The organism is Photobacterium panuliri (assembly GCF_059920555.1).
Genome location: NZ_CP197193.1, coordinates 115343 through 173013 on the forward strand (window position 1 = coordinate 115343; position 57671 = coordinate 173013).

Annotated in this window: 55 protein-coding genes and 3 pseudogenes (1 of these 58 cut by a window edge); 40 read left to right on the plus strand and 18 right to left on the minus strand. The window is 45.8% G+C overall.

Annotation, left to right across the window (positions count from 1 at the left end; genetic code table 11):
* The 20 genes and pseudogenes from tssH to ACSF8X_RS16710 all read left to right on the plus strand — a co-directional run.
* A protein-coding gene (gene tssH / locus ACSF8X_RS16615; protein ID WP_500851704.1) for a type VI secretion system ATPase TssH crosses the window boundary here: on the plus strand, positions 1-1767 show its 3' portion. The gene continues 891 nt to the left of window position 1, outside the view; the window shows 1767 of its 2658 coding nt (coding positions 892-2658); the start codon falls outside the window, past its left edge; its stop codon occupies positions 1765-1767.
* 263 nt (positions 1768-2030) lie between these two features.
* Positions 2031-2510, plus strand: coding sequence for an Hcp family type VI secretion system effector (locus tag ACSF8X_RS16620; protein ID WP_047880327.1), 480 nt, complete (start codon positions 2031-2033; stop codon positions 2508-2510).
* Between the two features lie 77 nt (positions 2511-2587).
* Complete coding sequence (locus tag ACSF8X_RS16625; protein WP_500851705.1) at positions 2588-4498, plus strand: type VI secretion system Vgr family protein; 1911 nt, start codon at positions 2588-2590, stop codon at positions 4496-4498.
* A gap of 82 nt (positions 4499-4580) precedes the next feature.
* On the plus strand, positions 4581-4868 hold the full coding sequence (locus tag ACSF8X_RS16630) for a PAAR domain-containing protein (protein ID WP_047880329.1): 288 nt from the start codon (positions 4581-4583) through the stop codon (positions 4866-4868).
* Between the two features lie 5 nt (positions 4869-4873).
* Positions 4874-5815 (plus strand): hypothetical protein, encoded by a 942-nt coding sequence (locus ACSF8X_RS16635; protein WP_500851706.1) that lies wholly within the window; start codon positions 4874-4876, stop codon positions 5813-5815.
* A gap of 19 nt (positions 5816-5834) precedes the next feature.
* Entirely contained in the window at positions 5835-10424 is a 4590-nt protein-coding gene (locus ACSF8X_RS16640) for an RHS repeat-associated core domain-containing protein (RefSeq protein ID WP_500851707.1), read from the plus strand.
* A 2-nt stretch (positions 10425-10426) separates the two neighbouring features.
* Entirely contained in the window at positions 10427-10993 is a 567-nt protein-coding gene (locus ACSF8X_RS16645) for an Imm43 family immunity protein (RefSeq protein WP_500851708.1), read from the plus strand.
* 504 nt (positions 10994-11497) lie between these two features.
* A complete protein-coding gene (locus ACSF8X_RS16650; protein WP_500851709.1) occupies positions 11498-11842 on the plus strand; it encodes a hypothetical protein in 345 nt (114 codons plus the stop codon).
* A gap of 189 nt (positions 11843-12031) precedes the next feature.
* The gene (locus ACSF8X_RS16655) at positions 12032-12367 is read left to right on the plus strand and encodes a hypothetical protein (RefSeq protein ID WP_500851710.1); all 336 of its coding nucleotides are present in this window, start codon (positions 12032-12034) and stop codon (positions 12365-12367) included.
* A 57-nt stretch (positions 12368-12424) separates the two neighbouring features.
* Positions 12425-13351, plus strand: a complete 927-nt coding sequence (locus tag ACSF8X_RS16660) for an IS5 family transposase (protein ID WP_500851711.1) — start codon at positions 12425-12427, stop codon at positions 13349-13351.
* Between the two features lie 84 nt (positions 13352-13435).
* Positions 13436-14224, plus strand: a complete 789-nt coding sequence (locus tag ACSF8X_RS16665; RefSeq protein WP_500851712.1) for an ankyrin repeat domain-containing protein — start codon at positions 13436-13438, stop codon at positions 14222-14224.
* Positions 14225-14942: 718 nt separating this feature from the next.
* Complete coding sequence (locus ACSF8X_RS16670) at positions 14943-15260, plus strand: hypothetical protein (RefSeq protein ID WP_500851713.1); 318 nt, start codon at positions 14943-14945, stop codon at positions 15258-15260.
* Positions 15261-15581: 321 nt separating this feature from the next.
* Entirely contained in the window at positions 15582-15974 is a 393-nt protein-coding gene (locus ACSF8X_RS16675; RefSeq protein ID WP_500851714.1) for a hypothetical protein, read from the plus strand.
* A gap of 274 nt (positions 15975-16248) precedes the next feature.
* Positions 16249-16914, plus strand: coding sequence for a GAD-like domain-containing protein (locus ACSF8X_RS16680; protein WP_500851715.1), 666 nt, complete (start codon positions 16249-16251; stop codon positions 16912-16914).
* Between the two features lie 176 nt (positions 16915-17090).
* On the plus strand, positions 17091-17423 hold the full coding sequence (locus ACSF8X_RS16685) for a hypothetical protein (protein WP_500851716.1): 333 nt from the start codon (positions 17091-17093) through the stop codon (positions 17421-17423).
* Positions 17424-17764, plus strand: a pseudogene (locus ACSF8X_RS16690) (alpha-amylase family glycosyl hydrolase); the annotation flags it as partial.
* A 402-nt stretch (positions 17765-18166) separates the two neighbouring features.
* Positions 18167-18913 (plus strand): PoNe immunity protein domain-containing protein, encoded by a 747-nt coding sequence (locus ACSF8X_RS16695; RefSeq protein ID WP_500851717.1) that lies wholly within the window; start codon positions 18167-18169, stop codon positions 18911-18913.
* Between the two features lie 5 nt (positions 18914-18918).
* Positions 18919-19269, plus strand: a complete 351-nt coding sequence (locus tag ACSF8X_RS16700) for a hypothetical protein (protein WP_500851718.1) — start codon at positions 18919-18921, stop codon at positions 19267-19269.
* A gap of 59 nt (positions 19270-19328) precedes the next feature.
* On the plus strand, positions 19329-19715 hold the full coding sequence (locus ACSF8X_RS16705; protein ID WP_500851719.1) for a PoNe immunity protein domain-containing protein: 387 nt from the start codon (positions 19329-19331) through the stop codon (positions 19713-19715).
* Between the two features lie 554 nt (positions 19716-20269).
* Complete coding sequence (locus ACSF8X_RS16710) at positions 20270-20734, plus strand: SMI1/KNR4 family protein (RefSeq protein ID WP_500851720.1); 465 nt, start codon at positions 20270-20272, stop codon at positions 20732-20734.
* Positions 20735-21008: 274 nt separating this feature from the next.
* Here the strand turns inward: ACSF8X_RS16710 and lhgD are convergent, their stop codons facing one another.
* Positions 21009-22250, minus strand: coding sequence for an L-2-hydroxyglutarate dehydrogenase (gene lhgD, locus ACSF8X_RS16715; RefSeq protein WP_500851721.1), 1242 nt, complete (start codon positions 22248-22250; stop codon positions 21009-21011).
* A 383-nt stretch (positions 22251-22633) separates the two neighbouring features.
* Here lhgD and ACSF8X_RS16720 point away from each other — a divergent pair, with 383 nt between their 5' ends.
* From ACSF8X_RS16720 to ACSF8X_RS16740, 5 genes are all read left to right on the plus strand, one after another.
* Positions 22634-22774, plus strand: coding sequence for a GAD-like domain-containing protein (locus tag ACSF8X_RS16720; protein ID WP_500852157.1), 141 nt, complete (start codon positions 22634-22636; stop codon positions 22772-22774).
* Between the two features lie 117 nt (positions 22775-22891).
* Complete coding sequence (locus ACSF8X_RS16725) at positions 22892-23296, plus strand: hypothetical protein (RefSeq protein ID WP_500851722.1); 405 nt, start codon at positions 22892-22894, stop codon at positions 23294-23296.
* A 241-nt stretch (positions 23297-23537) separates the two neighbouring features.
* Positions 23538-25064, plus strand: coding sequence for a YfcC family protein (locus ACSF8X_RS16730; RefSeq protein WP_500851723.1), 1527 nt, complete (start codon positions 23538-23540; stop codon positions 25062-25064).
* A gap of 307 nt (positions 25065-25371) precedes the next feature.
* Positions 25372-25584 (plus strand): hypothetical protein, encoded by a 213-nt coding sequence (locus tag ACSF8X_RS16735; protein WP_047879777.1) that lies wholly within the window; start codon positions 25372-25374, stop codon positions 25582-25584.
* A gap of 149 nt (positions 25585-25733) precedes the next feature.
* Complete coding sequence (locus ACSF8X_RS16740; protein ID WP_047879778.1) at positions 25734-25949, plus strand: TIGR02450 family Trp-rich protein; 216 nt, start codon at positions 25734-25736, stop codon at positions 25947-25949.
* A gap of 46 nt (positions 25950-25995) precedes the next feature.
* On the opposite strand, the gene ACSF8X_RS16745 is transcribed toward ACSF8X_RS16740, so the two are convergent.
* A complete protein-coding gene (locus ACSF8X_RS16745) occupies positions 25996-26898 on the minus strand; it encodes a DMT family transporter (RefSeq protein WP_500851724.1) in 903 nt (300 codons plus the stop codon).
* A gap of 221 nt (positions 26899-27119) precedes the next feature.
* On the minus strand, positions 27120-27656 hold the full coding sequence (locus ACSF8X_RS16750; RefSeq protein ID WP_047879780.1) for a nuclear transport factor 2 family protein: 537 nt from the start codon (positions 27654-27656) through the stop codon (positions 27120-27122).
* A 138-nt stretch (positions 27657-27794) separates the two neighbouring features.
* On the opposite strand from ACSF8X_RS16750, the gene ACSF8X_RS16755 reads away from it, so the two are divergent.
* Positions 27795-28694: a LysR family transcriptional regulator gene (locus tag ACSF8X_RS16755; protein ID WP_500851725.1), complete on the plus strand. Its 900-nt coding sequence runs from the start codon at positions 27795-27797 to the stop codon at positions 28692-28694.
* A 134-nt stretch (positions 28695-28828) separates the two neighbouring features.
* Here the strand turns inward: ACSF8X_RS16755 and ACSF8X_RS16760 are convergent, their stop codons facing one another.
* The 3 genes from ACSF8X_RS16760 to ACSF8X_RS16770 are packed head-to-tail and all read right to left on the minus strand — an operon-like array spanning position 28829 to position 30689.
* Positions 28829-29281, minus strand: a complete 453-nt coding sequence (locus tag ACSF8X_RS16760) for an NUDIX hydrolase (protein WP_500851726.1) — start codon at positions 29279-29281, stop codon at positions 28829-28831.
* A gap of 53 nt (positions 29282-29334) precedes the next feature.
* Positions 29335-29748 (minus strand): lysozyme inhibitor LprI family protein, encoded by a 414-nt coding sequence (locus ACSF8X_RS16765; protein ID WP_500851727.1) that lies wholly within the window; start codon positions 29746-29748, stop codon positions 29335-29337.
* A gap of 38 nt (positions 29749-29786) precedes the next feature.
* Entirely contained in the window at positions 29787-30689 is a 903-nt protein-coding gene (locus ACSF8X_RS16770) for a hypothetical protein (RefSeq protein ID WP_500851728.1), read from the minus strand.
* Positions 30690-31015: 326 nt separating this feature from the next.
* Here ACSF8X_RS16770 and ACSF8X_RS16775 point away from each other — a divergent pair, with 326 nt between their 5' ends.
* Both ACSF8X_RS16775 and ACSF8X_RS16780 read left to right on the plus strand, forming a co-directional pair.
* Positions 31016-32572, plus strand: a complete 1557-nt coding sequence (locus ACSF8X_RS16775) for an arylsulfatase (protein WP_500851729.1) — start codon at positions 31016-31018, stop codon at positions 32570-32572.
* 182 nt (positions 32573-32754) lie between these two features.
* A complete protein-coding gene (locus ACSF8X_RS16780) occupies positions 32755-35217 on the plus strand; it encodes a multiheme c-type cytochrome (protein WP_500851730.1) in 2463 nt (820 codons plus the stop codon).
* Here the strand turns inward: ACSF8X_RS16780 and ACSF8X_RS16785 are convergent.
* Positions 35204-36061: a LysR family transcriptional regulator gene (locus ACSF8X_RS16785; protein WP_500851731.1), complete on the minus strand. Its 858-nt coding sequence runs from the start codon at positions 36059-36061 to the stop codon at positions 35204-35206. The genes ACSF8X_RS16780 and ACSF8X_RS16785 overlap by 14 nt on opposite strands.
* Before the next feature lie 138 nt (positions 36062-36199).
* Here ACSF8X_RS16785 and ACSF8X_RS16790 point away from each other — a divergent pair, with 138 nt between their 5' ends.
* From ACSF8X_RS16790 to ACSF8X_RS16830, 9 genes and pseudogenes are all read left to right on the plus strand, one after another.
* Entirely contained in the window at positions 36200-37720 is a 1521-nt protein-coding gene (locus ACSF8X_RS16790) for an arylsulfatase (RefSeq protein ID WP_500852158.1), read from the plus strand.
* Between the two features lie 54 nt (positions 37721-37774).
* Positions 37775-39076, plus strand: coding sequence for an anaerobic sulfatase maturase (locus tag ACSF8X_RS16795; RefSeq protein ID WP_500851732.1), 1302 nt, complete (start codon positions 37775-37777; stop codon positions 39074-39076).
* 104 nt (positions 39077-39180) lie between these two features.
* A pseudogene (locus tag ACSF8X_RS16800) lies at positions 39181-39759 on the plus strand (AAA family ATPase); the annotation flags it as partial.
* Positions 39760-39888: 129 nt separating this feature from the next.
* A pseudogene (locus ACSF8X_RS16805) lies at positions 39889-40236 on the plus strand (AAA family ATPase); the annotation flags it as partial.
* A gap of 8 nt (positions 40237-40244) precedes the next feature.
* Complete coding sequence (locus tag ACSF8X_RS16810) at positions 40245-41210, plus strand: DUF58 domain-containing protein (RefSeq protein ID WP_500851733.1); 966 nt, start codon at positions 40245-40247, stop codon at positions 41208-41210.
* Positions 41207-41797 (plus strand): DUF4381 domain-containing protein, encoded by a 591-nt coding sequence (locus tag ACSF8X_RS16815; protein WP_500851734.1) that lies wholly within the window; start codon positions 41207-41209, stop codon positions 41795-41797. The genes ACSF8X_RS16810 and ACSF8X_RS16815 overlap by 4 nt, the downstream gene beginning before the upstream one ends.
* Before the next feature lie 2 nt (positions 41798-41799).
* Positions 41800-42891, plus strand: coding sequence for a vWA domain-containing protein (locus ACSF8X_RS16820; RefSeq protein ID WP_500851735.1), 1092 nt, complete (start codon positions 41800-41802; stop codon positions 42889-42891).
* Positions 42881-44632, plus strand: coding sequence for a vWA domain-containing protein (locus ACSF8X_RS16825; RefSeq protein ID WP_500851736.1), 1752 nt, complete (start codon positions 42881-42883; stop codon positions 44630-44632). The genes ACSF8X_RS16820 and ACSF8X_RS16825 overlap by 11 nt, the downstream gene beginning before the upstream one ends.
* Positions 44629-46005: a BatD family protein gene (locus ACSF8X_RS16830; protein ID WP_500851737.1), complete on the plus strand. Its 1377-nt coding sequence runs from the start codon at positions 44629-44631 to the stop codon at positions 46003-46005. The genes ACSF8X_RS16825 and ACSF8X_RS16830 overlap by 4 nt, the downstream gene beginning before the upstream one ends.
* Here the strand turns inward: ACSF8X_RS16830 and ACSF8X_RS16835 are convergent.
* Complete coding sequence (locus ACSF8X_RS16835; protein ID WP_500851738.1) at positions 45982-46893, minus strand: LysR family transcriptional regulator; 912 nt, start codon at positions 46891-46893, stop codon at positions 45982-45984. The two genes, ACSF8X_RS16830 and ACSF8X_RS16835, sit on opposite strands and share 24 nt — an antisense overlap.
* 123 nt (positions 46894-47016) lie before the next feature.
* Here ACSF8X_RS16835 and ACSF8X_RS16840 point away from each other — a divergent pair, with 123 nt between their 5' ends.
* Entirely contained in the window at positions 47017-47319 is a 303-nt protein-coding gene (locus ACSF8X_RS16840; RefSeq protein WP_500851739.1) for a monooxygenase, read from the plus strand.
* Positions 47320-47347: 28 nt separating this feature from the next.
* Positions 47348-47719: a hypothetical protein gene (locus tag ACSF8X_RS16845; RefSeq protein ID WP_500851740.1), complete on the plus strand. Its 372-nt coding sequence runs from the start codon at positions 47348-47350 to the stop codon at positions 47717-47719.
* A 49-nt stretch (positions 47720-47768) separates the two neighbouring features.
* Here ACSF8X_RS16845 and ACSF8X_RS16850 read toward each other — a convergent pair whose 3' ends face one another.
* The 9 genes from ACSF8X_RS16850 to rbsD all read right to left on the minus strand — a co-directional run bounded on the left by ACSF8X_RS16850 (position 47769) and on the right by rbsD (position 56054).
* Positions 47769-48107 (minus strand): NirD/YgiW/YdeI family stress tolerance protein, encoded by a 339-nt coding sequence (locus ACSF8X_RS16850; RefSeq protein WP_047879791.1) that lies wholly within the window; start codon positions 48105-48107, stop codon positions 47769-47771.
* 162 nt (positions 48108-48269) lie between these two features.
* A complete protein-coding gene (locus ACSF8X_RS16855) occupies positions 48270-49220 on the minus strand; it encodes a hypothetical protein (RefSeq protein WP_500851741.1) in 951 nt (316 codons plus the stop codon).
* Positions 49221-49322: 102 nt separating this feature from the next.
* Positions 49323-49844: a DUF2058 domain-containing protein gene (locus ACSF8X_RS16860; protein ID WP_047879793.1), complete on the minus strand. Its 522-nt coding sequence runs from the start codon at positions 49842-49844 to the stop codon at positions 49323-49325.
* A 212-nt stretch (positions 49845-50056) separates the two neighbouring features.
* Positions 50057-51064, minus strand: coding sequence for a substrate-binding domain-containing protein (locus ACSF8X_RS16865; RefSeq protein WP_500851742.1), 1008 nt, complete (start codon positions 51062-51064; stop codon positions 50057-50059).
* A 50-nt stretch (positions 51065-51114) separates the two neighbouring features.
* Positions 51115-52032 carry a ribokinase gene (gene rbsK, locus ACSF8X_RS16870; protein ID WP_500851743.1) on the minus strand — a complete coding sequence of 306 codons (918 nt, stop codon included), beginning with the start codon at positions 52030-52032 and terminating at the stop codon, positions 51115-51117.
* Positions 52033-52160: 128 nt separating this feature from the next.
* Positions 52161-53039: a ribose ABC transporter substrate-binding protein RbsB gene (rbsB, locus tag ACSF8X_RS16875; protein ID WP_500851744.1), complete on the minus strand. Its 879-nt coding sequence runs from the start codon at positions 53037-53039 to the stop codon at positions 52161-52163.
* 83 nt (positions 53040-53122) lie between these two features.
* On the minus strand, positions 53123-54106 hold the full coding sequence (gene rbsC / locus ACSF8X_RS16880) for a ribose ABC transporter permease (RefSeq protein ID WP_047879797.1): 984 nt from the start codon (positions 54104-54106) through the stop codon (positions 53123-53125).
* Positions 54103-55608: a ribose ABC transporter ATP-binding protein RbsA gene (gene rbsA / locus ACSF8X_RS16885; RefSeq protein ID WP_500851745.1), complete on the minus strand. Its 1506-nt coding sequence runs from the start codon at positions 55606-55608 to the stop codon at positions 54103-54105. Before rbsA ends, rbsC begins: the two co-directional genes overlap by 4 nt.
* Positions 55609-55634: 26 nt before the next feature.
* Positions 55635-56054, minus strand: a complete 420-nt coding sequence (gene rbsD / locus ACSF8X_RS16890) for a D-ribose pyranase (protein ID WP_047879799.1) — start codon at positions 56052-56054, stop codon at positions 55635-55637.
* 385 nt (positions 56055-56439) lie between these two features.
* On the opposite strand from rbsD, the gene ACSF8X_RS16895 reads away from it, so the two are divergent.
* Positions 56440-56676 (plus strand): hypothetical protein, encoded by a 237-nt coding sequence (locus ACSF8X_RS16895; RefSeq protein WP_047879800.1) that lies wholly within the window; start codon positions 56440-56442, stop codon positions 56674-56676.
* A gap of 17 nt (positions 56677-56693) precedes the next feature.
* On the opposite strand, the gene ACSF8X_RS16900 is transcribed toward ACSF8X_RS16895, so the two are convergent.
* Positions 56694-57503 carry a TOBE domain-containing protein gene (locus ACSF8X_RS16900; RefSeq protein ID WP_047879801.1) on the minus strand — a complete coding sequence of 270 codons (810 nt, stop codon included), beginning with the start codon at positions 57501-57503 and terminating at the stop codon, positions 56694-56696.
* Positions 57504-57671 lie beyond the last annotated feature (168 nt).

Sequence of the window (57671 nt, forward strand, 5' to 3'; positions counted from 1 at the left end):
GAGGCCCATACTATGATCGGTAGTGGTGGTCAGGCGGGTCAGAATGATGCGGCCAATATTTTGAAACCGGCGTTAGCCCGTGGTGAACTTCGTACAATTGCGGCGACCACATGGGCTGAATATAAGAAGTACTTCGAGAAGGATGCAGCATTAACACGCCGTTTCCAGGTCGTTAAAGTTGAGGAGCCTGATGAAGCGACAGCTATTGTGATGTTACGAGGATTATTGCCTGTCATGGCTGCTCATCACAATGTTGCGATTACGGATAAAGCGTTGCAAGCAGCCGTGAAATTGTCAAGCCGCTATATCAACGGACGCCAATTGCCAGATAAGGCCGTGGCGCTATTAGATACGGCCTGTGCTCGGGTTGCGATGAGTCAAGCCAGTATCCCAGGGCGAGTTGAAACTCTTCGTCGGCAGCAGCAGCAGCTGAAAGATGAAATTGCCGTGTTGGAAAGGGAACAGATTACAGGGAGTGATCACCAAGACAAAATGTGCGCGCTGTATGAAAAGCTTCATGAAGTGGAGCTAGCGCATACTCAGGCAGAGGTATTGTGGCATGATGAGGCTGGTTTGGTTGAGCAGGCAAAAATACTGTCGGCTAAATTGGTGGATAGGCTGAGTAATCTTGATATTAATGAAGATAGTAGCTCTGACGATAGTCTGGCGACTGGATCGGATACAGAGAATGGACAGAAAGCCCAGTTGCAAGCGATTAAACAGACGCTAAATGCAAACAGTGAGCCGATGGTATTTCTTGAGGTTGATGAAGTGTTAGTGGCTGAGGTGATATCAGATTGGACGGGCATTCCGCTGGGAAGAATGCAAAGTGATGAAATTGAAACAGTTCTCACTTTAAGTGACCGTATGAAAGCCCGTGTAATTGGGCAAGATCATGCCTTGGATTTGATGGCGAAAGTGGTGCAGACCGCCCGCGCGCAATTAAATGACGAGCGTAAGCCGAATGGTGTCTTTCTTCTTACTGGGCCAAGCGGGGTAGGTAAAACTGAATCTGCGTTAGCTTTGGCTGAACAGGTATACGGTAGTGAAGATAATGTCACTGTTATTAATATGTCGGAATTTAAAGAAGAGCATAAAGTGTCTCTTCTATTGGGGTCACCTCCTGGTTATGTTGGTTTTGGGGAAGGCGGGATCTTAACCGAAGCGGTTAGGCGAAAACCTTATGGCGTAGTATTGCTTGATGAAATGGAAAAAGCTCATCCAGGCGTACAGGATATTTTTTATCAGGTATTTGATAAAGGTACGATCAAAGATGGTGAAGGACGTGATATTGATTTTAAGAATACCATTCTTATCATGACTTCCAATGTAGGTACGGATACTACGATAGATTTGTTTGAGGATGCTGATACAGCACCTTCTATCGAAGGGTTGAAGCAAGCACTGCAGGATGATCTTCTTAATGTTTTCAAACCGGCATTCCTAGGCAGGATAAATGTAATTCCATTTGTTCCATTATCGACCGAAGTCTTAGCGAATATAATTCACTTACAGTTGGATCGGATTGGAATGCGTATTTCTGAGCATTATAATGCAACATTTAATTATGCAGATAGAGTCGTTTCATACCTAAATGAACATTGCTTTGATAGTAATTCAGGTGCTCGTGCAATTCAAAATAATCTTCAAAATGTCTTATTGCCAATATTGTCAACAAGCATATTGGAGCGTTTGGCGGATAATGAGCATTTTGAAAGTGTACATGTGGATATTGAAAGTGGCAGTTATAAGATAGAATTTAAATGATTGAAAGCATAGTTAGATAAAATATTGCGATGCAATTCATGATTTAATTTATTATTTCTTACCTACATTGTTGTGGTGATGGATAATGTATTAGGCCTAATGACAATTACTTTATGTGTTTATTGTTTATTATTATCTAATAACTGTTTTGTCATTACTCAAAGTGTGAAATTCACTAATAGATAAATCATCAATAACAAATTGATGGTGTTCTTATAGAAAGCCCATTTAGGGATAACCCCGTAATGCTATAGGAGATTAGCATGCAAGCGAATACTTACCTGAAATATGCCGATATTAAAGGCGAAGCGACCGCTGAACAGTACAAAGATATGATTACTTTGCTATCTGTTGATTGGAGTGTTGGTCGAGAAATTACGTCATATACAGGTACAGCTCAGGATCGTGAAGCAAGTTCAACTCGTCTTTATGATATGACTATTACTAAGCTGCAAGATAAGGCGTCACCTGATTTGTTCAAGGAAGCGACTATCGGTAAAGGTAAGCCAGCGGTTTTCCATATTACAAAGCAAGGTGAAAAAGTAGAAGAAATCATGAAAATCGAACTTACTGATGCCATGATTTCTAATTACAGTGTTTCAATTCAAAACGATCGTCCAGTTGAAACTATCACAATTTCTTATACAGAGATGATGATGACAGTAACTCCAACAGATGACATGAACAACGTTCAAGCACCGCTTGTTTATGGTTACAGTGGCGTTAAAGGTCAACAAATGTAAGCAAGAGAATGATTACGGGGTAGAAAAAATAGTCTATCCCGTATTTTATTTTCATAATTCTTTTGGATAGAAATTTAATGATAAAAGCAACGCAAGATAAAAACATCATACGCATAGATACACCGCTTGGTAAGGATGTTTTGCATATAACAAAGGTGGAGATACAGGAAGGTATCTCAATGCTTTTTTCTATCCAAGCTCATGTTTATACCAATGGGCAACTAATTAGTGCAGATGATCTCATTGGAAAGTCTGTTACTATAACATTACTTTATAATGTTCAATCTTCAGTATTGGAGCGTTACTTAAACGGTGTTGTTACAGCTATTCGTTCTGTTGGGAGCCGAGTTACGGCACATGCTGATGGTGAAAAGTATCAAGATTATGTTTTAGAAATAAGTTCAGCTTGTCACTTTATGGCGCAGCGGACAAACTGTCGTATATTCCAGAAATTAAACGTTAAAGAAATAGTTAATCAAATTTTTTCTGGGCATGGTGTTAAAGTACAGAGTAAACTTAATAAGACATATCCAAGATATGAATATAAGGTTCAATACCACGAATCTGATTTGGATTTTGCGACTAGATTACTAGAGCAAGAAGGCATATTTTATTTTTTCACGCATGATAAAAGTAATCACTATATAGTATTGGCCGATGATATTACGGCATATAAAGATTGTGCTGAAGCACAAGTGGAGTTTACTACAGGTAGTTTATCTGAAGCGCATATCCATACTTGGTCTAGTGGGTTAGAGGTAACGCCAGGTAGCAGTGTGAAGCAGGGGTTTGATTTTATTAAGCCAACGGAAAAACCACAGGGTACGCATGCCAATACGAATCTCACAACTCAGCAAGCAGCAACAGAAGTCTACGAATATCAAGCAGGTTCCGAGTTTAACTTACGTGCTAAGGATGTTGCCAGTCTGGCCCTTGATGCTTTGCAGCGTGATACTCAACTTTCATCCGGTGGTAGTAATTGCCGAAGTTTTAGCGCTGGAAAAATTTTCACTTTTAAAGCACACGAAGATAAACGTTTAATAGGAAAAGGCTTCTTGATTACTCAGTTGAGTATGGAGATATCGATTACTAGCCAAACCGGTTCGAGTAAAAGCCTTTCTCAGACTATTCAGAATCAGTTTTCCTGTGTGCCGAAAGAGACAGTATATCGGCCACTGGCATTGACGCCTAAACCACGAGTTTATGGGGCACAGACCGCTTGTGTCACGGGTGATAAAGACGAAGAAATTTGTATTGATAAATATGGTCGAGTGAAAGTGCTATTTCATTGGGATCGTGAAGGGAAGTCGGACAGTACTAGCTCGTGTTGGATTCGTGTGGCGCAAAACTGGGCGGGAAACCGTTGGGGTGCATTCTTTTTTCCTCGAGTTGGGCAGGAAGTGTTGGTGGAGTTTCTGGATGGAGACCCGGATCAACCAATTATTAGTGGTGCATTATATAACGGTGATCAAATGCCACCTTATGCCCTGCCAGATAAGAAAACTGTCAGTGGGATAAAATCTCGATCGACGAAAAAGGGTGGTGGTGACAACTTTAATGAAATTCGCTTTGATGATGATAAAGGCAACGAACTTTTTTATATGCATGCCGAGAAAGATCATCAATTAGTGGTTGAGCATAATCATCAAATCTTGGTTGAAAATGACAGTTTTCATACGATAAAAAATAATTCTGTACTGACGGTTGAAAATGACAGTTCCCAGACGGTAAAGAATAATGCAGCGCTGACTGTTGAAAATAATTTACAGCGTGCAGTTAAGAATAATTTTACCTCGAAGGTAGATAAAAACCAGAATGAAACTATCGGAAAAGAGTTGGTAATTGATGCTGGTAGTAAGATAACCCTGAAATCTGGTGGTGCATCTTTGACATTATCGAGCGATGGTTCTGTTGATATAAAAGGAACCAATATCAGTATCAATGGTAGCAAAATTGCGTTGAAAGCGGCTTCTATCGCGCTTAACTAAATCACATTACTCGATCTTAAAATCATATTATTTAATAAATAGGAGTGCCGTCTGACGATGAAGCGCAGGCGGTAGCGATGGAATGGGAAAAGCAGCTGCAACGATTTCATGTTATCACACCTGTCCAGATCAAACAGACAAAATTCCGCATGTTGGTGGCCCTGTTGCTACTGGGTCAGGGAATGTTTTTATTGGTGGTTTGCCTGCTGCGCGCGAGGGTGACATGCTGGTTTGTATAGGGCCTCCTGACACAATTAAAGGCGGCTCTGGATCGGTATTGATTAATGGTAAGCCAGCAGCCCGAATGGGTGAGCCAACCAGTCATGGTGGCTCAGTTGTATCGGGAAATCCTAGTGTCACTATTGGTTGATATTGATGGCCTATACTGTCGAATCACACTGCCTATGGGTTGGGAGCGATAATAACTATGAAAAAGTGTTGGGCTTGCACTCAGACTTGATAATTGAGCCAGAACCGATACTTGTTAATAACCAGTCGGTTCTGGCTTTGCCGATTGTTCCACTTAGCGCAGGTGATTATCTATCGCGCTTGACGGAAATATTAAAATCGACAGTATGCACGTTGGATATTGATTGGTTATCGGCACCTATTTTGGTGTTGTTACCCCAGCTGGGAACTGTTGATCAAAGCCAGCATCAAGCTCTATATCCTTATCTTTGTCAGGCGATTCCTGCATTGGCAGCACACACTCATTGCTATTTATATCCTTATGGGCGCAGTGCCATGCTCCTTGCTTGGCAGCAGATTGAACGTTTGTTGTCGCAAGAGTGCCACTCAGGAGTGTGGGTTTTAGCGCTAGACAGTGATCCCCGCTTAAGTTCGTTGCCTTTTAGCACTGCCTGCCTGCAAGACATGGAAGATGGAATAGTTGCTTCAGAGAGTGTTATCGCCCTTAAGGTCTCTACATCTGCCAGTGGGCTGATCCGCCCATGGTTATCTTATGAGGCCAGAACGAGAGACAAAGCGGCAACGGCTGCTGTGACGGCATTGTTTCAACGTTATCAGCATGCATGTGGTCAGCCAATCCATCAATTCTATGCCCCTTATGATGGAGGGCGAGGTTCTGCTGAAGAGTGGGCTGGCGCATATCAACATCTTCACGGATGTGTTGGAGAATTTACCCAGATTGTCATGAGTGGAGCGCTAACCGGAGAATTAGGCGCATGCTCTGGACTGTATAACTTGCTACATCTCTATGCGCGTTACCAGCGCGGAGAGTATCAGCTCCCGACATTGCAGTTGGAAATCTCAGAAAAGCTCTACAGAGGCGCTGCCTTATACGCTTGGCAACCATAGTGGATGATAGTGGAATAACATGGACGGACTCATATTACTGCAGCTTAAAGCCAATGATGGCAAGGCGTATCAATTTGCTATATCAGAGCATGCTAATTCTAAGAATATCCCTATTCGATTTGATACGTTACAGCTGGCAAAGCTTCATATAGAGAAGTTCGCCCGTCTAAGGGCCGCGCCTGGTGCTGACTTGCTTGCTGTTTTGGGGCTGCTTGATTTTCATGCAGAGGTAAAAGCTCGGGCTATTGGGCACGGTGCATTTAATCAGGCTAAAGAAACCCTTGCAAAAGCACTATTTAATAAACAACTGTGGGTTTATGAGGTTCCGGAAGTTGAGCCAGTAATTGTTCACCAGCCAACGGTTATGGAACAACTCGCCAAGACTACAAAAAAAGTGACGGGCCAAGGGGGGCGGGAGGATGTCGCCCCCGTTGCTGAAAATCGTATTTCAGATACCCCGACAACGGCTTCTCCTGATGAGATGGCCTATTGTGGCGATCCTGTTTCTATGGCGACAGGGGAAGAAATACTGACTCTGACGGATATTCAGCTAACAGGTAGTGCGGCTATCCGTTGGGAGCGGGTGTACCGCTCGAGTTTATGTCACCAGAACGTGGGCTTAGGCTATGGTTGGCGAAGTAACTTCCATTTTGAGTTAACGCCTATTGTACGAGCCGATGACGGCGTTACCCAGTGGCATTTTGTCGATCATCTGGGTGATTTATTGATCTTTGATGATGTAGCGGCGGGAGCCGTGGGTTACCAACTTACTGCCGGGGCGAGTATCTTTCATGATCCCCGCGGTTATTATCGTTTAACACTGAATGATGGTCGGCAGTTACGTTTTGGTTATCAGCATTCCCGCTGGGTACTGGAGCGGCTTAGGGAAAATGAAACTCTACAATATCAATTGAGTTACTCTAGCAATGGCCGTTTAGTGCATATTGCCGCTAACGGCTGCCAGCAGCTTGAATTACGTTATGATGCCGGCGGTAACCTCATTGAAGTTCAAAGCCCTGCTAGCGAGGGAGAGCTCGTGCAACGTGGTATCCGCGTTGGGCATCATTCCCCCCAGGTGCTGGCTCATTATCATTACGATGCCGAAAACGATTTGTGTGAGGCGAGTAATCGTCAGCAACAAGTTGAAAAATATCGTTATGATCAGCATCTATTAGTCCAGCGTACTCGTCCTTCCGGATTCAGTCACTATTTTGAATGGCTCGGCCAAGGCGCTACCGCGCGATGTTGCGCCCAGTGGGGGGATGAGGGGAATTACCATTATCGCTTTGAATATGATCTTGAAGCGCATACCGCCACCAGTACCGACAGTTTGGGCAATCAATGGCGCTTTGAACATAATGCCCAAGGGCGGCTATTGTGTAAGGTGTCCCCGCTCGGTCACCGTTGGCAGTACCGCTATGATAACCGATCTCGCAAAATTGCCGAGATCTCTCCCAACGGAACGGCAACCTATTACCGCTACAACCGCTATGGTCAATTGTACGAAGAGCAGGCTCCAGATGGCGGTTTGACTCGTTATCGCTATAACCGGCTTGGGCAAGTGATCCTGACGATAGACAGTGAAGGTCAAGCGTGGCGTAACGACTATAACAGTTTTGGGCGCTTATTGAGCCAACATAATCCTTGTGGGCTTGAGAAACATTATCAGTATGACCGCTATGGCCGGATCACTCATATCACCCAGTCAGACGGGCGGAGCCTGCGGTATTGGTGGAATGCGCAAGGTCAGTTGGCAGCCGTGCAAGACGGTGATGCTATAACACGTTACAGCTATGATTTGCTGGGTGAAATCAACGGTATGGTTAGTCATGATGGCTGGGTGACCCAGTATCGTCGTGAGCGTAACGGGCAGGTTGTTGAGATCACCCAATATGCACAGGAACAGCCGGATGAGGTTCGCCATCAGTATATTGAATACGACTGGGCTGGCCGCCCGACGGTATTTACCGATACGATAGGCCGCAGCCATCATTTTATCTATGAGGGGTTGGCCCAGCCTACCAGACACATTCGTCCTGATGGGAGTTGGCTTGCGTTCGAATATGATAGCGAGCGCAACCTAACTGGTATTGAGCGTAGTGACGGTGCGCGCTATCAATTGGTTTACGATAGCGAGGAGCGGATCACCCAGACGGTTGGCTTTGATGGCCGTACTCAGCAGTACCAGTATGATGAGCAAGGCAAGCTGATTAGTCTCAGTGAGCAGGGTGAGCGTTTCATCCGGCTTCGGCGTGATGAGTGCGGCCGGGTCATTGAGCAAAGCTGTAGTGTAGCAGGCATTACCGATGCCAATTATTTCCAGTATGACAAACTGGGGCGGCTACGGAATGCCAACAATGCCCAACGCAAAATCCATGTTGATTATCATGCTAATGGCCAGCCCAGCGAGGTTTGGCAAGATAACTGGCGGCTCCAGCATAGTTATGACAATGCTGGTCGGCGTATTGCAACCTGCCTGCCTGACGACCATCAAGTTCATTATCGCTATAACAGCCAAGGTCTGCTGGTGGCCATTGACTGGGACGGGCAGACTGTTTGTGAACGTGATTTTGACAGTTGTGGGCGAGAAATTCAGCGCCGACAGGGCAATGGCATTACTTGCCTACAACAGTTTGATGTACTGGGGCGTTTGCAACAGCAGCAACGACTTCATCCACACCGAGCCGAGTATCAGCGTGACTATCGCTATAATGCGGCTGATCAGCTGGTGGGCATCGAAGACAGCGAGCAGGGTGCGAGCCAGTATCAGTTTGATGTGTTAGATCAGCTTACCAGTAGCCAGCTACCTCATCAGCCAGAAATTCTGTTTGCCTTTGATAGCTTTGGCAACCCACAAAATGCCGCAGGGGAAGGGGCAGATAGTGCGATATGTGTGACTCAGGATCGCCTAGAGCAATGGCACGATACTCATTATCGTTACGATGGTTTTGGTAACCAAGTTAAAACGTATAGCCAACAAGGCAACGAGCAGCGTCGGTTCAATGGCTTAAACCAGCTCACCAGTTTCAGAAAAGCCGGAAAATATACCCAGTACCATTACGATGCCCTCGGGCGACGCAGCGCCAAAATCAGCGAAAGCCAGCGGATTGATTTTCTGTGGGATGGCGATCAGTTAATTGGCGAGCACTGCAATGGCCAGTACCGTTGGTATATCTATGAGCCTGGGATCTTCAAGCCCGTCGCTTTGATTGCTCATGGCGAGATCTATCATTACCAGCTTGACCACCTTGGAACGCCATTGGTATTGACAGATCAACATGGTAATACGGCATGGCAGGCAGACTATACCACCGAAGGTATTGCCACCGTTCATACTGAGCAGGTTACCAATCCACTGCGTTTTCAGGGCCAGTATTGGGATGAAGAATCCAGCCTGCACTACAACCGTTTCCGTTACTACGACCCACAAGTAGGGCGCTTCATCCATCAAGATCCAATCGGTTTACTCGGTGGGATTAACCCTTACCAATACGGCCCCAATCCCGTGCAGTGGATCGATCCGCTGGGGTTGAGTTGTAAGGAGAGTAAAGCGCAACAGCCTTATGCGATGGGTTATAACCGGACTACTGATTGTCCTAATACCACACAAAGCTCTGCATATCCGATGCATGCGGTTGATCCAGAATTAGCGGCTATCAGTCATGATTATGTCATGGGGGCAACAGAAATTGTTGCTTCTGGTATTTATAATTCAGCAATAGACGTGGTTGCTGGCCTAGCAGGGGCAGTGGTACTCGCTACAGGAGGTGGTGTTAATAAATCTGCGGACTTGATTGGGAAAGTTCAAGACGCATATGGGTATACGCCTAGTACTGCTGGGGCGAAGATGATCGCTCAAGATATTGCGCCTTATCTAGAGCAGTATGAGCAAACCATGTCTGCTGCTGGTGATGCCGTATTGGATGCAACGGGATCACCATTAGCTGCTACATTAACGAGCCAATCAGTAGAAATTGCCGCCACCCTTTTAGGGGGCAGGCAGGCGATGGGGGCAGTGAAAGGGTTACAATTTGTACCCAATACAAAGCCTGGCACTCAGTTTTATTCAAATGCATTACCATACAGGCTTGAGCGTGTTGTACCCGATTCTTTTCCTAAAAGTGCATTTACACCAATTAAATTTAAGAATGGAAAAATATACGCACTTGAGGGAAAGGTTGGTCGCCGTAGATGGAAATTAAAAAGTGGTGTAGATTTAAATGTACACCCTAATTTACAGCGAGGTGAATTAAAAATATATGCACCGGATGGTTGGGCTAAGCATCATTTAGTAGCTGTGAGTGAAGCCCAGAAGTCAATAGCGTTGAATCGTCTTGCTAGGGCTGGACTGTATAATGTGAATAGGCCATCAAATGGAATATCCCTTCCAACTAATATTATCGAATCTATAGTGCTGCAGAGGCCGTTACATAATGGTGGGCATTTAAAAAGTTATTTTGAAGCTGTTGGCGAAAAGTTAAGAGGGCTTGATATGGTTGAATCTAGGTTAACAAATGAGCAATTACTAGATGAAGTTGATTTAATTGAAGAAATTATGCACTCTGATATACTAGACAGAAAGGTAAGGTTACAAAATAATGGGTTTTAGATATGGAATATGTTATTGATATAGATAGTAATTATATTATTTCTCAGTATTTGGATTGGTTAAACCAAGATGAGTGTCAATTCTCTATAGGTCAGACAGAAAAGTGGGCAGAAGTCTTAGGTAATAATAGAATACTTCTTTCTTTAGAAGAGGGAAAAGAGACATTTTTGTCAGATTATTTTTACTGTGGAGCATTAACTATAGTATCAGAAAGATTTAAAAATGTTTTAGAGTGTTTTTCAGAGGATATAGAGTTTATACCAACGGAAATTCTTTGTGGAGAATATGAGTTTGAGTTTTATGCTTTGCATGTTATGGAACACATTGATGCTCTTGATAAAGAGAAATCTATATTTGCAGGGTTGAAATATGGAATGGTTGCAGGTATTACTAAACTGATGCTAGATGATGAAAAAATTAAAGATAAAAATATATTTGTATTAGAAAATACATATAACCCTATTTGTATTGTAGGTGAAAATATAGTTAAACTTGTAAAAGAAAGAGACATAAAGGGGGTTGGGTTCATATCTTTGCCTGAATATATGGAAGATGTGAGAGGGGTATGATTTCAGGGCGAGAGTGCGAGTTGATTATTTGTTGAAACTGTAACTTACCATCAACTCACAAAGTGGTTGTTGAGTTTAATCCCAACAAAATTTAATAACCTCTTAGTTTTTTTGAGTGCGAATTTTATACAGCTAAGTTGACCCAAGATTGCTTTGGCTAAAAAGTAAGCATTCATAATCTCACCCTGGGTATGATTTATACTTAAAAATAATTTAATTTTTTAGATTAAATAATCTGCGAATTCAACTCCGAAGTGCAACACTCACTTATGCAGCCTGAAGTAATTCGTCAAAAAATACTTTCGGCTGTCTAAACTCAGGGCTTTTCTTGGCCTGAGGTTTATTCGTATTTACCGATACGATAGGCCGCAGCCATCATTTTATCTATGAGGGGGGGCCCAGCCTACCAGACACATTCGTCCTGATGGGAGTTGGCTTGCGTTCGAATATGATAGCGAGTGCAACCTAACTGGTATTGAGCGTAGTGACGGTGCGCGCTATCAATTGGTTTACGATAGCGAGGAGCGGATCAGCCAGACGGTTGGCTTTGATGGCCGTACTCAGCAGTACCAGTATGATTGGCAAGGCAAGCTGATTAGTCTCAGTGAGCAGAGTGAGCGTTTCATCCGGCTTCGGCGTGATGAGTGCGGCCGGGTCATTGAGCAAAGCTGTAGTGTAGCAGCAGGCATTACCGATGCCAATTATTTCCAGTATGACAAACTGGGGCGGCTGCGCAACGCCAACAATGCTCAACGCAAAATCCATTTTGATTATCATGCCAATGGCCAGCCCAGCGAGGTTTGGCAAGATAACTGGCGGCTGCAGCATCACTATGACAGCGCCGGTTGACGCATTCGCACTCAGTTGCCCGATAATCATCAAATCCAGTATCGCTATAACAATCAAGGTTTGTTGGTCGCTATTGAATGGGATCAGCATTCGGTCTGTATCCGCGAGTTTGATAGTAGTGGCTGAGAAATTCAGCGCCGGCAGGGCAATGGCATTACTTACCTACAACAGTTTGATGTACTGGGGCGTTTGCAACAGCAGCAACGACTTCATCCACACCGAGCCGAGTATCAGCGTGACTATCGCTATAATGTGGCTGATCAGCTGGTGGGCATCGAAGACAGCGAGCAGGGTGCGAGCCAGTATCAGTTTGATGTGTTAGATCAGCTTACCAGTAGCCAGCTACTCCATCAGCCAGAAATTCTGTTTGCCTTTGATAGCTTTGGCAACCCACAAAATACCGTAGGGGAAGGGGCAGATAGTGCGATATGTGTGACTCAGGATCGCCTAGAGCAATGGCACGATACCCATTATCGTTACGATGGTTTTGGTAACCAAGTGGCTTTGTTGCGTAAATCAGTTTGAATTCTTTCCGCAAGTGGTGATCTGATCGCTCATGTACCATCATACATTATATGAACCATGAGTAACCCTAAGGCTCGCTACAAGACCAACAACTGGAAAGAGTACAATCAAGCCCTTATCAGTAGAGGCTCAATAACCTTCTGGATTGATGAGGAAGCAATATCGTCATGGGAATGCTTATCTCACCACGGTGGGCGTGGTCGCGGTAATCAATATTCCGATCTATCTATCACGACAGCGTTGATGATAAAGCGATTATTCAGCCTATCACAGCGTGCAACGGAAGGCTTCATTAACTCAATATTATCGTTAATGAAAATTTCACTACGTTGCCCAAGTTACACGCGTATCAGCCGAAGAGCCAAGAATGTTGATGTTTCAATTAAAATGCCTGCCAGAGGTGAAATTCGTCATCTAGCCATTGATGCAACAGGGCTAAAAGTCTTTGGTGATGGCGAATGGAAAGCTAGGAAACATGGCGCTGAAAAGCGACGTTTATGGCGTAAGCTCCACCTTGCCGTTGACGCTGATACACACCAAGTTGTTAGTGCTGAACTATCTCTTTCAACGGTTACAGACGGTGAAGTTCTTCCTGAGTTATTGAAGAAGACACATCGTAAGATCAAGTCAATATCGGGTGACGGTGCTTACGATACACGGCTATGTTACCAAGCGATTGAACGTAAAAAAGCAAAGCCGCTTATTCCACCAAGAACAGGCGCTGCGTACTGGGAAAACAGGCATCCAAGAAACCAAGCCGTTGCCTGCCAGCGTATTCATGGCAGCAATGAACATTGGAAGAAAACATCGGGTTATCACTCTCGGTCGATATCGGAGACTGCGATGTCGAGATATAAACGCCTCCTTGGTTCAAGCTTAAGCCTACGAGATTATGATGCTCAAGTAGGTGAAGCGTATGCTGCTGTTCGTGCTTTAAATAAGCTAACGACCCTAGGCATGCCTCAAACGACCAGAGTTAATTAACTTAAAGCTAGCAGTGGCTCTGTTCGAGGGAATTTCGATTTACGCAACAAAGCCTATTCTCTCTAGTTATATGGATGGTTAAAAATGCCAAATATTCGTCACTATTTAAAGTCAATAACACTTTTGATCATAGGACTGCTGAGTGCGTGTAATGTTGAGGGTATAGATATGAAAGCATCTGATTTTTTCCAACCTGAAATGGCTGTATTACTTCAAGATATACAAAGTGGCAATAAAAAGCGTGCAGAGCAAATAATCAGTGGTGGTGTTTCGCTGAATGTTCACGGAAAAGAAGGTATAACCCCTTTGCTTTGGTTGATTATAAACAAAGATAAACCCGCGATGAAGTTAGCGTTACAATTAGGGTCCGATCCAAACTTCCCTGATCCCATTGGATCTACACCAATAGGTATGGTTGCGGGTGGCAATGATGATGAGATGCTTGACATTTTATTACAAGCTGGCGCTAATCCTAATGCTATTGACTCTAATGGTTATCCTGCTTTATTCGGTGCAATCGGAACCTCAAATTGGTCACAAATTAAAATGTTGATTGCTGCCGGAGCCGATATTAATTTATCAAACAAAAGAAATGCAAACGGTGCACATCATGCGCTCTATATCGGTCAATATGAAATTGCTCATTATTTAATAGAATTAGGTGCAGATCACAACGCTCGTACACCTACTGGATCTGATATGGCTTGGCGAGTTCATAAAAGTTTAAGTAAAATTTTATTGGATAAGGAAGCGGAATCATATAAATGGGCGGTTAAAGTCAAGCAACAGTTAATTGAACGTGGTGTTAAGTTTCCGCCTCCTTCGCCAAAGGAAATTCGCGAAAAATGGGCTGCAGAGGGGCGACAGAAATAAGTTTTAACTAATTTATTTTCCATATAATTGAACGTCTATTAAAATGAACGCGAGCGAGTAGCAATTTTATGCAAAAGCAGGATTAAAGCTATTGACCTTAAAGGTTCCCCATAGCACGGTAAGCATGAATAGTGTTGGTGAACATATAATTTGTAGGTGAATTTGAAATGATTATGCAATCATGAAAGAATATGTGCGATAGGATGAGAGTTATTTGAATTTCAAATGTGGAAAGAGAGAAAATATTGATTAAATACTTTATTAGGAAGCCAAATAATTACCTTGGGAAGTTGTAAATAAAAAACTAGAGCGCATTGTTGATCTAAATCTACGCGTGAACACTTGATTAAAGAGTGGGAAGAAAAGATAGGCCAGCAATCGCTACGGTATATTCAAGATGAATTGTTTAAATGTGGTAATGTGTACCTTAATAAAGGTAAATATTTTGATGCTCATTAAGTGATACCAAGTTAGTATAACGCACCTCATGAATAGTGGAATATAATTCCTGCAGAAAGACTTAATGTATATCAGGCGAGTATTCATGGCTTAGGTCGTGCTTACAGTAAGATTTTTGAAAAGTTTTGAGAGAAAATATGTCTGGATTTGAACGACTGAAAATTTATATAAATTTAGACTCAGGTGCTCGACGATTTAAGCCTGTTGATGATAAAGATATCACAGAGGCCGAGATTGAGTTGGGATTTTCTTTTTCGGCTTGCCTAAAAAGTTTTATAATTCATTTGGATATGGGTGGCTTGGTTCTGAGGGTGAGCCTAATTTGAGAAATTTATTTATTCATCCATTGGATATTGTTGACTTATACAATGGAGAGTCTGAGTTTTCTCCTTCAGATGAATTTATCGATGCTGACTTGCCAATATTTGATTGTGGTAGTGATCGGTTTTTGGTCGTTCGTCCATTTTCAAGTGATCCTGAAAAGATATATCGTGATGACGGCAAGAATATACCTGTTGCTCAAGATGTTGAAGATTTAGTTTGTAAGTTAATTGATAACGTTAGATTTTATGTCTAAAAGAATAATTAAGACACATTTTTAAGGTTGTGTGTTGGTTTTTGATGACGTGGAGATGGGGGCGATCAGTTACCAGTTGATCGCAGGTACTAGTTTATCCCATGATCCTCGTAGGTATTATCGCGTAACACAACTACGTTTTGGTCATCAGCACTCCCGTAAAATGCCAACTTAAACCGAAGTGGTTATAAGAAAATGGAGAATGAGCGGGCGGATTGGACCGCAGAAGGCTTTGATGTGAGGCTTAAATTCGAATTAGACCCACCTAGTGAAGTTTTTGATCGGGTTAGTGAAAAAGATATAAAAATATAAGGTTGAATCATGAATATATTAAGTAAAAAATTGATTGAAATTGCTAAGCTATTTTTAGAATGTCAACGAGTAAAAGAAAATCAATGGACGGAGTTTTCATTTGTTTTTGAGTTCGGTGACGGGCATATTTCTAATTCTGGTTTTTTGTATAATGGGGATGAAGTTACACCTGCTACAGCAAAGATTAAAGATTACCCTGTATTGTTAGGTGACACGTTATTGACTTTACGCGAATTAGTTTATAACGAATGTGGTCATAATTTTATTCAACTTCTCTTTCAAATGGAAAGTGAAACAAATAGGTTTAAAATTGATTTTGAGTTTGATGATCCTAAACACTGGAAAATCACACCAAGAAATATGTTTGAAATGCGAGAGAAGCTTCGACCTGTCTTCGATTGAATTTTTTGATAGTAATATATTAATCATAATACAGCCTTAATAAAGTTTTAGTTCATTGAGGCTTTTAAATTATTCATTATTCAAATGCTATTGATTATATAATTAATTAATTGTTGAGTTATCAATGGCCTAAGGCTGATATAGATCCATCATTGGATAATCAACTACCTAGACAAAGTCGAGTGACGAGTATGGATGCTGCTGCTAGGAATGCATTAAGTAACCTCGGGGCTGATGCAAAAATGAATGTCGAATTAACAAGGTGTAAATAATCATGCCGTATAAGTTTGAGTTAGATGAAGATTTTGAGTACTTTTTGCAAAAGTTTGGATATCCCTTTGCGACGGTTGATTGCCGACCAGAAATTGTAGAAAAATTTAGAGGGAAGCTACCGGATAGATTGCTGGAATATTGGCAAGAGTATGGTTTTTGTGGTTTTCAACAAGGTTTGTTTTGGATTGTAAATCCTGATGATTACGAAGCGGTGTTGGATGAGTGGTTGGAACAGACCGACATACTCGACAATGATATTTACCATGTATTTGCCAGAAATGCTTTTGGTGATTTATTTTTATGGGGGGAAGAAACGGGTGAAAGATATAAAATAACTGCAGCTTATGGTTGGATTGTTCAATATGAGGGAAATACCAGAGAAGATGGAGATTTTTCAATTAAGTGTTTTTTTGGTGGGTCCAGTGTTAGGTCTCACGATCTAGAGGATGAGCATGGTAAGTTGATGTTTAACCGTTGTATCAAAAAATTTGGTGCGTTAGCGGATGATGAAATGTTCGGTTTTGAACCGAGTTTAATGCTGGGTGGAGAAAGCTTGTTGAGTAATATTAACAAAGTTAACATTCATGTACATTTGTCGATATTAGCACAATTGGGCCAGATTGAAGTTTTAGATGATGATGGATTAGTCGGTAAGGCATTTAGTTAGAGTCATTCAACCAAGAGAATATATACTCATTTTAAAATAGTCAATTAGGCTGCCAGACCACTTTTACCGATGCTATTGGCTGCTGAAATACCTTCGTCTAAACAACCAACCAAGCCTATCCGACCAGACGGTAGCTGGCTTGCGTTCGAATATGATAGCGAGGAGCGGATCTCCAGGTGGTTGGCTTTGATGGCCGTGCTCAGCAGTACCAGTATGATGGGCAAGGCAAGCTGATTAGTCTCAGTGAGCAGGGTGTGAGCCAATATCAGTTTGATGTGTTAGATCCGTTCACTAGTGGCCAGCTACCCCATCAGCCAGAAATTCTGTTTGCCTTTGATAGCTTTGGCAACCCACAAAATACCGTAAGTGAAGGGGTTGAGAGTGCGATATGTTTGAGTCAGGATCGCCTAGAGCAATGGCACGATATCCATTATCGTTACGATGGTTTTGGTAACCAAGTTAAAACGCATATGGCGGTTGAACGAATTGCTAAGGATTGGCGCGAGTAGTTATATGACATCAGCTGGTTTATACGCTTACTCAACGAACCGATTGCAAGGAAGATGGCTGCACTGGACGATTTTAGGAAGGACGGTTTAAATCCCAAGCCTTACTGGATGGCTGCGTGTATGGCTTATGTAGACCTCAATCCTGTTCGATCAGACATGGCGAAAAGTCCGGAAATATCGGCCTATACCAGTATTAAAAAACGCGCCGCCAACCGAAAGCATTACTTCCTTTTGTGGGAAACCCACGAGATAATATGCCCAAGGGCTTGCCTCTTGTTGCTACCGACTATCTATTACTTGTTGATGAAACAGGGCGCGCGATTCGTGATGGAAAGAAAGGGGGATATTTTAGAAAATGTACTCAATATTGTTTCTTGCCTGGGGCTGAGCGAAGAAAACGGGCTGGAGTCAACCCGCTAGTTACGAGAGTACCACCATCATATTGGGTAGCAACGAGCTCAGAGATTAAGCGCCTGCCGGCGGCTGTTAAACGCCGACTAATGAATTCTTTAGTAAAATTACCATCGACTAGCTAATAGGCTAGGTTTTATTATGCGTGAAAGTTACTGAAATTACGAATATCTCATGCTATTGTCTGAAAGTAGGGCTAAATGGCACAGTGTGAAATTTGAATTTAGTTATATCAGAATGTATTTGCTGAATAGACGGGGTTTTATAAGATGATTTGATTAATTTTTTGATTTAGAAATGGATGTCTTTTTTAATCTGTTAGAGTTAAGTTGATGAAAGTAAGAGATAGATTACGAGATAGAGCTTATTTTGATGATTATATAGATTTTCGGATTAAATGTATTAATGAGGATAGAGAATTTATTGAGTTTAAAGATAATTCAAATTTTTATCGCAAAATGACATGTGCATTCGAAATGGTAAATAATTATTTAGCGTTAATGCATACACGTTATTCGCGCGGAGATTCCATTGAAACAATAAAGGATGATTTGCAATGTGTTTTGGAATGTCGGGAATGGCAAAATAAATATGCAAATTCTTTACCGTTTGATGAGCAAGGAAAAAGAGTTGCTAAGGAGCAGCTATATGAAAACCATTTGGATATGATGTATAGATGGCTTGCTTTTGCTTATTGTACTGATATGGGGCTGGCTTATTACAAAAAAGTGTTGGGATTGGTTAGTAATAAAGGGATTGATATACTGTTTGATACTATTGCTGTCAAATTGGGTGAAACTGATCGAGCTGTTGGAAGTGATTTGTTATATCCGAAGCGGTTTAGTAAGCTGTACAAAGTGGTAGAATCTGAACCATCTAAACGACCTGACTTGATAAAGGACTATTTAGAGGCATGGTATGAATTATATGGCAGCCCGAAATGGCATCTAATGGATACCGATACTTATGATGGATACTGGTGTTGGGAAGCCGCCTTGGTGGTGAAGCTTTATAATATAGATGACAGTATTTTCCGTGAACATCCTTATTACCCTGTTGATTTGGTTCACTATAGGTAAACGTTATGCACCGTGACTGCCGTCGCCCCGGTTCGTATTTTTCTGAATTACTGACCGATCTCGATGACGCTATTATAGAAACACAAGAAGCGCTGGATGAAGGGGCGTTTCCGCTACCCGCTGAGCAAGTGGATGCCGCCAACCTGTTGTATCAGTTAGCTATTATGCGAGCCGTCGCCTTGTATTCTGCTGGGACTGCCTTGTCGCAGTTAAAACCCGCAGTTGAAGCTATTTTGCTGTTACGCCAGCAACTTAAAGATAAAGGTGATGCTTTGCCTATCGAGCATCAAGTCTATCGTAAACCCTTTGAAGTATTTGGGGGGGCAAGGGGACGCGGAAGGGTCAAAAAACAGTAATCGCTATATTTATGCTTTGTGGGTTCTTGTTGGTAGCGTGTGAGGTAGATAAACCGCATATGTTTTCAGCCGTAGCGTTGATTGGTAATGCTGGTCGAGATGCATTATTAGATACTATAGCGATCCGTCTAGGCGTGACTGATAGGGAAATATCGCCAACGCTGTTATATCCTGAATGTTATCAGTGGCTTTATGTGGTCATCAATGCGGAACCAATGGAGAAAATGGCTCTTCTCCGTCAATTCATTGATGGCTGGTATAGGCAAAATCAGGATTCGGACTGGTATGATAATCATCTGTGTGACTGCGAATTTGTGTATACCGATTACTATATCGGATATTGGTGCTTTGAAGTTGCATTGATCGTAAACCTTTTTGGTTTGGAAGATGATTTATTAAAGGATAGTTCATATTATCCTCAAGATTTAGTACGCAAGATATTATGATTGTTTTCTGTGATGATGTTTCGTTGTATAAATCAAAATTGACTTGAGTGGGAGGTATAAAATTTAAACAAGACATCCACACTTTCGAACTTTTTTGCTCGGGTGGTCTAGGCTTGATTTATTAGGGATGAATCGAGAGGTCGCTAGCATACCAAGGGCAAGGAAAACACAAGTGAGTTTAACCGATACGCCGTACTACCATTGTGTATCGCGATATGCGTAAGACGAACTTTTCTTTGTGGTGAAGATCCGTTAACAGGCAAGAGTTACGAACACCGCCGTGGTTGGGTTGAGCTGCTGTTTCTGTTTCTTGCGAAGGTGTTTGCGATTGATATCTGTGCTTATGCGGTAATGAGTAACAATACCCATGTTGTTCTGGTATATCGATAGCGACTAAGCGAGCAGTTGGTCGCAAGAAGAGGTCATCACCCGTTGGCATCGGGAATGTAAAGGGAATTACCTTTCAAATACTTGGTTGGGTGAAAACCAACAAAGCCCAACAAAGTAGATGTTCCCTCATAAGGGTGGCGCATCTATTTCGAGGAATTAAAAATATGTTTACAGAAATGAGTGATATCGGTCCTCAATTGTCTGAATCTGATATTAATGATTTAGAACTAAAGTTAAAGGTGACGTTACCTTTTGAATATCGTGATTTTTTACTTAAATATAATGGTGGAGAGCCAAAAGAAGACACGATTAATTTTGATGGGAAGAAGATCAATATTAATGGTGTATCAATAGGTTTCTTTTATGGTATTGGTAATGGATCTGAAGATATAGAAGTCGCTATGGATTTAATTGCTGATTATATACCCAATGGTTTTATCCCAATTGCAGATACACCTGCCGGTAACTATTTTTTAATTTCAACAGTAGAAGATTTTTACGGTCACATATATTATAAAGACTGTGAAATTGAAGATGATAGTAATACTATATTTAAAGGATTATTACCAAAGAGTATGGTTGAGGTTTCTTCTTCATTTAGAGAATTTTTAAGTTGTTTATATGAGTGACTAATAGTAAATATTACGATGATACGGTCAATTAGGGGCTTTGTTGCGTAAATCAATTTGAACTATTTCTGCAAGTGATGATCTGATCGCTCATGTACCATCATACACCGACTCTGTTGCATAAATAAAAATTAAGTTGAGCGTGAGCTATCGATAATGGTTCGTTTGTAACCATCCCATGTTTAGTAGCACCCTAAATTAGGGGCCTCGTTGTGTCTATTAAAGATACAACGAGGTATAACAGTAGATGGATTATGGTATTAAAATACTCTTCTTAATTATTTATATCTTGTTGTACATCTATGACTTTATTGCAAATATATTCCCCTATTGGAATGGCCGAAGTTGCTGCGGGGGAAGGCGCGTTACATACATGCAAGCTGCGGGGGGTCTCGGCAAACAGGAAGTCATGCACTAGCGTACCATCATGCATTACCGCTTGTGCCCTTATCCCCGCAGGATAGGGAAGCAGATCTTCGGTTGTTAATTGCGGACAGTATTTATTGACCAAAGAGAGGTAGCCCGGCTTCCACCAAGCATTTTTAGTTTCTACTAGCCCTGTTTTGAAATGCTTGGCACAAACTTTCCAAAAACCGCTAAAACTGATCATTTCTAATGTGTCTCGAAGGTTGAAGTTGAGTCTTCCGTAGCCTTCGCGTTTCCAGCCTTGAACCGCATTGGGGCCTACAGTGACATAGCCACCGATCATCTTGGTGAGATGGACGCCGAGAAATGGCAAGTCAGGATCGGGAATAGGGTAAATAAGGTGATTGACGATGTGGTTATGCTTAGGCGCAAGGCGATAATACTCGCCGCGATAAGGGATAATTTTGAAGTTGGTGGCTAGCCCTTGCATATTGGCGAGTCGGTCGGCCATTAACCCGCCGCAACAGATAATGAATTGGCTTTGCAAAGAGAAAGTCTGCCCATCGCTTGTACAGCGTATGGTGACGATATCGTCACTTTCTTCAATGGCGGTAACTTCGGTTCGACGGCTTACTTGGCCACCCAGTTCTACAAATAGTTCGGCCATTTTATTGGTGACGCGTTGGTAGTCAACAATACCGGTTGCCTTGACGAAAAGAGCACCAAGGCCTGTTATGTTAGGTTCTTGTTCTCGAAGTTGGGCCTGATCAAGTCGTTTGGTATCAATACCATTTTCCTTGCAGCGTTCATACAGAGCGTGCATGCGCTCCAATTCTTTATCTGTAGTTGCTACCAGTAGTTTTCCGCAGAGCTCGACGGGGATTTGGTGAGCTTGGCAAAAGGCTTTAGTGGCTTTCTCACCCTCTTTGCAAAATTTAGCTTTCAGGCTGCCGGGCGCATAGTAGACGCCAGCATGGATGACACCGCTGTTGTGTCCTGTTTGATGAGCTGCCAGCTGTTTTTCTTTCTCTACCACGATAATACTGGCATTGGGGAAGTGCTGTTGAAGTTGCCATGCCGTGGATATCCCAATAATCCCACCACCTATAATGACATAGTCGTATATTTTCCCTTGCTTTATGCTGGTCATGTTTTTTTCGAAATTAGTCACAATGGATATTCAGCTCGTTAGCTGCCTTTAGTTTGTGAGGAGATACTTATCTAGATATTAGATGCTACGTCGAATTGGCGATGAAATCTGAGATGTAGCGCATTGATTACACATTGAATTTATGTACAAAGGTGTCAAAAAAGAGAGTGAATATCAAAAGACGGTACGGTGCATTATTCAAGAAGTGATTAATCACTATTTTGTCGTTCAATTCAGATTATGAATAGAGGACTCCCGTTTTTACGAGCAGCTTCTTACTACGATACATAGTAGTCTCGATATTGAGTAATAATGATCGTCTGCTATGGATTTCCAATGTATATTACAGCCATGAGTTCGTTGGTTCGCCTCCGCATAATTTCTTGTTTGAAAAAGATTGGAAACCTTTTTCAAAGGTTGATTGCCAACAAGAAACGGTAGCCAAATTTAGAGGGAAGCTACCGGATAGATTGTTAGAGTATTGGCAAGATTATGTTTTTTGTGGTTTTCAACAAGGTCTATGAAAATTGATTTGAGCGATACAGTTGTTTTGATTTAATAATAGGTAACACAATTGCATTTTTTAGCTTAAGTGCGTTTGTGAAAATTTCATGTTAACAATATTGTCGAATGGTTAGTATATGTCATTTAGAATTCCTGATGAAAATTTGGTTGAAATAGCAAGATTGTTTTTAGAATGTAAAAGAGTTAAAGAGAATTCGTGGGATTCATTTTATTTTGTTTTTAAGTTTGGCGAAGGGCATATTTCAAATTCAGGCTATCTATATGATGGTGATGAAGTAATACCAGCGATAGCAAAAATAGATGCTTATCCGGTTCTTTTGGGTGATAATTTGCTGGAATTAAGAGAGTTGATTTATTCAGAATGTGGTCATAAATTCATTCAACTTTTATTCCAAATGGAAAATAAAACAAAGCGTTTCAAAATAGATTTTGAGTTTGATGATCCAAAACGTTGGGCTATTACACCGTGTAATATGTTTGAAATGCGTGAAAGGTTAAATCCGGTCTTTGATAAAGAGTGAGTTTACAATATTGCTCAGCAGTGAAGATTATATTGAGTTTGAAGTCATTGATAATTATATAATCAATTATATTAATTTTATGCAGTGAGTGAAATAGCATTCACAAATCACTCCACTTTATTCAATTTGTTGTATTTTGTAATTGTGACCAATGTTCCGTTATTACATTTGGTTACATATTAGCGTATGGGGGAGAGTTGTTTTATTTTTGCAGAGAATAATCAGTATCGAGGATGCGCTTATGCTGCTTACCAAAGAAAAGTCAAAAACATTTCAATTTCCAACGGCATTTACTATTTTGTTTATTATTACGTTGTTTGCGATTGGGTTGACTTGGATTGTTCCTGCGGGATCATATTCAAAGCTCTCATATGATTCGGCGAGTAATTTTTTGTTGGTATCTAGTCCTCACGGTGATGTTGTTTCTGTACCGGCAACACAGGATGAACTTAAGAAACTCAATATTAATATTGGGATAGATCAATTTGTTAATGGCACGATACGCAAGTCTATAGCGATTCCTGATACCTATGAAGAGCTTGAGCAATCACCGAAGGGATTGAGCGATATTGCTATTTCGATGGTTGAAGGTACGGTCGAAGGGGCTGATATTATCGTATTTATTTTGATTCTTGGTGGGATGATTGGTGTTATTAATAAGACCGGGGCTTTTAATGCGGGTTTGGTAACTCTTTCTGAGCGGACAAAGGGGCGAGAGTTTCTTTTCGTTGCATTGGTGTGCATTGTTATGGCGCTTGGTGGAACGTCTTGCGGTCTTGAAGAGGAAGCGGTTGCATTTTATCCGATTCTTGTTCCGATATTCCTGACACTCGGATTTGACTCCATTGTGTGTGTTGGTGCGATTTTTTTAGCAGCTTCTATCGGTACTGCATTTTCGACAATTAATCCATTTAGCGTCGTTATAGCTTCAAATGCGGCCGGTATTTCCTTCACGGAAGGTATAGGTGTTCGTACTTTCGGTTTGATTGTTGGTATGGTGACCGTCATCGGTTATTTGTATTGGTATAGCAAAAAGATTAAAGCCGATCCCACCTTTTCTTATACTTATGAAGATCGTGACGAATTTAGAGAGCGTTTTCTTAAAAATCAGGACCTCAATAATAAAGTCCCATTTACCCTTCGTCGAAAAATTATACTGGCATTATTTGCGATAGCATTTCCTATGATGATCTGGGGAGTCTCGACACAGGGATGGTGGTTCGGCCAAATGGCGGCCTCGTTTCTTGCCATCGCTTTCGTAATCATCTTTATTTCAGGCTTAAGAGAGAAGGAAGCTGTTGAAGCCTTTACCCAAGGGGCATCTGAATTAGTTGCGGTATCTTTGATTATCGGTATGGCTCGCGGTGTTAATATTATTCCTGAGCAGGGCATGGTGTCGGATACCATTTTGGCTTGGGCTTCCGAGCTTGTGACTGGTATGCATGGTAGCGTATTTGCTGTTTCTCAGATGTTCATTTTCTTCTTGCTAGGACTTGTGGTGCCGTCGTCATCGGGGCTGGCGGTTTTGTCGATGCCGATTATGGCACCATTGGCAGATACTGTAGGTATACCGAGAGATATTGTTGTGTCTGCCTATAACTGGGGTCAGTATGCAATGCTCTTTTTGGCACCAACAGGATTGGTACTTGTAACGTTACAAATGCTTGATATCCCATTTAATAAGTGGGTGAAATTCGTGTTCCCAATAGTTCTCTTCTTGCTCGGTTTTGGCTCTTTATTGCTTGTTGCACAGGTTATGATGTTATAGAGCATTGATCGTAGTTTTTATCGATACTTTCAGAAATCTATTTTAGGTTGATTGTTGTCTTTTGCCTCTGGCTATTAACGGCTGGGGGCTTTTTTATGTGTGGAAAAATTACAATGCTGAATGCCTTTGTGTAATGTTTTTACTCCAGTATTACATGTGCATAGAGCTCGTAACGGTAGTGAATAAGTGTCACAAAGTGTGCGAAATGGTATCTATAGGCCCCTTATCTCATCCTGTTTACCGGTCTAGCACTACAATAGAATAGAAATAGATGTCATCTGGTCTGGGTATTGAAAGGAGTAGCAAAATGCTCAAGAAAGTCAGTGAGGTGGCGTTTTTTAAGTTTTTTATCGCCATAGCTTTTCATATGCTGGTGTTCTATGGCCTGTATTATGCTGTAGTGAATTACGATCGCCACCCGTGGTTGATTTATACGCTTGTAGTGTGTTCGGTCGTTGTGAGTGGCAGGCTTGTTTTCCGTTTATATAAAGCCCGCAAACGCCGATTGTCCACTCGATAGAAGGAGTCGGTTGATAGGCCTTGTCTCTCTGTGCAAACTGTGTGATCGTTCCTTGTTAAGACTTGGTATCACGTATTACGGTGCTGTAGTAGTGTGGTTTTAGATTCAGTGGTTGTGATACCGAAAGTATGTTTGCATTAAGGGTTGATATGAACAAGGTACATCCCAAATCACTTTATGGTAGTAAGTGGACCAAAGTGAACGCGGAGGGGCGTGAGCGGCACTTTATGATTATTGACGTAGAATATGATGATGATCAGAAAGTTACCCGATGTGTTATTCAGGCTGTGATTAATCATCGTATGTATGAGCTGAACTGGCGAGAGTTGAAAGACAGTTCGCAGTGGTCAATGGGATGGAAGTAGAAAAATCCCGCTCGGCTGAGCGGGATTTTTTTATTGAAGGTAGTTGCTAGGCGGATCGAAAACGCTTGGTGATAAAGTTAAAGCCAAAGACGTTGATAAGTGCCCCTGTGACTATCAGCCCGCCGCCAAGGTAGGTTTCTATTGCTGGATACTCTTGGAATACAACGATGCCAAGAATGACCGAGAAGATGATCTGGACGTAGGAATAAGCCGACGCCTTGCTCGCATCCTGGGTTTGCATCGCCTTGGTGAGGCCGAGTTGGCCAATTTGGGTGAATATGCCGACGAGGATCAGCAATCCGGTGAGATACAGGTTTGGTATGACGAAGTCATCACCAATAAGCAGGAGTGACGTCGGCAGGGCGATCAGCGGGAAGTAGAAGATGATCACTGAGCTGTCTTCTGTTGTGCTGAGTTTCTTGACGATGACATAGGCGACAGCACTCGCCATTGCTCCCATGATGGCAATCATCACGCTGAACATCGGGAGATCGGTCGTGTTGTTGACATTGAGGGTAGGTTCAACCATCACAAACAGCCCCAACATACACATGGCAATACAGATGAAAGTTGAGAATTGAATCCGCTCTTTTAAGAACAAAACAGCGAGTAGGGCTGTGAACACCGGATGGACATACTGCAAGATAGTGGCCTCGGCCAAGGGAAGGGTGGTCACGGCATAGTAGACGCACATTAATGCAGAGGTTCCCACCGCGCCGCGCAGGCACAGTAATTTGCGGTTGTTACCCCATACCGATAGCCGCTTGCGCTTTACATCCAAATAGCTAATCACCAAAGAGACAAACGCTCGGGCGGCAACAATTTCGAAAACTGGGATACCGTGGGTGCTGACCAGTTTTACGCAGGCTGTCATCAGTGCAAAGCCCAGTGCCGAAAGCACCATGAAGCGAACACCGATAGGAAAGTGTTGGTCTAAAGTCGTTATCATGACAGCAAAAAATTTATCCAGAAGGGAGGAAGAATGAACGACTGATTATCCTCTAGTTGCGACGGGATTCAAGTAATATACCCAAGCCACTCCGATAAAACTCATCCTTTGAAATTAGTGATATCGGAGTAACCTCGGTATATGTCTACTGGGTATGTTTTTGATGGGATGTCATGATCATCCACATGGTAACAATGCTAACTGCTTGTAAAATATAAGGGTTATTTGTTGATGAAATCGTAACTCACATCAGACGTATTACGCTTCCCGATGTATTTGTCTTCAAACTTAGGAGACCAAATAGCGGAGGCATTTTGGTTTTGGTTCCAATCAAACGCGGTTAGGCGGTAGGTCATTTTCCATTCACCGTTGCGTTTTTCAAAACGGTATTGGTGGCGCCCGCCAAGAATGCCTTCTTTATCGATCCCGTCTTCTTCATGAACGTGGTATGCCCAGACGTAGCTTTCAGCGGTGGCTTGGTCTCCATCAAGCTCAATCAATATGTTGCTGATGCGGTGTTGGGTGATTTTAAGCGCCTTGAAGCCTTCCATTGCCGGTTCAACGAAAGCATGGGCATTATCGTTGTAGAAGAATAAATCAGGGAAAATAGGATCTTGGTGGTCTTCAATGGCATCCTCCCAATAGGTTGACTTCATCAGTGCGCCATCCATCCGGTCTAGGGAGCGGGCATGGCGGTAGATCACCTCGGTAATTGCTTGTTTATCGAGTAAGTTTTGTAGTTGTTGCTGCATATCCATAATCTATACCTCGGTTTCGTGAATTTGTGGCCCCTAGCGGCTGTGGCTAATGGCTTGGTTGGTATTCTATTGTCTAACAAAATCGACTGAAACTGTGTTATCTTGACTAGTATCTATTCGATTTTGGAATGCATGGTTATGGATCAGCTAGGTGCCATGCGGGCGTTTGTCCGCGTAGTACAGACGGGAAGTTTTTCTGCGACTGGTCGCGAGATGAATACGACCCAAACGACAATTAGCAAAAAAGTCGCGGCACTTGAGAGTAAGCTTGGGGTCAAGTTGCTTACACGTACCAGCAGGGAGCTGGCTTTGACCCCGGTCGGGGCCGAGTACTATGAAAAATGCGTCATGATCCTCGGCGAGGTTGACGAGGCTGAGGCACAGGCGAGATCGGAAATAGCCACGCCACGCGGTGTGTTGCGCATTGCGGCTCCCGTTGCGTTGGGGCGCTTGGTTATCGCACCGTTGATGGCGGAATTTTTCTCGTTGTACCCAGAGATAAAAGTGAATTTGTCGCTCAACGACCGCCATGTCGATTTGATTGGCGAGGGAATGGATGTGGCGATTCGGGCCCGCAAACTAGAGGACTCGTCGCTGGTGGCACGTCATTTGATTGACAATCCTATGTATCTCCTAGCTTCGCCAGAGTATCTTGCCAAGTTCGGAGAGCCTCAATGCCCAGACGATCTACATAGCCATAATTGCCTCGTCTATTCGATGCTGAAATCCATCAATATTTGGCATTTCAGCCGTGATGGCCAAGAGTATAGCGTGCCCGTTAGCGGGAACTTCCAAAGTGACAACGGGGATGTTTTGCTCGAAGTGGCGTTGCGAGGGTTGGGGCTGGTGCAATTGCCGTTGTGGATGGTCGCGGATGATGTGTCTGCCGGTAGGCTAAAAATCGTATTGCCGGAGTACAGCGGGCAGACATTGCCGATTAATGCTATTTACCCGCAAAACCGTTATGTGCCGCTTAAAGTGCGTTGTTTTATCGATTTTCTTAAGCACAAGCTATCGACTAATCCTGTATACCAGTGATCGTCAAGTCGTTTGCGTTCAAGCATATGGCGGAAGTCACGGGACGATTGTTATAACTCGCAGAGAGAATAGAAACGCTCAAGGTTGAGGCCCTGAGCGTTTATATTTGGCAGGGCGCAATAGCGGCAAGGTAACTAAAGAATACTGACCGCATAAAGCGGATTAGGTGCTTGGCGTACGAAATACGTCCAAATATGCTCGTAGACCGCATGCTGGTTGGGAAAAGGGGCCAGCGCTTTGGCTTGCTCCAGCGAGCACCATTGATACTCGGTGTGTTCATGATTGAGCGTAACGGTTTGCTCCGGGGGACAGAGCACCGCAAAGACTGGGATCAGTTCGATGACGTTAGCATGGGCTTCGTAGAATTGTTCAAGGTATTGGGCATTATAGAGAGAGGATACTGTAATTTGGGTTTCTTCCCGAAACTCGCGAATAATGGCCTGCCAGCCTGTTTCTCCTGCTTCTATCGATCCAGCGATGTGGCACCAGAAGTTACCTTTGGTGCGTTTCATCAATAACATTTTCATCTCGCCATCTATTTCAGATAACGCGACACCGGCAACAATTGAAGTATTTACAGGGATCATCTTTATATCCTATGTGATGGAAATATCCATATAGCTTGGTGATAAGTGGGGGCCTACCGTTTAGGCTCTGGCAGTACAGCCGGGGTATTGTCCATATAGGTAAGGAAGTTTGCCCAGAGATCATGAGTACGTTGCTGAAGAGTTTCAATTTGGCAGGATATGCCCATTACGCCCCTGATTGTTCCATCCCGCCATAGGGTATATACCGATTTACAGTGTGAATCCGCATATTTCTCCCAGTCTTGCTGGGCTTGTTTGATGGCCTCAATCAGCTCGGGATCGTGGGCGTTGTGTGCCAAACTGGCATTAAGATAACGTTCCATTTCCACTCGTGCAGCGTCGCGTTCAATGGCGGCACAACGGTTCATATCGATCGTGGTAAATGCATTCTCACAGTCAAGAGGATCTTCTGTAGCCGATGCCGACAGGGAGATAACGGTTAACATGATAGGAAGTAGCTTTTTCATTATTATCAATGCTTTATTTTTAAGTATTTGTTGTTGGACTATTTGAAAATATGAGATGTTTCTTTTGTTACGCTTGCCGCTAATGGCGGGGCAAGCCTGATTAACAAGCGGTTAATGAATGATGCTGATCCGCCCTGACAAAAACTAGAACTGCCGTCGAGGAGGAGTTCCCCTGCATTTTTGCCGAATTGGAGATCAAAGGTATAGCATTGGCCTGTTCCCCAAAGTTTACCGTGCTGACCGGTGATGTATAACTGGTCTAGTTGGTAGGAGGGCGCCCATTGGATGTTGCTATCCTTGTTGGTTCGGCTTAAGTCTTTGACGTATAACACCTCTAAACGGGCGATCGAATTCATCCCCTCACTTTGGAATTTTCGTCCGTCACGGTCGTTTGCGACAACATTCTTGCTGTTTTCGACAAAACCCAGACATGCTGTTTCGAAGTAGATCTCATCCTGTTCGCGCCAACTTGTCGGTATGGCGTAAAGGTGTTCAAACCCTGTGATCGGGCAAGCCCTAGCTTTAGTGTAGTTTTCTGCCAGTGCCTGACGGCATTGCGATAGGTTGCTCTGGAGTGCTTTTTCAACTTTCTTGCTGTGTCTTGTGGGATCGCTCACTAACCAGGTGTCATAAACATCGTCACCCAGTGCAAGGCAATCCAACGGATTGCTGTTTTTTTGGCGGTAAAACATCAAGTCACTGATCAGCCATAAGCCGCGTTGGAATACGGGATCGGATTGGTTGGCCATATCGTAAAAGCCACAGTGTGAATAGTACTGGCTCAGTTGTTGCTCCGCCTCTGAGGACCGATTGCTCTGGTAGGCCGACAACGCATTGGAGCGTGCGGCATCAATACCGGAAAGCGAACAATTTGCCCAACCCGGAGAGGCGAGCAGGACACTGCTCATGAGCAAAGGGGTGAGGAGCGGGAGATGTCTCATAGGAAGCGCCAGTGAAGTTGTACAACGTAGGGGTAGCGTAGTGAGCTATTACCCAACAGAAAAAGTGTTTGGTCAGTATCCACGGCCCTGAAAGTAAAAGCAATGTATTGATTTAAATTAGAATTTAATACCTTTTGGATTGAGGTGTTAAATTTCGTTCGTATGATTCCCGCCAGACTATTCTCTGCGTATTTTCTATGGCACTTCGGTTACATCTGCACCGAAAGGATTTTATTGGCTTGGTCGAAAATTAACCGGTTGTGGGCTATACCTTTAAATTCAACCGTATATTTACCATTCGATAAAAACAACCGACAGGGGTTTATATGGCAGGGAAATACCGTGTTGTACGGCTGGCAGCAATGGCACTAACCATTGGCTTTGCAACAGTTGGAAATTTTGCAGCAGCAGAGGAAGAAGGTAAGCCTAATATATTAGTTATCTGGGGGGATGATATTGGGCAGTCAAACCTGAGTGCCTACACCTTTGGTTTGATGGGTTATAAGACCCCTAATATAGACAGCATTGCCAAAGAAGGCATGATGTTCACCGATTATTACGGCGAGCAATCTTGTACGGCCGGTCGTTCAACGTTTATCACCGGGCAAAGTGTGTTGCGTACCGGTTTGAGTAAGGTCGGACTGCCTGGAGCCGATTTGGGCCTTCAGCCTGAGGATGTCACGATTGCCGAGTTGCTCAAGCCACTGGGTTATGTGACAGGGCAGTTCGGTAAGAATCATTTGGGCGACAAGGATGAACATCTTCCGACCAACCACGGCTTCGATGAGTTCTTCGGTAACCTCTATCATCTTAACGCAGAGGAAGAGCCTGAGAATGTCGATTATCCGAAAGATCCGGAGTTTCGTAAGAAGTTTGGTCCTCGTGGCGTTATCCACTCTTATGCCGACGGCAAGATAGAAGATACCGGGCCGCTGACCCGCAAGCGGATGGAGACTATCGATGATGAAACCGTCGATGCGGCAATGGCCTTCATGGAAAAAGCAGTTAAATCCGACAAGCCTTTCTTTATCTGGTGGAATGCTACCCGAATGCATTTCCGTACCCATGTTAAACCTGAACTGCAAGGCAAGACGGGGATCAGCACTTATGCCGATGGCATGGTTGAGCATGATACCCATGTCGGTTTGCTGTTGAAAAAAGTGGATGATCTGGGGATTAAAGACAACACCATTGTTTTCTATTCTACCGATAACGGTCCGCATATGAATACTTGGCCGGATGCGGGGTTGACACCGTTCCGTGGTGAGAAAAATACCAACTGGGAAGGAGCCTACCGTGTGCCAGCGATGGTACGTTGGCCGGGCAAAATCGAACCGGGAACGGTCTCGAATGAGATCATGCACCATATGGATTGGATGCCGACATTTTTGGCTGCGACCGGTGATGACAGCATCAAAGAGGCGCTGAAGAAAGGGACCAAGGTAGGGGATACGGAATACAAGGTTTACTTAGATGGCTATAACTTCTTGCCGTATCTCACCGGCAAAGAGGAGAAAGCACCACGTAAAGAGATCTTCTACTTCACTGATGATGGTGACCTCTCTGCGCTTCGTTACAACAAGTGGAAAATCGTATTTTTGGAGCAGCGCGCTAAAGGAACGCTACGTATCTGGGCGGAACCATTTACACCACTGCGCGTACCAAAAATCTTCAACTTGAGAATGGACCCTTACGAGGTCGCAGATATCACCTCTAATACTTATTACGACTGGATGTTGGATCGAGCCTATATGCTAGTGCCGGCCCAGGCTTATGTGGCGCAGTATTTGGAAACCTTCAAGGAATTTCCGCCTCGCCAAAAAGCTGCCAGCTTCAGTTTGGATCAGGTGATGGAGAAGTTGAAGGAGCCGCAGAATAAGTAAGAGGGATGATGGGAAGCGGAACCCGTATGGGGCCGCTTCTTTTTTATCTGCTGTCGTTACCAGAAAAGCGAATAATAACAAAGGTAGGAAACGTGCCAAGGAATGCGCAAAGTGGAGCAAGAAGGAAAGTAGACAGTAGCTGGCTTTTAGGACTTGATGGCTGGCTGCGATGGCGGTTTATCATGGCGTTTATACTTCTAGGCGTGGGAATAACGGCTAACGCGGAGCCCAATTATGTCGGAAGTCAAACTTGTGCAGGGTGTCATCAGGAGCAGATGGCGGCATGGCAAGGATCGCACCATGATAAGGCGATGCAGCACGCGACCGTAGATAGCGTGTTGGGCAATTTCAATAATCAGGCATTGCGATTTAACGGCAGCGAAAACCGTTTTTTTCGTAAAGGTGAAGAATATTGGGTGCATATTGCCGACAGTGATGGGCACTATCGTGACTATCAAATTAGCTATACCTTTGGTTACTACCCACTTCAACAATACATGGTGGCATTCCCCGATGGTCGTATTCAGCTGATCCCGTTTGCTTGGGATACTCGGCCTGAGTCCGAAGGCGGGCAGCGTTGGTTCAATTTGTATCCGGATCAAACCGTTACCGATCGTTTTTATTGGACCAATACCGGACAGAATTGGAACCACATGTGCGCCGATTGCCATTCAACCAATGTCCAGAAAAATTACGATGCAAAGGGCAATCGCTACGCGACATCCTTTTCGGAAATCAATGTTGGTTGCGAAGCCTGCCACGGACCTGCGAGCTTGCATATAGACTGGGCCAAGCAAGTTGCCGACATGCCTCGCGACACACCCACTATTCAACAATCGGAATCGGGGAAAGGTTTGGCGAATCGTTCGCCCGATGGCGCTTTTCAGAACGAAGGGCTACACGATGGGCGAGATAGAGAGGATGCATATCAAGCCATGCAGATTGGGCTAACTCGAGATCTGAAACAAGCCGTGAGCCAATGGGTGCATCAAGAGGGGAATAAGACACTCCAGCCAAAGGCGATCGGTCAAACTGATCAGGTAATGGCGTGTGCCCAGTGCCATAGTCGCCGCACCCAACTGAATGAATCGCCTCATCGCTTACGGCAACCGTTTTCAGACTCATCTAAATCACCCGCAGACATACAGGATGACGGCTCTTTGGCGGCGAGAGAGCAGGGAGCCAATGCGTTTTTGAACAAGTACCGCATGAGTTTGATTACTGAGGAATTGTATTACCCTGATGGTCAAATTTACGATGAGAACTACGTATATGGCTCTTTTTTGCAGTCGAAGATGGCCAAAAAAGGCGTGACATGCACCAACTGCCATGATCCCCATACAGCCAAGTTAACAATGCCAGAGCCTGCGTTGTGCCAGCAATGCCATAACGCCAGTGCGTACTCACCCCAGAATCATACTTTCCACCCACCCGGATCCGAAGCGTCGAAATGTACCTCTTGCCATATGACCGAAACGGTATATATGTCCGTTGATCCTAGACGTGATCACAGCTGGCAAATACCGCGTCCTGATCTGAGCCAGCATACGGGAGCGCCCAATGCCTGCACCCAGTGTCATCAGGATCGTGATGACAAGTGGGCGGCACAGCAACTTGCCAAGTGGTTTCCTCATTCAAAATATCAGGATGCTCGGCACTTTTCGGTGGCTTTCTATGCCGAATCGATTGGCCATAGAGATGCTATCGATGCGCTGGCCTACATCGCTCAGGATGCCAGCGAAAGTGAGATTATTCGGGCATCGGCGCTGGAGCGGTTAGCCGGTCATGCCGGAGATCCCCGCTTACTGAGTGCCCGCCAGCAAAATAGGGTGGTGGCACTGGGGCGGGCAGTAAAGCATGACAGCGCGATGATCCGGCTAGGGGCAATTACCGGTTCGCAGGGTTTTGGTCTGGTAGAGCGTTGGCAGATATTGAGCCCGCTGCTGGTTGATCCGGTTCTGTCGGTACGAACAGAAGCCGCTGGTGCGTTGGTGGAGGGATGGTCGACGCTGTCACCGGCGCAGCAGCAACAGTTAATCCCCCCTCTTGCCGAGTATATGCAGATTCAGCAGTACAACGCCGATAGGGGATTTGGCCGCACCAATATGGGGAATGTCTATCGGGCTCAGGGCGAGACAGACAAAGCGATCGCCGCCTATCAGGGAGCCATTGCCATTGAGCCTTATTTTGATAATAGCTACGTAAACCTTGCTGATTTGTACCGAGAGCAGGGTAACGAGCAGTTGGCATTACAGACGCTTATCTCGGGAATGAAGGCCCAGCCGAAATCGGCGGCATTGCCATTTAGTACTGGGTTGGCATTGCTACGTCGAGGAGATAAAACAGGGGCTGTCGAGTATCTCAAGCTGGCGGCTGAACTGGCGGCCTCCAATTCTCGTTATTGGTATGTATATGGTTTGGCACTGGAGCAGCAGGATGTGATAGCGGCCAGCCAATCGCTGGAAAAGGCGTTTGCCTTGAGCGGCAACCCGCAGCACTTGTATGCCCAGTGTGAGGTTCTGGCGAGGAATCCTCAGGACGCTGCGGTTGCGATGGCGCTGAGCCGTTGTCTCGCAACACTGAGCCAGTATGTGCCAGACACGGTGATAGAACAGTTGAGGGGAGAAGCGATTACAAATCAATAGGTGTGGAACTTGCGTTCTTAAGCTGTGCCTTGATGGTCTCACGAAGTTGTTTGTGCGCCGGGTTATTGAGCTCTTTTCGGTGGTACACAAATTTGTAAGGGATGTTTGAGAAGGCGATCGGACTAGGCAGAATTTGTAGTTTCAGTGCTTTACTCCATTTCAGGGCAAAGGATTGAGATACGACACCTAAGCAGTCGTGTTGTGCCACATACATCGCCATGCCAGCGAGAGAGGACGTGACGATCTCGATTTTTCTTTCCTGAATAGGCTCATTGGCCAGTTGTTCAAATCCCGTGGCGTTGTCCCATTTCCCGCCAAAGAGGCAGTGCGTTTCTTGGTAAAATTGTGCTTTTGTTAATGTCCCTCGAATGCGCGGATGCTGTTCGCGGCAGATCATGACTGCGGGCTCATAAAAGGCGTCTTCAATGACGAAAGCGGCATCTTTTGTGATGACCGTATCAATAACAAGATCGGTTTTTTTCTGTCGAAGTTGCTCAAATAAAAGGTATTTTTCAGGTGGTGACTCATGAAAAATGACGTGTTCAATAGGCGTTAAACTGTGTAATAACGTTTCTGAACAGCAGACATCGAAATGCGTCCTTTCATAGATGGCATTATCAATTAGGCTTATGGCTTGTTGAAATTGCGGGATCAGTTGATGAGCCGCTGCTGTCAGTGCAATCCCCCTTCCTTTTTTTACAAATAATGTCTTCTGAATGACCTGTTCAAGGCGTTTAATCGATGCGCTCACGGCAGGTTGAGTGAGTCCTAGATGCTCTGCGGCTTTGGTATAGGACTGGTACTCCGCCACCACCAGAAATGTCTGAATGAGATTAAGATCCATAGAGTGATGTATAAATTTGATTTATGAGTTAAGTGGTTTTTACTGTATTTATCGTCTTGAGCTTACATTTTATCTTATATCAGCAACGGTATTGATGGGAAATACCTAAATGTATGCTGATAAAGAGATGGAGTAATGATGGGACAGGTGACGAAAAAAGCAGGGCGAGGGCAGTTTGTGCTTAACGCGTGCACGTTAGCACTCGGTATGACATCCGCCACCGCATTTGCGGCAGAGCAGCCGAATATTTTAGTTATTTTCGGTGATGATGTGGGGTATTGGAATCTTAGTGCGTACAACGGCGGCATGATGGCCTACAGCACCCCTAATATTGATCGCATTGCGAAAGAAGGGGTGAAGTTCACTAACTTTTATGCACAACAAAGTTCTACTGCGGGGCGTTCAGCTTTCATCACAGGGCAGATGCCAAAGCGTACCGGCTTATCGAAAGTCGGACTGCCGGGAGCGAAAGAGGGTATCTCTGAAGAGGATCCGACGATTGCGACGTTGCTGAAAGATCTGGGCTACGCCACAGGACAGTTTGGTAAAAACCATCTGGGTGATCGTGATGAACATTTGCCTACCAACCATGGTTTTGATGAGTTTTTCGGTAACCTTTATCACCTGAATGCAGAAGAAGAGCCAGAAAACGTGGATTATCCTCGTGATCCTCAGTTTAAGCAGAAATTCGGACCGCGTGGTGTGATTCATTCTTATGCAGATGGCAAGATTGAGGACACGGGACCATTAACTCGTAAGCGGATGGAAACGGTGGACGATGAGTTTCTTGATGCCGCAGAAACCTTTATTGAAAAGCAAGTAAAAGCGGATAAGCCCTTCTTTACTTGGTTTAACACCTCACGAATGCACAATTTCACCCATGTCCCAGAATCCTATCAAGGCAAAACCGGCGCTGGTTTTTATGCCGATGGCGTTAAGCAACATGATGATCAGATTGGTCAGTTATTGGATAAGTTGAAAGAGCTGGGGATCGAAGACAATACGATAGTTGTGTATACCACGGACAATGGCCCAATGATCAACTTGTGGCCAGATGCGGGGATGACGCCATTCCGCAGTGAGAAGAATACAGGTTGGGAAGGCGGGTTCCGTGTGCCTGCGTTGATGAAATGGCCTGGGCATATTGATGCTGGGACCTCTAAGAACGGCATTGTTTCTTTAGAAGACTTTTTACCGACCTTGCTGGCAGCGGCAGGAAACAGTGAGGTAAAAGCGCAATTGCTCAAAGGTAAACAAGTGGGCGATAAGACGTATAACGTTCACCTCGATGGTTACAACCAACTGCCTTACATCACGGGTAAAGCCGATGAATCACCGCGTAATGAATTCGTTTATTGGAGTGATGACGGTGATTTGCTGGCATTGCGTTACGGCAAATACAAATACCATTTCGCCATTCAGGAGCATGAAACGGGATTAGATATCTGGAAGATGCCGTTTACTAAATTGCGTGTTCCACAGTTTTACGATTTGAGTATCGATCCGTTTGAACGTGGGGATACAGGAATGGGCTACGACCGTTGGATGTATGAACGTACTTTCTTGGTGATGCCTGCAATCGAGAAAGTGCAAGAGGTCATGAATACCTTCAAGGATTATCCGCCGCGTATGACGCCGGGGTCATTTGTCCCTAAGTAAGCCACTTGTAAAAATGGCGCTCTGCGGAGCGCCATCGTCAATTGAGAGAACTCTATGAGCCAGTATTCATCTCGTCATTCTGCTTCTATGCCAATTATTCCCTTAAAAACAGCGGACAAGCCTGCAGAACAAGGGGCTTATGCGCGTCGTTTTCATGTAATGGCTAAGCCGGGTGGTGCGAAGTGCAATATCGATTGCCAGTATTGCTTTTATTTGCACAAAGAAACGTTATTGCACCAAGACAAACAGCCCCAGATGGATGATGCAACGCTTGAGGCGTTTATTAAAAATTACATCGAGAGTCAGGATGGCGATGAGATTGTTTTTTCTTGGCAAGGCGGAGAGCCCACCCTACTAGGTTTGCCGTATTTTCAAAAAATCGTTTCATTACAGCAAAAATATAAACCGGCAGGTGTCCGTATTGAGAACGATCTGCAAACTAACGGCATTTTATTGAATGATGCATGGTGTGAGTTCTTGGCTGCGCATGACTTCTTGGTGGGTTTGTCCATTGACGGACCAAGAGAGCTGCATGATAGATACCGTAAAACGCGCAGCGGGAAACCGACATTTGATCTTGTGATGCAGGCGGTTGATAAATTGAAAAAGCACCGCGTGACATTCAATGCTTTGGTTGCGGTGAACCGTCATAACGCTAAGTATCCTCTCGATGTCTATCGTTTTCTCACCCGTGAATTAGGGGTGACTTACATTCAGTTTACGCCGGTTGTTGAGGCGAATAATTTCCAAACAACGGCGCCGCAATTCTGGCATGAGTCCATGATTCCCATTGTGGGAAGCATATTGGCTGAGCCGGGACACCCTATGTCTGTTGTGACAGATTGGTCGGTAGATCCGAAGGACTGGGGATCATTCCTTATAGCAGTGTTTGAAGAGTGGGTGAATAACGACTTAGGTCGCGTATTGGTTAACTTATTTGAATCGGCGGTGGCACAAGTGATGGGTAAACCCTCTCAGCTATGTGTGACAGCTGAGTTCTGCGGGAAAGGGTTGGCGATTGAGCACAATGGTGATGTGTTCAGTTGTGATCACTATGTGTATCCAGAGTATCGACTTGCCAATATTCATCAGCACTCCTTGAGTGAGATGGCGTTATCAACACGGCAATTTACCTTTGGTATGGCAAAGCGGGATGCTCTACCCGGCTACTGTCGTCAATGCCCTTATCTTTCATATTGTTGGGGTGAATGTCCAAAGAACCGGTTAATTAAAACACCAGAAGGTAAGCAGGGACTGAATTATTTATGTCCGGGAATTCGGGCTTTCTTTGATCACACCATGCCTATGCTGGTGGGGTTGGCTGAGTTACTCAAAACCGGTCGTACTTTGTGGTAGGGCTTACTGACATCGTGTGAATATCGGTAATAAACCGTTGAGTGATGTTATCGATCTTATACTTATCCTTTATTGGCTGTGGCATTTTATTTTTAGGGGTATGCATGAATTCAACCCAGCAAGCAATAAATGAACTTATTGCGCTGACTGAGCGAAGTGTCATTGGACAAAGCCATGTGGTGCGGGCATTGGTGATCGGTTTGCTGACCAATGGCCATGTGTTGCTGGAGGGCTTGCCGGGCACGGCGAAAACACGGTCGGTGAAATCCTTGGCCAATTTGCTTGATACCCGATTTGGTCGTATTCAGTTTACTCCGGATTTATTGCCGTCTGACGTAACGGGTACCGAGGTCTATCAAGAGGTTAACGGCAAGCCCCTGCTGCACTTTCAGCCTGGCCCGATTTTCAACAATATCGTCTTGGCTGATGAGGTAAACCGCGCGCCGGCCAAGGTTCAGGCGGCATTGTTGGAAGCGATGGCGGAGGGGACGATCACCGTGGGTAACGAAACCCATGAGCTGCCACCGTTGTTTATGGTACTTGCTACTCAAAATCCGGTGGAGCAGGAGGGAACCTATCCGTTGCCGGAAGCGCAGATGGATCGCTTCATCATGAAAGTGACGGTGGATTATCCGGATGACAGTGCCGAGCGGGATATCGTGCGGCTTGTTCGCAATGAAGAACGCATTGAAGAGCACCATGACGAATGCAATGGCGAGCGCGAAGAAAAGGCAATACAGAGTGAGGATCAAAGCGCGGGCGGAAGTGATATCGCGCAGCGTGATGAAAGCCGTTATATCGATCCCGCAGTGGTGTTTGCTGCTCGCCGTGCGTTGCCGGACATTGCGGTGTCTGATTTGGTCGAAAATTACATTGTGGCCTTGGTGATGGCGACTCGCCATCCGGATCGTTATCCCGAGACTGATCTGTCCCGCTGGATTGAAATAGGCGCAAGCCCTCGTGCCTCGATTGCGCTGGATAAATGTGCCCGTGCCTATGCATGGCTGCAAGGGCGGGACCATGTTCTGCCGGATGATGTGCGTGCTATGGCATCCATGGTGCTCGGTCATCGCATCAGTCTCTCTTATGATGCTTTGGCTGAAGGTATCACCCATCAGATGGTGGTGAATGCGCTGCTTGACCATGTGCAGATAGGCTAGGGGTAGATATGGCCAGACCGACGATTGTTCCGCGCTCTCAAGATCTCGACCCGCGCCTGTATTGCGATTATGCCCAGTTGGTGCGTCTGCAATCACAGGCGATGTCGTTCAGTTTGCTGCCTCATCTTAAAGCTGGCAGCGTCTTGTCTGGGCGCCATCACTCATTGTTTCGTGGTCGTGGTTTGAACTTTGAAGAGTTACGGCACTACCAGCGAGGGGATGATATTCGCAATTTGGACTGGAAAGTGACCCTGCGTACCGGCAAACCCCATGTACGTACCTATACCGAGGAAAAAGATCGTAACGTGATGCTTTGCGTTGATCAGCGTAGCTCTATGTTCTTTTCCTCAACCTCGGTGATGAAATCTGTGGTGGCTGCTGAAATTGCGGCGATGTGTGCCTGGCGGATCCTAAAAGACGGTGATCGAGTGGGCTTTTTGATTGCCGATAGCCAGCATCTTCATATCAGCAAGTCCCAGCGTTCTCAGCATGGGGTGTTACGCCAGCTGCGCCTGCTTAGTCAGGCAAATCAATCGCTGAGCGTGGCATCGCAAGATGGCGATCAAGTGGGGTTTTCCCGTTGGTTGTATCAGCTAGGCCGGATGCGCCTGAAACAGTCGACTCTGGTGATCATCAGTGACTGGCATGATTGCGACGAACCCATGCTGGAGCAGCTCAAACAGTGGCAGCAGCATAACGATGTACTGGCCGTTCAAGTGAGTGATCCGTTCGAGCAAGCTCTGCCCCCTGAACTTGCCGGGGCCAATTGGGTAATAGGTGATGGAACCTATCAGATGAATCTTGATTCGCACGTCAAGATCGAGCAGGCAAGCCGTTATTTGCATGCCCAATCTGGCCGTCAGCGTGATGCTTTGAGGCGTTTGATGGCAATCAAACGGTTGCCACATATCGAACTGGATACAAGGGGCGGGCATCTGGGCTGTTTCCGGCAAGCAGTAGGAGAGCGAGGATGACTGCCGCTGAAAAGATGGTATCACAGGGCGTAGCGGAACATGCCCCGCCGAGCAGTTATATGTTGCGTAATCTGCATGATGTTCCGGTGCCGGATGGGGTCAGTTGGTGGCCGCAGACATTGGGATGGACAATTCTCGGTGCGGCTTTGGTGCTGTTGCTGATGTACTGGGTTTACCGGCAGGTGTGGGGATGGTGGCAAAACCGCTACCGTACAGAAGCCCTTGCCGCGATCGACAGGATCAACAAGGATCCTGCTATGAGTGCGATCCAACGCGGGCAGGCGCTATTTCAGGTACTCAAAGTGGTGATGGTGTATTTGGATAGTCGTCATTCCGCGCTATTCGGCCAGCCATTTTTGCAGCAGCTTGATCGCTATTGCTCTGTTGATTTGTCGGGGCTTGCTTCTGAACGTGGTTTCGATAATGCATTGGGTGCGCGCTGGATGGAGTCATTGGTCAATCCTCATATCGGGTTAGCAGTGTCAGATTGGCAGGTATTGCATGCCAATAGCTGTGAATGGCTGAAAACGCATTCGCCTCGGCGTGGTCGGTCTGATTTGCAATCAGCCGAAGGTGCAGGGGAATAAGGATGAACGTTTGGTTGTCGTTGGCGTCGCTTCAGTTCGAATTTGCTCATCCGTGGTGGTTTGTGATTTTGCCGTTGCCGTTGGTTGTTTATTTTCTTGTGCCGGCTTACCGCACAAGGCAGTTGTCCACCAAAGTACCGTTTTTTCGCCAGCTATCAGAAGCGTTGGATGCCAAGCCCACACGGGGGGCCAGCCAGCTATCTCCTCGCTGGTGGCAGAGGGCGACCTTGGTTTTGTCTTGGATCTTAGTGGTCGTTGCTTTGGCCAAGCCGATGGTGCTGGGAGAGCCGCAGACAAGAGAGCGGATGGGAAGGGATCTGATGGTGGTGGTGGATTTGTCCGGCTCAATGGCTGAGCAGGATTTCAGCTCGGATAACGGAGCCCAGATCTCTCGCTTGGAGGCCGCCAAGCAAGTGCTTTCCGATTTTGCCAAAACGCGAAAAGGAGATCGTTTAGGGCTTATTTTGTTTGGGGATGCTGCGTTTGTCCAAACGCCTTTTACGGCGGATCAGCCGGTTTGGCTGGCATTGCTGCAGCAGACGGACGTCGCGATGGCTGGGCAAAGTACCCATTTGGGTGATGCTATGGGCTTGGCTATCAAGGTGTTTGAACAAAGTGCGCAATCCCGCTTGGCGGCTGGGGAGAGTGGATCCCGAGAGCAAGTGGCCATTGTGCTAACAGACGGTAACGATACCGGCAGTTTTGTTGAGCCGGTTGAAGCAGCCAAGGTTGCTGCCGCCAAATCAGTGCGTATTTATATGATTGCGATGGGAGACCCGCGTACGGTGGGCGAGAGTGCGTTGGATATGGATACCATCAATCAGGTTGCGAGGTTGTCAGGGGGAAAGGCGTTCTCGGCCTTGAACCGTGACGAATTGGAGCAGGCCTATGCACAGGTGGGTAAATTGGAGCCCCAGCTCTATGAGAGCATGACCTATCGGCCCAAGCAGAGTGTGCATCATTATCTGATCGCCTTGGTTGTCGTGATGTACTTGGTTGCATTTGGTATTGCGAGTTTTCAGCGTTATGTTGGAAAGCAGGCTCGCGAGAATAAACAAAGGGCCAAGCAGCAAGGAGCCCGGCATGTTCGATAGTCAGGGCATACAGGCTTTTATCAGCCAGTTTCATTTTATTCGACCGTATTGGTTATTGGCGCTGTTGCCGATGTACGCGGTGTTTTATTGGCGTTGGCGCGAAGAAAGTCAGCCGAGTTGGCAGGATGTGTTGCCGGCCCATTTGCGCAGGGCCTTGACCTTGGGAGAGCAAGGTTGGCGTAAGCAATTACCATTGAAAGTGTTGGCGTTGATCATGACGTTGGCGATTGTGCTCTGCGCCGGGCCGACATGGCAACGAGAAGCCTCGCCATTTGGAGAGGACAAAGCCGCTATGTTGGTAGTACTGGATAACAGCGAAAGTATGCTCCAGACCGATTTGGCTCCCAGTCGACTTGAAAGAAGCAAACAGAAAATCCGCGATTTATTGGCGTTGCGTGATGGCGGGAAAGCAGGTCTGGTGGTTTATGCAGGGACGGCCCATGTGGCGATGCCTGTAACGCAGGACAGCCGGGTATTTGCTCCGTTTCTGGCCGCGATTACACCGGAGATAATGCCGGTAGAAGGCAAATCGGCAGAGCAGGCATTGTCGCTTGTTGCGGAACAATTGCAGGGGACGCCGGGCTCAACAGTGCTATTGGTGAGTGATGGTGCTAATCAAAGCACAATTGATGCTTATCGAGAGTATTTTGCGAATAATCCCTACCAGTTGTTGATTTTGGCAGCGGGTAACCCCGATGTTACCAGTTCAGATCCTATCAATATGAAGGCGCTTGGCGATCTTGCCAGTGTCAGTAATGGCCGATTGGTGACAATGACTGTGGATGGCTCGGATGTCGAGGCGTTGAATCGCTATATTGAGCGCAATATGCAACTTAATGGAGAATCAGCTATGCCGTGGAGGGACATGGGATATGGCCTGTTGATTCCTATTGCGGTGATTTTGCTGTTGTGGTTTCGTAAAGGATGGCTAGTGCAGTGGATTTGGGTAGCGATGGTGTCACTGTCGTTGCTGTTGTCTGCCATGTTTAGTGCATCGATCTTGTATGCCCCCGCAGCGAATGCCCAACCGATAGAGATGAAAGCCAAACAAACCGACCCTGTTGAGACGCTGACAGCGTTAGATAAAGCGACGCAGTGGTGGTGGGACTTATGGCTTACGCCGGATCAGCAAGGACAGTGGTTGTTTAATAAAAGCGAGTATTTGGCGGCAGGGCTGCATTTTGATGATCCGCTTCGTAAAGGTATCGCCTATTACTACGCCGGGGAATTTAAATTGGCACACACCGCTTTTATTCAGGCCGATTCGGATCGAGGCCAATATTACGCCGCCAGTGCTTTGGCTCGCCAGCGTGAATATTTGGCGGCGCGTGATTTGCTCAAATCTATACTGGACAAGCCAGGATTGGCTCCGGAATTAAAAAGAGATGTCGCCCATAATTACCGGGTGCTCAGCGGTATTGTGGATGACATCAATCAATTCAGCGAAAGTCAGGCGGGCTCGAGTGATGGCCCAGAGCAGTCGTTTGAATTGGGAGATGAGCCTCGTACGGCAGATGGCGCTGACGAGAAGACCTCTGCCGAGTTGATGGTGAAAGAGCACTTGAGAGCCAGTGACCTACTGGGCAGTGATGATCTGGCTGATAAATGGCTCAAACGGGTTGAGGCCGATCCCAAGTATTTTCTCAAAGCGAAATTCCAGTTACAGCTCCGCGATAGATACCAGCAAGACAATCAAAGTACGGATGCAGATCATTCCGACAATGAGGGAGATCTGCAATGACGCAATATCGTGTGGCGCACAATAGGAAGATGAAAATAAGTGACGCGGTTGCTTGGCGTTGGGTGATGTGGGTGTTTGCGATCGTGTTGATGAGCACAAGTGCTCTGGCTACACCAGATATCGAAAAAGAGACCGAAATAAGAGCCGATAAAACCGGAGTGCGGGTGAAGGCTTGGGTGGGCGACGAAGGAGGAAAACCAGTTTTTAGTGTGAACGAGCAGGTGATCCTCTCCATTGATGTTTCCACATCGCGCTGGTTTACGGGGGGGACTCGAATTGGTCGGGTTGATATTCCCAATGTGATCGCCAAACAACGCAATCAATTAGCCACCAATTACACGACACGAGAGCAAGGCCAGACATGGTCACATCAACGGTGGGAAATTACCCTGTACCCGCAGCAGTCTGGTCGGTTTACCATCCCGCCTATTTCGGTGAATGTGCAGGTATCAGGAGAGGATGGCCAGAATGTGCGAGGCACGGTGCAAACATCCTCCGTGCGTTTTGAAGCCCGGTTACCGTCAGGTTTGCTCACCCAAGAGAGCGTTTGGTTTGCCGCTAGTAAGGCGGATGTCCGTCAGGTATGGCAGTCGTCGACGGATACACTCCATGTCGGGGACGCCGTAACCCGTACCATCACGATTACGGCACAAGATAGCTTGTCGGTGTTATTGCCAGATTTGATGGCGACAGAGACCAGTGGTGCGAACGCGGCATCATCTCTGCGTGGTTATCAGGCGTATGCCCAGCCGCACCAACTAAGCGATACCCAGTCGCGGGGGGATTATCAGTCCAGTCGTACCGAGCAGACGGTGTATATCCTGCAAATGGGCGGGGATATTCAGTTTCCGGACTATACCTTTTTCTGGTGGGATACTCAGCGTCAAATTTTGCAGACGGTGACGGTTGCCGGTAAGTCATTCCATATCGCACACACGTGGCGTTCGTGGCTGGCCTATTACTGGCCCATTTTGGCAAGCGTGATCATCAGCCTGTTGGTGCTAATGGGGGGATTGTGGGCGCTTCGCCGATATTTTCAGACTCATCCTAAGCCGGAGCGGTGGCAATTATGGCAATTGCTACGAAAAGGCCAATGGGCGCAGGCACGGGTATTGATTTACCGTCGTTTGCGATTAAACGGGGGTGAGCTGGAGATCTCTCAGGCCAGAGCGGGTCGACATTTCCCTTCTTGGGGCCATGACAGTGTGTCCTTCCAGCAAGAAGAGTCTGCCAGCCTTGCTCTGTATCACCGACTCTGGCGGCAGGTCGCAAAACGTGTTGGTCATCACCGAAGGCTGTGGCGATTGCCGAAAGCGTTGCTCACACTTGAAAATTTACCACAGCCGCTATCAAACAAAGGACGTGCGAAGTAGCGCGTCATAGAGTGCAAGGGCGGCCGGCCCGGTGTTAGCACCTTTGGGCAAGGTAAGGTGGAGGGGAACCTGATAGCAACTCGCATGTTCGACATTGATGATGGCAATGCCTGTGCTTTTCCCGCTATGTATCAAGTGTTCGGGTAATCGGCAATAACCACAGCCTTGCTCGACAGCCTGCATGGCATGGTCGAAATTGTCCACGGTGATCCGCTGCGAGGATTTCAGCCATCCCACATCCTGTGTTTTTCTCCCATCATTGTCAGATTGATTAGCCGTGTTTGCACCTCCCAAGTCTCGTACGACAATCTGGCAGATCGCCGATAGTTCTGTAAGAGAAATGCTGCTGGCTGTCGCGAGCGGATGATGACAGCTAATGACTGGGAGCATTTTTGTCATGCCGAAGGCTTGTGCCGGAAAATTGGTGACGGGCAAATTGATGATGGCAACATCGGCTTTAGCTTGTTTGACCATCTCTTGGGTTTTGCTCAATGACGTTTCGATAACTTGTACCGACGTGGTGCTGTTATCGGCCGCAAAATGTGCTATCGCCTGATAAAGAAGTCGGGGATCGCATAGGTGGTCAACGGCCACGGTAATCTCCGATTCTATTCCACGGCTAAGCTGGTGACTGATTATTTCCAGTTCGTGTGCTTGCTCTAACATTGCACTGGCCCGGCGTAGCAATAATTGTCCAGTTGCATTTAGAACGCTTTTTCTTCCTTGAATATCTAGCAGTGTGACTCCCAGTTGTTCCTCCAGTTTTTTGACACTGTATATCAAGGTGGTATGGCTTTTGTTCAGCAAAGTAGCAGCGGCCTGAATGCTACCCGCACGGTGGATAGCATCTAGTGTTTGCCATTGGTCGAGGGTGGTCTTGAGTTTCATTGGTCTAATTTATCTACCATTAATGGCAATATTATGAACTTTAATGTCAATTTATTATAGATGAAAATAGCGATATAGATTACGGCACAGTGCTCGTAGCAAGAAAACAATAGAGGCAACACCATGAAATTACTGCAGGTGGATTTTCCGTTTAATGGCCCGTTTGGTGAAGAGATGGCGGCAGCATTGACGGGGTTGGCTGAATCAATCAACCAAGAGCCGGGGTTCGTGTGGAAAATTTGGACGGAAAGTGAACAGGACAAACTGGGTGGTGGCATTTATCTGTTTGTTGACCAAGCCAGCGCCGAGCGTTATTTGGCAATGCACACCGCTCGCCTGCAACAGATGGGTATTGATGGTATCCGGGGCCGGATTTTCGATGTTAATCCAACGCTTACTACGGTGAATCATGGCCCCGTGGCGTAATGGCTTAATCGTGTTTAGAGAGCAAGATATGAATAACAAAACTTTCCTTACCATTCACGGTGTTATTTATAGTGTTTTTGCAGTGGCGTTGTTTGCTTTACCTGCTCAAATGTGGCCAATGTACGGTGTGCAGATTAACGATCAGTATGCGCTGTTTCTTTCTCAGCACACCAGTATTTTCCTTGGTGGTATTGCTGCTATCAGTTTGTTGCTGCGTGATATCGAATCAGGTCGGGTAGCGACCAAGTTGCTGGTGGCGTTGGTGATCACCAATGGCTTGGGTGTGCTGATAACCGGTTATGCTGCCGTTATGGGGATTTTTACCGGTCTTGGCTGGAGTGATCCGCTATTCTTTTTGTTGCTTGTGATATTGGGCCTCTGGCAGGTTAGAAAGCAATAGCAAATAAAACTGTATAAGAACCAAGCCACCTCGAAGGTGGCTTTGTTGCTTATACTTTCTGTACGCTATCAACCTCAATTTTGGATGAAGACCATTCGGAATCAATCTCTCCTCGGATTGTCACTTTATCTTTTGGCGTGACGTCTTGCCCCATCCAGTCTTCAAAATCAATGTCGACTTTTATTTCACCGGTATTGTCTTTGAATAGGTAAATCTCATTGCCTAGAGACTGCACGATATGGCCAGTTAATACGACATGAGTATCATCGGGAGCATTTTTTATTTCCGAAATGGTATTGATAATAGGTTGTATTTGAGAGCCATTAAATGCTGCAAGGACAGAGTTTGATGCCAATAGGAGTAGTGAGGTGGCTACGATCTTTTTCATTGTAATTTTAGTCTGTACTTATAGGAGGTTTAAATTATTCAGAATATGCAAAGAGTATGCATTGATGTAGGTGAAGAGATCGTGAAGAAAAATGCATTCTTCCTAAAAAATGTTCATAACAGAGAGCGTGTCTTGACGGTTTATTGATATGTTATTCAATACTTAACGTTGAGTGTTAATCCTGAAGCGGTCTGCACTATCAATGGTTTCTTGCAATTTTGATATGGGCGTGCACATCAGGTTTTGTCGGTATTCAGCCTTTAAAATTTTATTGGCGGTTTTGGTTAACCAGATACTCTGTGGGCTTACACTGACCAGTCGGTGCATATAAGAGACAAAATCACCAATAGGCAGTAAATATTTTTCATGTACAGATTTTGAAATCTTTCGGTTATAGCGATAGTCAATAGGATCATAAATCTGTCGCAATGCATCATATTGTGGTTGGAAGGTTTCATTTTTCCAGAGGGCAAAGTCTTTGTCGCTGGCTGATCTCTGCCATAGCTCAATGGCTTTTGTAAAAAGCGGAGACGTGTCTTTTATCATTTGTTCAGCCAGTTTACAGTCACTCAGTTCACGGTATCTCTGTTCTCCGCCGTTGAGGTCTATTTCCAGCCATGATTTCAAGGTGTGGAGTTTTTCTTTGGGAATAATAAGTGCATTGATCCTTAGCGTGACATAATCATCCTTCCCCGTAGGTTGGGCCGCCGGACTGACTAACTTACCATCAATGCTCAGGGTCATTTGATCAAGGGTGATGTCACGGGTATTGAGTATGATGCGGGTATCGTGATTAGAAAGTCGATATTGTTTCGCGGCTAGTTCCGCCGAAAATTCTATAGCGGGATTGTTATTATTTAGTCGTTTAAGGGGCTGCATATTCATTAAATCTAAAAATGAAGAGCGGTTAAACGTAATAAAATAACACTGTGATGGTGTTTGTTGTGCGCATAGGCTGATCGTTACCGCGATTTCCTGTTGATGAATAAAGCCCCCATAAATCTCAGTAACATGGTAAGTCGGTTCTTCAGGTGAGATGGGTTGTGCGTTAACTAGATGTATTTTCGAGATGAACAGAATAGCCACGATCTTCAGGATGGTTGTCATTTTCATTATTCTTTCAATAATCAGTAGTGAAGAGTGTTGATAAGATGGTTATTGGCTATTTTTAGATAAAAAATAAAAGCCTTCGTAGAAAACGAAGGCTGGTAGGGATCACCACATTAGGTCATCTGGTACGACAAAGTCGGCGTACGGATCGTCTTCGGCAATGACGTCAGATTCAGGTTCTTTCTGCTCGATAATCACTTGAGCGTCGCGTTGGGCAATTTTATTGGCCACGCTGCTCGGAATGACAACGTAGGAGTCTTCGTAGCGGGCGATAGCCAGAATACCTTTGATAAGCTGATCACGAACAAGGGATTCAACATACAACGATTTCACGATGGTGCCATCGGTAAAGTTGTATTTGATATCGCTATCTTTCAAATTAAGTTTGTTCATTTCGATGAGTTGCTTAATTTGATGTTGAATCTCTTGAGTCAGGCGCTGCTCCTGCTGCTGCTCGCTCAGTGCTTTGTCACGCTCTTGCTGTAGTCGCTTGTTCTCTTCAACGGCCGCTTTAACTTCTCTTGCCTGTACACGGTTCTTTTTTGAGCCTTTCTTTGCTTTTTTAAGCTTCTTTTCATTGACCAAGCCAGCTTTAAGCATCTGCTCTTGAAGTGTTAGTTTCGCCATGTTGTTCTCGGTTAGTTCGTTGTTTGGGATATTTTACTGAGTCCCTAAACGCAAATAAAGGTTAGTTGTTACTGAATGGCAAGGTTACGTTCTTAAATTGAGTCTGGCCGTAATGGGTTTTCAATGAAACATTTTTTTATAGCTATAAAAAACCGCAGTTTGGGCTGCGGTTTGAGGGTGATAATAGCAGTAATTAGCGAAACAGGTAGCAGCTAAGAGAGCAAGTTTTTAACGCTGTCTCGTTCGACCAAGGTGGGTTCTAGTTGAATCACCGTGTGGCCTTCGCGCTGATGGTTGATTTTTTCAAGCAATACATCAACCGCCTGCTGGCCCAAACGGTGCTTGGGTTGGTGAATCGTTGTGAGCGACGGTGTGACGTACTTGGCCAGCTTGATGTCATCGTAGCCGACGATGGAGAGATCGTCTGGCACTTTAATACCTCGTTTGCTAGCGGTATTAATGACTCCCATCGCCATCATGTCGTTACAGATGAAAAAGGCCGTAGGCAGTTTGCCGCGTGCATATACCTCATTGAATGCGATCTCGCCGCCTTCGCACTCGAAATTGCCTGAGGCGATCCACTGCTTGTTGATGCCAAGCCCTGCTTCTTCCATTGCCTGAATATAGCCCGATAAACGTTGTTGAGCGGTGAGCTTATCCAGTGGTCCGGTCAGGCAACCAATAGCGGTGTGGCCTTGTTCAATCAAGTGGCGGGTTGCCAAATAACCGCCATGATGCGAGTTATCCTGAATTTTGTCACTCGGGAAGTCGATTGGGCCCCAGTCCATCACCACCGTGGGGACGGGTTGGTGACGGGCGAACAGATCGAATGCTTGCCCGTCGACTTCGCTGCACATCAGCAGCAAGCCGTCGACGCGTTTTTGCAATAGGGTGTCGAGGTTGGCTCGCATACGTTCGAGATCCCCTTCGGTATTGCATAGAATGAGGTTATAGCCCTGCTCGTAGCAGCGCCGTTCGACACCTTTGACGACTTCGCCGAAAAAAGGGTTGGTTGAGGTGGTGACCAGCATCCCGAAGGTGCGGGTATGGTTGACTTTGAGGCTGCGTGCGAGTGCAGAAGGAGCGTAGTTGAGCGTTTCGACGGCTGCCATTACACGCACGGAGATGTCTTCACTGACAAAGCGGGTTTTGTTGAGTACGTGGCTGACCGTCGACGTTGATACGCCAGCATGTTTTGCCACATCTTTTATTGTCGCCATGGTTTCTCCCTACGCCGCGCCCGAATGGGTGGGCGCGGCAAATCATAAAATCAATGTTCCATCAGGAAGCGCTCGACCTCACGTAGGTGCGGGATAGAGGTTTGCGCCCCGATTCGGGTCACTGAAATGGCTGCTGCTGCATGGGCAAAGCGGATGGCCTCTTCCATTGAACGACCGTCCTGAAGCCCGGTGAGCAGCGCACCGTTGAAGGTATCACCGGCTGCAGTGGTGTCTTTGGCGTCTACACGGAATCCCGGTACCTGTTCACCTTTGCCGTTCTCACTGATCCAAACCCCTTGGCTGCCAAGTGTGATCAGAACCTGTGAAATGCCTTTGGCGTGCAGTACGTCTGCTGCTTGTTGTGCCGTCGCCATATCAACCACTTTCACGCCGGTAAGCAGTTCTGCTTCTGTTTCGTTTGGCGTAATCATATCAATATGTTGCAATAAGTCATCCGATAACGGCTGGGCTGGCGCCGGATTCAGCACTACTCGGGTTCTGGCCTGTTTGGCGATGCGAGCTGCGGCCTCGATGGTGGCCATTGGTGTTTCTAGCTGCATCAGCAGGGTATCGGCACTTTTGATCAGGTTGTGGTGCGGTTCGAGGCGCTCGGGAGTCAGGCAGCCATTGGCTTCGGCCGAAATAGCAATGCTGTTCTCGCCGGTGGCGGCAACTTGAATCATTGCAATACCGGTTGGCATGCCTGCTTCAATCATAACGGCGTCGTTGTTCATGCCGTCTTTGGCAAACTCCTCACGGATCTGGTGACCGAAGGCATCATCGCCGACACAGGCAATGAAGGCGATATCCGCACCCAGGCGGGCGGCAGCAACGGCTTGGTTGGCACCTTTTCCACCTGGGATCACATTGTAGCTATGGCCGTGCAGTGTCTCGCCCGGACGAGGGAAAGAGGCAACTTGAAGGACATGGTCGGCGTTCACACTGCCAAGAACGACTAATTTATTCATATCGGGACCTTTTTGATTCTATCTGGCCAAAATGTATGGGTTAGCAGCAGAAGGAGATACGGCTGCTAAACGATAGGTTTTGGCGACAGGGCCGAGGTTAACCCGGCCCTGTATAATCGAGTGGCAGATTACTCAGAAATGACTTTCAGTGGAACTGGAATATTGGCTTCCACTTTTTCGCCCTTCAGCATCTTGTCGGCGGTTTCGATACCTAGCGCACCGATAAGGTCAGGCTGCTGAGCAATGGTTGCACCTAGCTTGCCGCGCTTAACGGCGGCGATGCCGTCTTCAGTACCATCGAAACCAACGATAAGCACGTCTTTGCCTGAGGCTTGTACTGCACGCAGGGCACCCAGTGCCATTTCATCGTTCTGGGCAAATACCGCTTGTACATCAGGGTTTGCAGCCAGCATGTTTTCCATAACGTTCAGGCCCTTAGTACGGTCAAAGTCTGCTGGCTGGCTAGCCAGAAGCTTCATCTCGCTGCCGTCAACCGCTTGCATGAAGCCTTGGCCGCGCTCTCGGGCTGCCGATGTACCTGCAATGCCTTCTAGCTGGATCACACGCGCTTTTTCGCCCACTTTTTCCATGATGAACTTACCGGCCATTTCACCACCGGCTACGTTGTCCGACGCGATATGGCTGACAACTTCGCCACGGCTTGCACCACGGTCAAGGGTCAGTACTGGGATCTTGGAACGGTTGGCCATGCGGATGGCATTGGAGACGGCATCGGAATCGGTTGGGTTGATCAGAATAGCTTTCACACCGCGAACCGTTAGGTCTTCGATGTTCGACAGCTCCTTGCTTGGGTCATTTTGCGAATCAAGAACAATCAGGTTATAGCCCAGCTCTTTGGCTTTGGCTTCTGCGCCATCTTTCATGGTGACGAAGAATGGGTTGTTCAGGGTGGAAACCACCATGGCCAAGGTCTCTTGTGCAGCCGCAGTCGTGCTGAAAGAGGCAGAAATTACAGCGGCCGAGATCAGGGTTGCTAACTTTTTCATTCCGTTTTCCTTTCTACGATATGTCGGGTGTGTGGAGGCGGGCAGGGGGGATAACTGCCCGCACCATCGTTCAGAGGTTGTTGTTACTTGTTTTTGTTATCGACCAGTACTGCCAGCAGAATGACCACTGCTTTGGCAATCATCTGGTAGTACGAGGAGACATCCAGCAGGTTCAGGGCGTTGTTCAGGAAGCCGATGATCAAGGCACCGATTAGGGTTCCCATGATACGGCCCTTGCCGCCTGCCAGGCTGGTGCCGCCCAGTACAACTGCCGCAATCGCATCCAGCTCGTATCCCATACCTGCAGTAGGCTGAGCCGATGAAAGACGAGAGGTTACGATTAAGCCTGCTAGTGCTGCCAATAGGCCGCAGATTGCGTAGACGCCAATCTTGACGCGATCTACGTTGATACCAGACAGGCGTGCTGCAGATTCGTTGCCGCCCATCGCGTAGATGTAACGACCAAAGCGAGTGTGGTTAAGCATGTACCATACCGCGGCGAACACAATCACCATCAGCCAGATTGGCACAGGGATGCCCATTGCATAGCCTGTACCGAACCAAGCAAAGCTGTCGGCTACGTCGGTAAAGCCGGTAGAAATTGGGCGGCCTTCGGTATAGACCATGGTGACACCGCGCAAGAGGGTCATGGTGACCAGAGTGGCAATGAAGGCCTGCACTTTGCCCTTGGCGATAATCACGCCGCTGATGGCACCGAGAGCGGCACCGGCTAACAGGGCGGTAGGCACGGCCACCATGACCGGTACTTCCATTGCGATCAGCGAGGCAGCAAAGGCACCGCACAAGGCCAATACCGAACCTACGCTCAGGTCGATACCGGCAGTCAGGATGACCAAAGTCATACCTACGGCGATGATGGCATTAACCGAGGTCTGGCGCAGAATGTTGAGAATATTGTCGACAGTAAAAAAGTTCGGGTTAAGGAACGAGACCACCATAATCAAGAAAATCAGGGCGATCAGCGATTTTTGCTCAATCAGCCACTCTTTGCTAAATAGCTTGTTGCTACCTGCGGTTTGTTGTTTGGTCATAGCGTTGGTGCTCATGCTGCTACCTCGTTGATGTGTTTACCTACTGCGCAGGCAAGTAGTTTTTCTTGGTTGGCTTCGTTGGCCATGAATTCCCCGCTGATTTTGCCTTCGTGCATCACCAGGATACGGTCGCTCATGCCCAGTACTTCCGGCATTTCAGATGACACCAAGATGATGCTCATGCCTTCCGCTTTGAATTGGTTGATAAGCTGGTAGATTTCTTTTTTTGCACCCACATCGACACCGCGGGTTGGTTCGTCGAGGATCAGCACCTTAGGTCGAGTCATCAGCCCTTTGGCGATGGCAACTTTTTGTTGGTTGCCGCCGGAGAGGTTTCCGATGATTTGGTCACGACTTGGTGTTTTGATATTGAATAGGCGGATAAAGTCTTCAACGGCGGTGACTTCTTCGTAATGGTTGAGCTGGATGCCTTTGGAAAGCTGCGCCAGTGAGCAGATAGACATATTTTCTTTAACAGAAAGCCCTAGGATCAGGCCGTCACCTTTACGGTCTTCTGAAATATACGCGATACCGTTGGCAAGGCCATCTTGTGGGTTGATTGGGTTAATCACTTTGCCGTCAAGAATGATATCACCGGATTCTCGAGTCTGTGCGCCGTAGATGACTTTCATCAACTCGGTACGCCCCGCGCCCATTAGGCCCGAAATACCGAGAATTTCGCCACGGTCAAGGGTAAAGCTGACATTGTTCACCCCGGCTCCGCAGAGGTTTTTGACTTCGAGGCAGGTGGTGCCGTGCTTAACGTCAATACGAGGGTATTGCTCATCAAGGCGACGGCCAACCATCATTTCGATCATGCCATCTTCATCGATGTCGGCGACCTGGCGCTGGCCGATGAACTTACCGTCGCGTAGAACAGTGATATCGTCGCAGATCTCGAAAATTTCCTTGAGGCGGTGCGAGATATAAACAATCCCAGTACCTTCTTCGCGAAGTTCGTTGATGACCTTGAACAGGGATTCTGTTTCTGTATCTGTCAGTGCGTCTGTCGGCTCATCCATAATAATGACCTGAGATTTGAACGACAGGGCCTTGGCGATTTCGACCATCTGCTGCTCACCCAGACTCAAGGCGCCCAGCAGGGTTTTAGAGCTGTGCTTGACGTTCAGGCGTTGGAGCAGGGCATCGGCCTCGCGGTACATCTCGTTCCATTTGATACCGCCAAAAGCATTGGTACGCTCGCGGCCAAGGAAGATGTTTTCGGCAATGGTGAGCTCAGGGATAAGGTTGAGCTCCTGATGGATAATGCTGATGCCGGCTTCTTGGGAATGGCGAGGGCCGTTGAATTTAACGTTTTGGCCTTGATAGCGTAGTTCTCCGGCATCCATTGTGTAGATTCCGGTCAGTACCTTCATAAGGGTCGATTTGCCGGCGCCGTTTTCTCCCATTAAGGCCATTACCTTACCTGGGTAGACATTCAGGCTGGCTTTGTCCAGCGCTTTTACACCGGGGAAGGCCTTTTCGATGTCTTTGAGTTCTAGAATTGGCTGAGTCATGTGAAGTCCTTGCAACTGGGTTGCGTTTAAAACACTACGCCGGCTTGGAAAATAACATTGGCATAAGGGGTGCATTCACCGGTACGAATCACCGCTTTGCTGTTTTGGGTATGAACCTTGAATGCCTCGTGCGGTACATAAGCGATATTGAAGGTTTTCCCGCAGGCGGCTTCTTCTTCACGTAATAAACCAATCAGGGCGCTATGGTGTTCAGGGCTGACTTGCTTGAACTCTTCAGCCATGATCACGCCTTCAATTTGCATTTCACCCAGTAGAGCTTTCACCGTTTCGATAAAAGTAGGTACACCGGGGATCAGCGCAAGGTCGATACGCTGGGTTTCGTCGGGAATCGGCAAACCCGCGTCGCACACGGTGACTTCGTCTGTGTGGCCCAGAGTGGCAACCAAGTAGGAGAGTTCAGAGTTGATAAGCGCGCTTTTCTTCATGTTGCACCTTTTTGATTCATACGGATGATGCTTATGTTCTGCGGCAGAGTGTAGAAAGGCTCATGCCGTAAATTTCCATCGAAACGTTTACGCAAACGTTTCGTTGGCGCTAAATGTAGAGCGAAACGTTTCGATATGCACGGCGATATTGGATGAAATGTGATATTGTTCAGATAATTTATGCTCAGAGTGAATGTTCTGTGCGCTAGTCGATATTTTTATCAATAGCAAAGTAAGACAGAATGTGAATGTTATGTCAGAGTTTGTAAAAAACGGCTTCTATCTTTGAACTGAGGTATGCTTAGGGCGTATTATGTGAGTGTTTTTTTTATCGGCTTTACGGTAGGGATCTACTTTAAGGTAAAGCGTGGGATAGGATCATTCAGTGTTAGATTTTCAACCGCTATTTTTAGGTTTGGCTCCGTTGTCTGTGGGAACTTTGCTTTATGCGTTAAATTCCCGGAAAAAATGGCTGGCTAGGGTGGCACTGGTTGGCATGTTAGTGTCAATGCTGATTATCATGGTGTTCCAGTACCTTGATTATAAGCATTTGGAAGACTGTCTGCTGAAAGGTGAAGTGTATACGCCATTATCGCAGCATTGTATAAAGCTTCGAGAGTGATTTTCTTGGCTGTTGTTCTAGTTAATGGTTTTTTTCTGCTCGGTTAAAGTTGCAACGATAACCTGAGAAGAAGGAAAACAGGCATAAGCTGTCATCCCTACATTCAGTTGTTCGTTAGTTGCAATTTCTTCGGTGACGAGTGCATTGAGCTCGTTTCCTTCGCCTATCTCAAGACAAACTTCGACCATTTTGCTGTCGCGCTCGATACGGCGGATTATGCCCCGAATTTGGTTTTCCTCTTTGTTAACTGGATCCAGTAGGGTTCTGATTGTGATGGCGGGTCCTTTGATCAGCGCTACTGCATCTTTATTGGGGGAAAGCCCGAGTCGCAGGGTACTGCCGTGAGTAATTGTGGCGATGATTGTGCACTGCGCTGTGATTTGGAGCGTGATTAAATCATAGAGAGCGTGGTTCTCGATATTCTTGATGGTTGCGAATAATTGGTTGCGAGCACTGGTTTGCAGTGACAGTTTGCTCATTACGCCAAGTAAACTGTGCAGCGGAACTGAGTCATCTTTAAGGGCATTGAGTCCCATTTCCTGAATTTGTTCCAATAAATCATACATCTGGACCAACCGTTTACCCTGTTCGGTGAGTGAGGCGCCGCCACCACCTTTGCCGCCTTTTTCACAGCTGACGAGTTGTGTGTCCCCTAATTGGTTCATTTCTTTGATCGCGTCAAAGGCGGTTTTGTAACTGATACCCACCTGTTTGGCTCCCTGGCTGATTGAGCCCGTGGTAGCAATGGATTTGAGCAGAGCGATACGCTTTGGGTTGGCAAGCATTTTGCCATTTTGTGAAAGCGTCAGCAGAGCATCAAATTCCATATTTGGGTTTTCCTTTGGTCAATTCGTCAGTTAGAGCGAGATTATATCTCAAGATACAGGATTTAGTGTGCTATCTAAGCATTCAAATTATGAAATATACCTGAATAGAGGTGAAGGGGGTGAGAAAACAGCTTACATTGCAGTAGTCATCAGCAAAATTGAGACTGA

Excerpts from the sequence above, each read along its gene's own strand:
- ACSF8X_RS16620 (WP_047880327.1), top strand. The coding sequence starts at position 2,031 with ATGCAAGCGAATACTTACCTGAAATATGCCGATATTAAAGGCGAAGCG.
- ACSF8X_RS16625 (WP_500851705.1), top strand. The coding sequence starts at position 2,588 with ATGATAAAAGCAACGCAAGATAAAAACATCATACGCATAGATACACCG.
- ACSF8X_RS16630 (WP_047880329.1), top strand. The coding sequence starts at position 4,581 with ATGGGAAAAGCAGCTGCAACGATTTCATGTTATCACACCTGTCCAGAT.
- ACSF8X_RS16635 (WP_500851706.1), top strand. The coding sequence starts at position 4,874 with ATGGCCTATACTGTCGAATCACACTGCCTATGGGTTGGGAGCGATAAT.
- ACSF8X_RS16640 (WP_500851707.1), top strand. The coding sequence starts at position 5,835 with ATGGACGGACTCATATTACTGCAGCTTAAAGCCAATGATGGCAAGGCG.
- ACSF8X_RS16645 (WP_500851708.1), top strand. The coding sequence starts at position 10,427 with ATGGAATATGTTATTGATATAGATAGTAATTATATTATTTCTCAGTAT.
- ACSF8X_RS16660 (WP_500851711.1), top strand. The coding sequence starts at position 12,425 with ATGAGTAACCCTAAGGCTCGCTACAAGACCAACAACTGGAAAGAGTAC.
- ACSF8X_RS16665 (WP_500851712.1), top strand. The coding sequence starts at position 13,436 with ATGCCAAATATTCGTCACTATTTAAAGTCAATAACACTTTTGATCATA.
- ACSF8X_RS16675 (WP_500851714.1), top strand. The coding sequence starts at position 15,582 with ATGAATATATTAAGTAAAAAATTGATTGAAATTGCTAAGCTATTTTTA.
- ACSF8X_RS16680 (WP_500851715.1), top strand. The coding sequence starts at position 16,249 with ATGCCGTATAAGTTTGAGTTAGATGAAGATTTTGAGTACTTTTTGCAA.
- ACSF8X_RS16695 (WP_500851717.1), top strand. The coding sequence starts at position 18,167 with ATGAAAGTAAGAGATAGATTACGAGATAGAGCTTATTTTGATGATTAT.
- ACSF8X_RS16700 (WP_500851718.1), top strand. The coding sequence starts at position 18,919 with ATGCACCGTGACTGCCGTCGCCCCGGTTCGTATTTTTCTGAATTACTG.
- ACSF8X_RS16705 (WP_500851719.1), top strand. The coding sequence starts at position 19,329 with ATGTTTTCAGCCGTAGCGTTGATTGGTAATGCTGGTCGAGATGCATTA.
- ACSF8X_RS16710 (WP_500851720.1), top strand. The coding sequence starts at position 20,270 with ATGTTTACAGAAATGAGTGATATCGGTCCTCAATTGTCTGAATCTGAT.
- lhgD (WP_500851721.1), bottom strand. The coding sequence starts at position 22,250 with ATGACCAGCATAAAGCAAGGGAAAATATACGACTATGTCATTATAGGT.
- ACSF8X_RS16725 (WP_500851722.1), top strand. The coding sequence starts at position 22,892 with ATGTCATTTAGAATTCCTGATGAAAATTTGGTTGAAATAGCAAGATTG.
- ACSF8X_RS16730 (WP_500851723.1), top strand. The coding sequence starts at position 23,538 with ATGCTGCTTACCAAAGAAAAGTCAAAAACATTTCAATTTCCAACGGCA.
- ACSF8X_RS16735 (WP_047879777.1), top strand. The coding sequence starts at position 25,372 with ATGCTCAAGAAAGTCAGTGAGGTGGCGTTTTTTAAGTTTTTTATCGCC.
- ACSF8X_RS16740 (WP_047879778.1), top strand. The coding sequence starts at position 25,734 with ATGAACAAGGTACATCCCAAATCACTTTATGGTAGTAAGTGGACCAAA.
- ACSF8X_RS16745 (WP_500851724.1), bottom strand. The coding sequence starts at position 26,898 with ATGATAACGACTTTAGACCAACACTTTCCTATCGGTGTTCGCTTCATG.
- ACSF8X_RS16750 (WP_047879780.1), bottom strand. The coding sequence starts at position 27,656 with ATGGATATGCAGCAACAACTACAAAACTTACTCGATAAACAAGCAATT.
- ACSF8X_RS16755 (WP_500851725.1), top strand. The coding sequence starts at position 27,795 with ATGGATCAGCTAGGTGCCATGCGGGCGTTTGTCCGCGTAGTACAGACG.
- ACSF8X_RS16760 (WP_500851726.1), bottom strand. The coding sequence starts at position 29,281 with ATGATCCCTGTAAATACTTCAATTGTTGCCGGTGTCGCGTTATCTGAA.
- ACSF8X_RS16765 (WP_500851727.1), bottom strand. The coding sequence starts at position 29,748 with ATGAAAAAGCTACTTCCTATCATGTTAACCGTTATCTCCCTGTCGGCA.
- ACSF8X_RS16770 (WP_500851728.1), bottom strand. The coding sequence starts at position 30,689 with ATGAGACATCTCCCGCTCCTCACCCCTTTGCTCATGAGCAGTGTCCTG.
- ACSF8X_RS16775 (WP_500851729.1), top strand. The coding sequence starts at position 31,016 with ATGGCAGGGAAATACCGTGTTGTACGGCTGGCAGCAATGGCACTAACC.
- ACSF8X_RS16780 (WP_500851730.1), top strand. The coding sequence starts at position 32,755 with ATGGCGTTTATACTTCTAGGCGTGGGAATAACGGCTAACGCGGAGCCC.
- ACSF8X_RS16785 (WP_500851731.1), bottom strand. The coding sequence starts at position 36,061 with ATGGATCTTAATCTCATTCAGACATTTCTGGTGGTGGCGGAGTACCAG.
- ACSF8X_RS16790 (WP_500852158.1), top strand. The coding sequence starts at position 36,200 with ATGGGACAGGTGACGAAAAAAGCAGGGCGAGGGCAGTTTGTGCTTAAC.
- ACSF8X_RS16795 (WP_500851732.1), top strand. The coding sequence starts at position 37,775 with ATGAGCCAGTATTCATCTCGTCATTCTGCTTCTATGCCAATTATTCCC.
- ACSF8X_RS16810 (WP_500851733.1), top strand. The coding sequence starts at position 40,245 with ATGGCCAGACCGACGATTGTTCCGCGCTCTCAAGATCTCGACCCGCGC.
- ACSF8X_RS16815 (WP_500851734.1), top strand. The coding sequence starts at position 41,207 with ATGACTGCCGCTGAAAAGATGGTATCACAGGGCGTAGCGGAACATGCC.
- ACSF8X_RS16820 (WP_500851735.1), top strand. The coding sequence starts at position 41,800 with ATGAACGTTTGGTTGTCGTTGGCGTCGCTTCAGTTCGAATTTGCTCAT.
- ACSF8X_RS16825 (WP_500851736.1), top strand. The coding sequence starts at position 42,881 with ATGTTCGATAGTCAGGGCATACAGGCTTTTATCAGCCAGTTTCATTTT.
- ACSF8X_RS16830 (WP_500851737.1), top strand. The coding sequence starts at position 44,629 with ATGACGCAATATCGTGTGGCGCACAATAGGAAGATGAAAATAAGTGAC.
- ACSF8X_RS16835 (WP_500851738.1), bottom strand. The coding sequence starts at position 46,893 with ATGAAACTCAAGACCACCCTCGACCAATGGCAAACACTAGATGCTATC.
- ACSF8X_RS16840 (WP_500851739.1), top strand. The coding sequence starts at position 47,017 with ATGAAATTACTGCAGGTGGATTTTCCGTTTAATGGCCCGTTTGGTGAA.
- ACSF8X_RS16845 (WP_500851740.1), top strand. The coding sequence starts at position 47,348 with ATGAATAACAAAACTTTCCTTACCATTCACGGTGTTATTTATAGTGTT.
- ACSF8X_RS16850 (WP_047879791.1), bottom strand. The coding sequence starts at position 48,107 with ATGAAAAAGATCGTAGCCACCTCACTACTCCTATTGGCATCAAACTCT.
- ACSF8X_RS16855 (WP_500851741.1), bottom strand. The coding sequence starts at position 49,220 with ATGAAAATGACAACCATCCTGAAGATCGTGGCTATTCTGTTCATCTCG.
- ACSF8X_RS16860 (WP_047879793.1), bottom strand. The coding sequence starts at position 49,844 with ATGGCGAAACTAACACTTCAAGAGCAGATGCTTAAAGCTGGCTTGGTC.
- ACSF8X_RS16865 (WP_500851742.1), bottom strand. The coding sequence starts at position 51,064 with ATGGCGACAATAAAAGATGTGGCAAAACATGCTGGCGTATCAACGTCG.
- rbsK (WP_500851743.1), bottom strand. The coding sequence starts at position 52,032 with ATGAATAAATTAGTCGTTCTTGGCAGTGTGAACGCCGACCATGTCCTT.
- rbsB (WP_500851744.1), bottom strand. The coding sequence starts at position 53,039 with ATGAAAAAGTTAGCAACCCTGATCTCGGCCGCTGTAATTTCTGCCTCT.
- rbsC (WP_047879797.1), bottom strand. The coding sequence starts at position 54,106 with ATGAGCACCAACGCTATGACCAAACAACAAACCGCAGGTAGCAACAAG.
- rbsA (WP_500851745.1), bottom strand. The coding sequence starts at position 55,608 with ATGACTCAGCCAATTCTAGAACTCAAAGACATCGAAAAGGCCTTCCCC.
- rbsD (WP_047879799.1), bottom strand. The coding sequence starts at position 56,054 with ATGAAGAAAAGCGCGCTTATCAACTCTGAACTCTCCTACTTGGTTGCC.
- ACSF8X_RS16900 (WP_047879801.1), bottom strand. The coding sequence starts at position 57,503 with ATGGAATTTGATGCTCTGCTGACGCTTTCACAAAATGGCAAAATGCTT.